This window comes from Ralstonia flatus (assembly GCF_958439105.1).
Classification (GTDB): domain Bacteria; phylum Pseudomonadota; class Gammaproteobacteria; order Burkholderiales; family Burkholderiaceae; genus Ralstonia; species Ralstonia flatus.
On record NZ_CAUDLI010000012.1, the window covers coordinates 112,727 to 167,821 of the forward strand.

The 55,095-nt window shown below is 65.3% G+C and carries 57 protein-coding genes (2 of these 57 only partly in view); 19 read left to right on the plus strand and 38 right to left on the minus strand.

What is annotated here, in order from left to right; all coding sequences use genetic code 11:
• The 5 genes from bioA to R2676_RS23190 all read left to right on the plus strand — a co-directional run.
• A protein-coding gene (bioA, locus tag R2676_RS23170) for an adenosylmethionine--8-amino-7-oxononanoate transaminase (protein WP_206272162.1) crosses the window boundary here: on the plus strand, positions 1-1,246 show its 3' portion. It extends 161 nt beyond the left edge of the window; the window shows 1,246 of its 1,407 coding nt (coding positions 162-1,407); its start codon lies off the left edge, out of view; its stop codon occupies positions 1,244-1,246.
• Positions 1,233-2,480, plus strand: coding sequence for an 8-amino-7-oxononanoate synthase (bioF, locus tag R2676_RS23175; protein ID WP_206272163.1), 1,248 nt, complete (start codon positions 1,233-1,235; stop codon positions 2,478-2,480). The genes bioA and bioF overlap by 14 nt, the downstream gene beginning before the upstream one ends.
• A gap of 1 nt (position 2,481) precedes the next feature.
• Positions 2,482-3,189: a dethiobiotin synthase gene (gene bioD, locus R2676_RS23180; RefSeq protein WP_206272164.1), complete on the plus strand. Its 708-nt coding sequence runs from the start codon at positions 2,482-2,484 to the stop codon at positions 3,187-3,189.
• Between the two features lie 37 nt (positions 3,190-3,226).
• Positions 3,227-3,745 (plus strand): hypothetical protein, encoded by a 519-nt coding sequence (locus R2676_RS23185; protein ID WP_206272165.1) that lies wholly within the window; start codon positions 3,227-3,229, stop codon positions 3,743-3,745.
• A 165-nt stretch (positions 3,746-3,910) separates the two neighbouring features.
• The gene (locus R2676_RS23190) at positions 3,911-4,435 is read left to right on the plus strand and encodes a hypothetical protein (protein WP_206272166.1); all 525 of its coding nucleotides are present in this window, start codon (positions 3,911-3,913) and stop codon (positions 4,433-4,435) included.
• On the opposite strand, the gene R2676_RS23195 is transcribed toward R2676_RS23190, so the two are convergent.
• The 4 genes from R2676_RS23195 to R2676_RS23210 all read right to left on the minus strand — a co-directional run bounded on the left by R2676_RS23195 (position 4,404) and on the right by R2676_RS23210 (position 6,325).
• A complete protein-coding gene (locus R2676_RS23195; RefSeq protein WP_316857446.1) occupies positions 4,404-5,255 on the minus strand; it encodes a DUF817 domain-containing protein in 852 nt (283 codons plus the stop codon). The two genes, R2676_RS23190 and R2676_RS23195, sit on opposite strands and share 32 nt — an antisense overlap.
• 21 nt (positions 5,256-5,276) lie before the next feature.
• Entirely contained in the window at positions 5,277-5,486 is a 210-nt protein-coding gene (locus R2676_RS23200; protein WP_027681461.1) for a DUF1653 domain-containing protein, read from the minus strand.
• Positions 5,487-5,493: 7 nt separating this feature from the next.
• The gene (locus R2676_RS23205; RefSeq protein ID WP_206272168.1) at positions 5,494-5,841 is read right to left on the minus strand and encodes a hypothetical protein; all 348 of its coding nucleotides are present in this window, start codon (positions 5,839-5,841) and stop codon (positions 5,494-5,496) included.
• Between the two features lie 79 nt (positions 5,842-5,920).
• Entirely contained in the window at positions 5,921-6,325 is a 405-nt protein-coding gene (locus R2676_RS23210) for an SRPBCC family protein (RefSeq protein ID WP_206272169.1), read from the minus strand.
• Between the two features lie 187 nt (positions 6,326-6,512).
• Between R2676_RS23210 and R2676_RS23215 the strand changes: the two genes are divergently transcribed.
• Positions 6,513-6,851: a zinc ribbon domain-containing protein YjdM gene (locus tag R2676_RS23215; RefSeq protein WP_206272170.1), complete on the plus strand. Its 339-nt coding sequence runs from the start codon at positions 6,513-6,515 to the stop codon at positions 6,849-6,851.
• Positions 6,852-6,990: 139 nt separating this feature from the next.
• On the opposite strand, the gene R2676_RS23220 is transcribed toward R2676_RS23215, so the two are convergent.
• Complete coding sequence (locus tag R2676_RS23220) at positions 6,991-8,202, minus strand: MFS transporter (protein ID WP_316857444.1); 1,212 nt, start codon at positions 8,200-8,202, stop codon at positions 6,991-6,993.
• Positions 8,203-8,320: 118 nt separating this feature from the next.
• On the opposite strand from R2676_RS23220, the gene R2676_RS23225 reads away from it, so the two are divergent.
• Positions 8,321-9,283 carry a cupin domain-containing protein gene (locus R2676_RS23225; protein ID WP_206272113.1) on the plus strand — a complete coding sequence of 321 codons (963 nt, stop codon included), beginning with the start codon at positions 8,321-8,323 and terminating at the stop codon, positions 9,281-9,283.
• Positions 9,284-9,286: 3 nt separating this feature from the next.
• On the opposite strand, the gene R2676_RS23230 is transcribed toward R2676_RS23225, so the two are convergent.
• Positions 9,287-10,204: a LysR family transcriptional regulator gene (locus tag R2676_RS23230; RefSeq protein WP_027681456.1), complete on the minus strand. Its 918-nt coding sequence runs from the start codon at positions 10,202-10,204 to the stop codon at positions 9,287-9,289.
• A 233-nt stretch (positions 10,205-10,437) separates the two neighbouring features.
• On the opposite strand from R2676_RS23230, the gene R2676_RS23235 reads away from it, so the two are divergent.
• The 3 genes from R2676_RS23235 to R2676_RS23245 are packed head-to-tail and all read left to right on the plus strand — an operon-like array spanning position 10,438 to position 14,498.
• The gene (locus R2676_RS23235; RefSeq protein WP_206272112.1) at positions 10,438-11,739 is read left to right on the plus strand and encodes an MFS transporter; all 1,302 of its coding nucleotides are present in this window, start codon (positions 10,438-10,440) and stop codon (positions 11,737-11,739) included.
• Between the two features lie 42 nt (positions 11,740-11,781).
• Positions 11,782-12,993, plus strand: coding sequence for a M20 aminoacylase family protein (locus R2676_RS23240; RefSeq protein WP_206272111.1), 1,212 nt, complete (start codon positions 11,782-11,784; stop codon positions 12,991-12,993).
• A 20-nt stretch (positions 12,994-13,013) separates the two neighbouring features.
• Positions 13,014-14,498: an amidase gene (locus R2676_RS23245; protein ID WP_316887537.1), complete on the plus strand. Its 1,485-nt coding sequence runs from the start codon at positions 13,014-13,016 to the stop codon at positions 14,496-14,498.
• Here the strand turns inward: R2676_RS23245 and R2676_RS23250 are convergent.
• Positions 14,487-15,416: a LysR substrate-binding domain-containing protein gene (locus tag R2676_RS23250; protein ID WP_206272109.1), complete on the minus strand. Its 930-nt coding sequence runs from the start codon at positions 15,414-15,416 to the stop codon at positions 14,487-14,489. The genes R2676_RS23245 and R2676_RS23250 overlap by 12 nt on opposite strands.
• 142 nt (positions 15,417-15,558) lie before the next feature.
• On the opposite strand from R2676_RS23250, the gene R2676_RS23255 reads away from it, so the two are divergent.
• Positions 15,559-16,242 (plus strand): FMN-dependent NADH-azoreductase, encoded by a 684-nt coding sequence (locus tag R2676_RS23255; protein WP_206272108.1) that lies wholly within the window; start codon positions 15,559-15,561, stop codon positions 16,240-16,242.
• On the opposite strand, the gene R2676_RS23260 is transcribed toward R2676_RS23255, so the two are convergent.
• The 6 genes from R2676_RS23260 to R2676_RS23285 all read right to left on the minus strand — a co-directional run bounded on the left by R2676_RS23260 (position 16,239) and on the right by R2676_RS23285 (position 22,007).
• The gene (locus R2676_RS23260; RefSeq protein WP_206272117.1) at positions 16,239-17,087 is read right to left on the minus strand and encodes a phosphodiesterase; all 849 of its coding nucleotides are present in this window, start codon (positions 17,085-17,087) and stop codon (positions 16,239-16,241) included. The genes R2676_RS23255 and R2676_RS23260 overlap by 4 nt on opposite strands.
• Positions 17,088-17,092: 5 nt before the next feature.
• Positions 17,093-18,154, minus strand: a complete 1,062-nt coding sequence (locus tag R2676_RS23265; protein WP_206272107.1) for an ABC transporter ATP-binding protein — start codon at positions 18,152-18,154, stop codon at positions 17,093-17,095.
• Positions 18,151-18,948, minus strand: coding sequence for an ABC transporter permease (locus R2676_RS23270; RefSeq protein ID WP_206272106.1), 798 nt, complete (start codon positions 18,946-18,948; stop codon positions 18,151-18,153). Before R2676_RS23270 ends, R2676_RS23265 begins: the two co-directional genes overlap by 4 nt.
• Positions 18,949-19,054: 106 nt before the next feature.
• Positions 19,055-19,906, minus strand: coding sequence for an ABC transporter permease (locus tag R2676_RS23275; protein ID WP_206272105.1), 852 nt, complete (start codon positions 19,904-19,906; stop codon positions 19,055-19,057).
• Between the two features lie 2 nt (positions 19,907-19,908).
• Positions 19,909-20,940 carry an ABC transporter substrate-binding protein gene (locus R2676_RS23280; protein ID WP_206272104.1) on the minus strand — a complete coding sequence of 344 codons (1,032 nt, stop codon included), beginning with the start codon at positions 20,938-20,940 and terminating at the stop codon, positions 19,909-19,911.
• Positions 20,937-22,007: a LacI family DNA-binding transcriptional regulator gene (locus R2676_RS23285; protein WP_206272103.1), complete on the minus strand. Its 1,071-nt coding sequence runs from the start codon at positions 22,005-22,007 to the stop codon at positions 20,937-20,939. Before R2676_RS23285 ends, R2676_RS23280 begins: the two co-directional genes overlap by 4 nt.
• 241 nt (positions 22,008-22,248) lie before the next feature.
• Here R2676_RS23285 and egtB point away from each other — a divergent pair, with 241 nt between their 5' ends.
• On the plus strand, positions 22,249-23,553 hold the full coding sequence (egtB, locus tag R2676_RS23290; RefSeq protein ID WP_206272102.1) for an ergothioneine biosynthesis protein EgtB: 1,305 nt from the start codon (positions 22,249-22,251) through the stop codon (positions 23,551-23,553).
• 55 nt (positions 23,554-23,608) lie between these two features.
• On the opposite strand, the gene R2676_RS23295 is transcribed toward egtB, so the two are convergent.
• The 6 genes from R2676_RS23295 to mltG form a co-directional block, all read right to left on the minus strand.
• The gene (locus R2676_RS23295; protein ID WP_206272101.1) at positions 23,609-24,463 is read right to left on the minus strand and encodes an ankyrin repeat domain-containing protein; all 855 of its coding nucleotides are present in this window, start codon (positions 24,461-24,463) and stop codon (positions 23,609-23,611) included.
• The gene (locus R2676_RS23300; RefSeq protein ID WP_206272100.1) at positions 24,447-25,250 is read right to left on the minus strand and encodes a TatD family hydrolase; all 804 of its coding nucleotides are present in this window, start codon (positions 25,248-25,250) and stop codon (positions 24,447-24,449) included. Before R2676_RS23300 ends, R2676_RS23295 begins: the two co-directional genes overlap by 17 nt.
• Before the next feature lie 52 nt (positions 25,251-25,302).
• Positions 25,303-25,722, minus strand: a complete 420-nt coding sequence (locus tag R2676_RS23305) for a PilZ domain-containing protein (protein WP_004626896.1) — start codon at positions 25,720-25,722, stop codon at positions 25,303-25,305.
• A gap of 42 nt (positions 25,723-25,764) precedes the next feature.
• On the minus strand, positions 25,765-26,775 hold the full coding sequence (locus tag R2676_RS23310) for a DNA polymerase III subunit delta' (RefSeq protein ID WP_206272099.1): 1,011 nt from the start codon (positions 26,773-26,775) through the stop codon (positions 25,765-25,767).
• 81 nt (positions 26,776-26,856) lie between these two features.
• On the minus strand, positions 26,857-27,474 hold the full coding sequence (gene tmk, locus R2676_RS23315; protein WP_206272098.1) for a dTMP kinase: 618 nt from the start codon (positions 27,472-27,474) through the stop codon (positions 26,857-26,859).
• The gene (gene mltG / locus R2676_RS23320; RefSeq protein ID WP_206272097.1) at positions 27,471-28,469 is read right to left on the minus strand and encodes an endolytic transglycosylase MltG; all 999 of its coding nucleotides are present in this window, start codon (positions 28,467-28,469) and stop codon (positions 27,471-27,473) included. The genes tmk and mltG overlap by 4 nt, the downstream gene beginning before the upstream one ends.
• 133 nt (positions 28,470-28,602) lie before the next feature.
• Between mltG and ygfZ the strand changes: the two genes are divergently transcribed.
• The 3 genes from ygfZ to R2676_RS23335 all read left to right on the plus strand — a co-directional run bounded on the left by ygfZ (position 28,603) and on the right by R2676_RS23335 (position 30,890).
• Positions 28,603-29,643, plus strand: coding sequence for a CAF17-like 4Fe-4S cluster assembly/insertion protein YgfZ (ygfZ, locus tag R2676_RS23325; protein ID WP_206272096.1), 1,041 nt, complete (start codon positions 28,603-28,605; stop codon positions 29,641-29,643).
• 12 nt (positions 29,644-29,655) lie between these two features.
• Positions 29,656-29,946 carry a DUF4936 family protein gene (locus R2676_RS23330; protein WP_206272095.1) on the plus strand — a complete coding sequence of 97 codons (291 nt, stop codon included), beginning with the start codon at positions 29,656-29,658 and terminating at the stop codon, positions 29,944-29,946.
• A 128-nt stretch (positions 29,947-30,074) separates the two neighbouring features.
• Positions 30,075-30,890, plus strand: coding sequence for an NRDE family protein (locus tag R2676_RS23335; protein ID WP_027681435.1), 816 nt, complete (start codon positions 30,075-30,077; stop codon positions 30,888-30,890).
• A gap of 12 nt (positions 30,891-30,902) precedes the next feature.
• Here R2676_RS23335 and R2676_RS23340 read toward each other — a convergent pair whose 3' ends face one another.
• Positions 30,903-31,805, minus strand: coding sequence for a sterol desaturase family protein (locus R2676_RS23340; RefSeq protein ID WP_206272094.1), 903 nt, complete (start codon positions 31,803-31,805; stop codon positions 30,903-30,905).
• Positions 31,806-31,905: 100 nt separating this feature from the next.
• Between R2676_RS23340 and R2676_RS23345 the strand changes: the two genes are divergently transcribed.
• On the plus strand, positions 31,906-32,811 hold the full coding sequence (locus R2676_RS23345; protein WP_206272093.1) for a LysR family transcriptional regulator: 906 nt from the start codon (positions 31,906-31,908) through the stop codon (positions 32,809-32,811).
• On the opposite strand, the gene R2676_RS23350 is transcribed toward R2676_RS23345, so the two are convergent.
• From R2676_RS23350 to R2676_RS23360, 3 genes are read right to left on the minus strand one after another with little or no spacing between them, the layout of a single operon-like run.
• Positions 32,801-33,253 (minus strand): GNAT family N-acetyltransferase, encoded by a 453-nt coding sequence (locus tag R2676_RS23350; RefSeq protein WP_206272092.1) that lies wholly within the window; start codon positions 33,251-33,253, stop codon positions 32,801-32,803. The two genes, R2676_RS23345 and R2676_RS23350, sit on opposite strands and share 11 nt — an antisense overlap.
• Positions 33,254-33,262: 9 nt before the next feature.
• A complete protein-coding gene (locus R2676_RS23355; RefSeq protein WP_102067238.1) occupies positions 33,263-33,700 on the minus strand; it encodes an acyl-CoA thioesterase in 438 nt (145 codons plus the stop codon).
• A 23-nt stretch (positions 33,701-33,723) separates the two neighbouring features.
• Entirely contained in the window at positions 33,724-34,704 is a 981-nt protein-coding gene (locus tag R2676_RS23360; protein ID WP_206272091.1) for an alpha/beta hydrolase, read from the minus strand.
• A gap of 110 nt (positions 34,705-34,814) precedes the next feature.
• On the opposite strand from R2676_RS23360, the gene R2676_RS23365 reads away from it, so the two are divergent.
• A complete protein-coding gene (locus R2676_RS23365) occupies positions 34,815-35,963 on the plus strand; it encodes an iron-containing alcohol dehydrogenase (RefSeq protein WP_206272090.1) in 1,149 nt (382 codons plus the stop codon).
• A gap of 9 nt (positions 35,964-35,972) precedes the next feature.
• Here the strand turns inward: R2676_RS23365 and R2676_RS23370 are convergent, their stop codons facing one another.
• The 12 genes from R2676_RS23370 to R2676_RS23425 form a co-directional block, all read right to left on the minus strand.
• Positions 35,973-36,899: an alpha/beta fold hydrolase gene (locus tag R2676_RS23370; protein WP_206272089.1), complete on the minus strand. Its 927-nt coding sequence runs from the start codon at positions 36,897-36,899 to the stop codon at positions 35,973-35,975.
• Between the two features lie 36 nt (positions 36,900-36,935).
• Positions 36,936-37,838: an SDR family oxidoreductase gene (locus tag R2676_RS23375; RefSeq protein WP_206272088.1), complete on the minus strand. Its 903-nt coding sequence runs from the start codon at positions 37,836-37,838 to the stop codon at positions 36,936-36,938.
• Between the two features lie 56 nt (positions 37,839-37,894).
• Complete coding sequence (locus R2676_RS23380; RefSeq protein WP_206272087.1) at positions 37,895-38,857, minus strand: glutathione S-transferase family protein; 963 nt, start codon at positions 38,855-38,857, stop codon at positions 37,895-37,897.
• Positions 38,858-38,884: 27 nt separating this feature from the next.
• Positions 38,885-39,733 carry a class II aldolase/adducin family protein gene (locus R2676_RS23385; protein WP_206272086.1) on the minus strand — a complete coding sequence of 283 codons (849 nt, stop codon included), beginning with the start codon at positions 39,731-39,733 and terminating at the stop codon, positions 38,885-38,887.
• 97 nt (positions 39,734-39,830) lie between these two features.
• Positions 39,831-40,841 carry an NADP-dependent oxidoreductase gene (locus R2676_RS23390; RefSeq protein ID WP_206272085.1) on the minus strand — a complete coding sequence of 337 codons (1,011 nt, stop codon included), beginning with the start codon at positions 40,839-40,841 and terminating at the stop codon, positions 39,831-39,833.
• A 44-nt stretch (positions 40,842-40,885) separates the two neighbouring features.
• Entirely contained in the window at positions 40,886-42,289 is a 1,404-nt protein-coding gene (locus R2676_RS23395) for a serine hydrolase domain-containing protein (RefSeq protein ID WP_206272084.1), read from the minus strand.
• Positions 42,290-42,378: 89 nt separating this feature from the next.
• Positions 42,379-42,813, minus strand: a complete 435-nt coding sequence (locus R2676_RS23400) for a PaaI family thioesterase (protein ID WP_027681422.1) — start codon at positions 42,811-42,813, stop codon at positions 42,379-42,381.
• Between the two features lie 32 nt (positions 42,814-42,845).
• Entirely contained in the window at positions 42,846-43,628 is a 783-nt protein-coding gene (locus R2676_RS23405; protein ID WP_316887538.1) for an SDR family oxidoreductase, read from the minus strand.
• A gap of 23 nt (positions 43,629-43,651) precedes the next feature.
• Entirely contained in the window at positions 43,652-45,520 is a 1,869-nt protein-coding gene (locus R2676_RS23410; RefSeq protein ID WP_206272083.1) for an acyl-CoA dehydrogenase, read from the minus strand.
• 161 nt (positions 45,521-45,681) lie between these two features.
• Positions 45,682-46,860 (minus strand): acetyl-CoA C-acyltransferase, encoded by a 1,179-nt coding sequence (locus tag R2676_RS23415; RefSeq protein WP_027681420.1) that lies wholly within the window; start codon positions 46,858-46,860, stop codon positions 45,682-45,684.
• Between the two features lie 58 nt (positions 46,861-46,918).
• Positions 46,919-47,560 (minus strand): bifunctional nicotinamidase/pyrazinamidase, encoded by a 642-nt coding sequence (gene pncA / locus R2676_RS23420; RefSeq protein ID WP_027681419.1) that lies wholly within the window; start codon positions 47,558-47,560, stop codon positions 46,919-46,921.
• Between the two features lie 39 nt (positions 47,561-47,599).
• Positions 47,600-49,681 carry a 3-hydroxyacyl-CoA dehydrogenase NAD-binding domain-containing protein gene (locus R2676_RS23425; protein WP_206272082.1) on the minus strand — a complete coding sequence of 694 codons (2,082 nt, stop codon included), beginning with the start codon at positions 49,679-49,681 and terminating at the stop codon, positions 47,600-47,602.
• Between the two features lie 359 nt (positions 49,682-50,040).
• On the opposite strand from R2676_RS23425, the gene R2676_RS23430 reads away from it, so the two are divergent.
• Positions 50,041-51,576, plus strand: coding sequence for an amino acid permease (locus tag R2676_RS23430; RefSeq protein ID WP_206272081.1), 1,536 nt, complete (start codon positions 50,041-50,043; stop codon positions 51,574-51,576).
• A gap of 78 nt (positions 51,577-51,654) precedes the next feature.
• Positions 51,655-53,181, plus strand: coding sequence for an amino acid permease (locus tag R2676_RS23435; protein ID WP_206272080.1), 1,527 nt, complete (start codon positions 51,655-51,657; stop codon positions 53,179-53,181).
• Positions 53,182-53,249: 68 nt separating this feature from the next.
• Here the strand turns inward: R2676_RS23435 and R2676_RS23440 are convergent, their stop codons facing one another.
• The 3 genes in view from R2676_RS23440 to R2676_RS23450 are tightly spaced (each overlapping or abutting the next) and all read right to left on the minus strand, a layout consistent with a single transcriptional unit that may run on beyond the window.
• The gene (locus tag R2676_RS23440) at positions 53,250-53,969 is read right to left on the minus strand and encodes an ABC transporter ATP-binding protein (protein ID WP_012435575.1); all 720 of its coding nucleotides are present in this window, start codon (positions 53,967-53,969) and stop codon (positions 53,250-53,252) included.
• Positions 53,969-54,757, minus strand: coding sequence for an ABC transporter ATP-binding protein (locus R2676_RS23445; RefSeq protein WP_027681415.1), 789 nt, complete (start codon positions 54,755-54,757; stop codon positions 53,969-53,971). Before R2676_RS23445 ends, R2676_RS23440 begins: the two co-directional genes overlap by 1 nt.
• Positions 54,754-55,095: the 3' end of a branched-chain amino acid ABC transporter permease gene (locus tag R2676_RS23450; protein WP_206272079.1), read on the minus strand. The gene runs 993 nt beyond the window's last position; the window shows 342 of its 1,335 coding nt (coding positions 994-1,335); its start codon lies beyond the right edge, outside the window — the gene reads right to left on this strand; it ends in the stop codon at positions 54,754-54,756. The genes R2676_RS23445 and R2676_RS23450 overlap by 4 nt, the downstream gene beginning before the upstream one ends.

A 55,095-nucleotide genomic window follows, 5' to 3' on the forward strand; every position in this document is an offset into this window, starting at 1 on the left:
GATCGACTTTGACGGCAAGCGCTACCTGGACGGCACCAGCTCCTGGTGGGTCAACCTGTTTGGCCATGCGAATCCGCACATCAACGCGGCGCTGAAGACGCAGCTCGATTCACTGGAGCACGTCATGCTGGCGGGCGCGACGCACCGCCCGGCCGTGGAACTGGCCGAGCGCCTGATCGAGCTGACGGGCGGCGTGCTGGGCCACAGCTTCTTCGGCTCCGACGGCGCTTCTGCCGTGGAAATCGCGCTCAAGATGAGCTTTCACGCGCATCGCAATGCAGGGCAGGGCGCACGCAGCCGATTTGTCTGCCTGGAACACGGCTACCACGGTGAAACGCTCGGTGCTCTGGGCGTGACCGACGTGGCGATCTTCCGCGATGCGTATGACCCGCTGATTCTGCAATCGCATCGCGTGCCGTCTCCGGACGCGCGTCTGGCCGGCCCGGGCGAAACCGCCGCCGACGTAGCCGAACGCGCGCTGGCGGCACTGCGCGATTGCCTGAGCACCCACGCCGGCACCATCGCCGCCGTCATCATCGAACCGCTGGTGCAATGTGCGGCCGGCATGGCCATGCACGACGTGAGCTATCTGCGCGGCGTGCGTGCGCTCTGCGACGAATTTGGCGTGCACTGGATTGCGGATGAAATTGCCGTCGGCTGCGGCCGCACCGGTACGTTCTTCGCCTGCGAACAGGCTGGCGTGTGGCCGGACCTGCTGTGCCTCTCAAAGGGCATCAGCGGCGGTTATCTGCCGCTGTCGATCGTGCTGTCGCGCGATGCCATCTACGACGCCTTCAACGACGATGCGCCGGTGCGCAGCTTCCTCCATTCGCATTCGTATACGGGCAATCCGCTGGCGTGCCGCGCGGCCCTCGCCACGCTCGATCTGTTTGCTGAAGAAGACGTCTTTGCGCGCAATCGCGTGACCGCGGCACGCATCGCCCAGGCGCTGGCGCCGCTGTCGCACGATGCGCGATTTGCCCATCTGCGGCAGACCGGGATGATTACCGCCTTCGACGTGCACCCCGACGTGGCCGGCGCACGCTTTGCCGAACGCTTTGCGCTGACGGCGCGCACGCACGGGCTGCTGCTGCGCCCCATCGGCAACACCGTCTATCTGCTGCCGCCGTATGTGCTGAGCGACGAAGAGACCGACACGCTGGTCGAGCGCACGCTGCAGACGCTTGAAGACACGCTCGCCCAAGCCACGGGCGAAACTGAAGGACACACCTATGCGATTGCTTGACGACCTGCAGGCGGGCCTCGACGCCATTGACGCTGCGCACCTGCGCCGCGTGCGCCGCACCGCGTACAGCCCGACCGACCGCAGCCAGCGCATCAGCGTGCCTGGCGAAGAGCCGCGCGACATTCTGGGCTTTTGCGGCAACGACTATCTCGGGCTGGCAGCGCACCCCGCCTTGGCCGAGGCGATGACGCAAGGTACGCAGCAATATGGCTTTGGCAGCGGCGCATCGCACCTTGTCAGCGGCCATTCGATTGCGCACGCGCGGCTGGAAGCACGCATGGCTGCGCTGCAAGCCGCGCATATTCCCGAGGCGGATGCGCTGTTCTTCTGCACGGGCTACATGGCGAATCTGGCCGTGGTGAGCGCCATGGCGCAGGCTGGCGGCATCCGCCCGGCCGATGAATGCACGATCTTTTCCGACGCGTTAAATCACGCTTCGCTTATCGACGGTGCACGGTTGTCGCGGGCGCCCACCAAGGTCTATCCGCACGTCGACCTCGCTGCGCTGGAAGTGCTGCTGGCGGCGAGCACCAGCCGCAACAAGCTGATCGTCACGGACGGCGTGTTCAGCATGGATGGCGACATCGCGCCGCTGCCCGAACTGCTTGCGCTGGCCGAACGCTACGACGCCTGGCTGATCGTCGACGACGCCCATGGCCTGGGCGTGCTGGGTGAGAACGGCGCGGGCGTGCTGTCGCACTTCGGGCTGCGCTCGCAGCGCATCATCTATGTCGGCACGTTCGGCAAGGCGGCCGGCGGCTCGGGCGCGGCCATCGTCGGACATCGGCTGGTGATTGACTGGCTGGTGCAGCGCGCCCGCACGTACATCTTCACAACGGCCACGCCGCCGGGCATCGCCTCTGCCGTGGAAGCCGCGCTGGACCTGATTGCAAGCGAAGAGGGCGCTGAACGTCGTGCCCGCCTTGACCGCCACATCGCCGTGTGGACTTCGCACGCGCAGCGGTTGGCTGCACGCTTCGGCTGGCGGTGGATGCCGTCGCCGACAGCCATCCAGCCGATCGTGATTGGAGAGAACGCACCCGCGCTTGAACTGGCCGCTGCGCTCGAACGCGAAGGCATCCGCATCGCTGCCATCCGCCCGCCGACGGTGCCGGCCGGAACGGCGCGCCTGCGCATCACGCTGTCAGCGGCGCATACCGATGCCGACATCGAGCGTCTGGCGCAGGCGCTGGAAGCGGCTGGCCAATCCCTGCAGCCCGCCAAGGCAGCCTGACATGCCCGCACGCTTCGATTGCTTTGTCACCGGCACCGATACGGAGATCGGCAAGACGCTCGTCAGCGCGGCATTGCTGGCCAAGCTCTCCGACGCCGGCTACCGTGCCGCGGGCCTCAAGCCGATTGCGGCAGGCACGCTGGCGGGCGCACCCACGCGCACCAACGAAGACGTCGAGCAGCTGCGCGCCGCGGCATCGGTGGATCTGCCGCTCGACACCGTTTGTCCATGGCTGCTCGACGCGCCGATGTCTCCGCATCTGGCTGCCGCGCGCGAAGGCGTGACGATCACGCTGCCGCCGATTCTCGATGCGTTTGCGCAGGCCAGATCGTTGGCGGATGCCGTCGTGGTGGAGGGCGTCGGTGGTTTCCGCGTGCCGCTGTCGGACAACTTTGATACGGCCGAGATGGCCGTGGCGTTGGGCTTGCCCGTGGTGCTGGTTGTGGGCTTGCGCCTGGGCTGCTTGAATCACGCCGCACTCACTGCCGAGGCGATTGCCGCGCGCGGGCTGCATCTGGCCGGCTGGGTCGGCAACGTGGTTGACGCGTCCATGGCAGGGCTTGACGACAATGTCGCCACCCTGCGCCGGTGGATCAACGCACCGCATCTGGGCATGATTCCGCGATTGCCGCACGCCGATGCGCGGCTCGCCGGGGCCCACGTCGACATCGCACCGCTACTCGCGCGCCCGGCCGAAACGCGGCGGTAAACTAGGCGCTTCACTCAGTGCAACAGGGACGATTGTGATGCGGGCGATGCGTTGGCTGGCGGTAGCGATTGTGGTGGCAGCGACGGCGGGATGTGCGGCCTTGGAGTCCCCCGTCACCAAGGGGCAGCGACTGGTCGGCGCCGACGAGCCCGCCGTGCAGGCGCAGTTCGGGCCGCCGCGCGAAACGTATCCACTCAATGGCGGCACCCGATGGCTCTATCCGACCAAACCGTACGGCCAGTTCACCTACGCGGCCGACTTTGATGCCGGCGGCAAGCTCGTCGCCTTCAAGCAAGTCCTGAGCAGTCTCGAATTTGCCCTGGCCAAGATCGGCGTCTGGACCCGCGACGACGTGCTCCGGCATTTCGGTCAGCCGGTCGAGACCGCGTATTTCCCACGCATGGAACGGCTGGTCTGGTCGTACCGCTTCAAGGCGGACGACGTCTGGCCGTCGCTGATGCATTTCTACTTCGACCCGGCCGGCGTCCTGCAACTGACGCAGATCACGCCCGACCCGCTTTACGATCCGGACCGCCCCCGGCTGTTCCGCCGCTAGTTGGCCCGCAGTTGAGGTAGCGCAATCCGATTGTGCGCTCAGGGTTCCTCCTGCATTGCGCGCCTTGCGCGGCGACCTAAGCTAGAGAGCAGGGGAGGCAGACGCCGCCGGCGCTTGCCGAGAGCAACCGTCATCAGAACGGACGCGCATTGTTGGGGGTGCATCATGCTGACGTATCGCTGGGTCGACATCGACCCGATCGCAGCGGGTCAACATCCGCTGTACGGCATTGCCGGATGGCTGCCGTGGGTGCTGGCCATTGCCATCGCGGGGCCAACGTGGGTGTTCTGGCAGGGGCTGTCAATGGATGCGCTGCAGCTGGCCGGCGCCGACCTGTTTGATGCCAACGCGCCAGGCAGCGGCGCCATCAACCTCACCACGCTGCTGTATCTGATTTCCAGCGTGACGGTGCTGGTGCTGGCCACCACGCACGACAGCGCGTTCCGCCCGGCCATGCTCGTGCACATGGCGCTGCTGCCGCCGCTGATTGGTCTGATGCTGATGGCGGGCGGCATTCCAGGGGCACGCTCCACCTTCATCGACGGCGTGGCCGTTGCCGTGGCACTGACGCTGACGTGCGGCGTCTACTTGCAGGCCTCGCGCCGTGTGCACATCACCTTCGAACTACGCGACCGGGCGCCTGGCGAGCATGCCTGGTTCAAGCGTCAGAAACGGGCTGCGGCGGGTTGACGAGCGTGACCATCACGTAGCTCATGATGGTGAGGAGGAACCAGGCGCCCAGCTTGGCGATCGACACCATCTCCCAGCCCTGCAACTGGTTCGGATAGAGCCACGTGCGCGTGAACGTGCCGATGTTTTCGGCAAGCCAGATGAAGAGGGCGACCAGCGTAAAGCCCAGCAGGAAGGGCATGCGCCGGTGGACGCGATCGATGCGGAAGTGGATCCAGCAGCGCCGGAATGCCATCGCAATGAGCGCCATCAGCACGTAGCGCAAGTCCCACCAATAGTGGTGCAGGAAGAAATTCACGTAGATTCCGAGCGAGAGCAGCGCCGTCACCGCCAACGGCGGATGATGCGTGAAGCGCAGGTCAAATTCGCGCCACGCCCGCGCGATATAGCTGCCCACCGAGGCATACATGAAGCCGGTGAACAGCGGCACGCCGCCAATGCGCAGCACCGACGCCTCGGGGTAAATCCACGAGCCGACGGCCGTCTTGAACACCTCCATGCCTGTACCGGCCACATGGAACATCAAGATCACCTTGGCCTCGTCCCACGTCTCCAGCTTCAGCCACAGCAACGCAATCTGGATGATCACCGCGGCCATCGTCAGGGCGTCGTAGCGGGCAATCGGTGCGTCGGCCGGATACCAGAAATGCGTGCCGATCAGCAGGGCGACCATCAGCCCGCCGAACAGGCATGCCCACGCCTGCTTGATCCCGAAGACGACAAACTCATGCAGCCCCGCAGCCAATTGGCCGTGGCGCGCAGCCCAAGCGCCGCTGCGGTCACGCCAATACGTAAAACGGGCCCGCAGGCCCGCTCGCAAGGAGATCGTTTCCGCCGGCATTCAGTCGATCAGCGCAAAGCGCGGCACCTGCCGGCCGTCGACTTCAACCATCTCGTGGAACATCGTCGATGGGCGTGTCCAGATCGTGCCGTTGGCGGCGCGATAGACCGTCATCTTGATGGCGGGATCGGGTTCGTACGTGGCCTCGCACAGCCATTCGTATTCACCGCCCTTGTAGTGCCGGTAGCGGCGCGTTGACGTGTCTTGCATGGCAGCTTCAGTGGTGCGTGGGCTTGTCGTCTTCGTCGACGTAGGGGACGTGCTTGCCTTCCTGCGTCTGCGCGCCGAGCTTGGCGTCTTCCATGGCGTCCTGGTAAGCCAGCATGGCCGCGGCCACGGCTTCGGGTTCGCCGTTGAAGGAAATCACGCTCTCGCCGCAGTTCGGGCATTCGCCGCCGAAGATGGCGTGGATGCCGGGCATGTCGCGCGGCTCCATCCCTTCGAATTCGGTAAAGGCGGTCTGGCAGGCGCCGCAGACAAGCTTTTCAGGGCGCAGCGCCTCCAGCCGGGCGTGTGCCTGAGAAATGCGGTCGGCCTGTGAGCCGCGTCGTTTGGCTTCGCCCATGATGTTCTTCCTGATTCAGATGATTGGAGGATGGATCATACCGAACGGCGCGGCACAGCTGCCAGTTCGCACCGCCCGCTCAGCGTTCCGCCAATCGCTTCAGCGCGGCCAGAACGTCGGGAAAATCCGATGTGACCATCGGCCCGAATGCAGCGGCATCGGGGCCCGTGATCTCGGTGCGATAGACGATCTTCGTGTGACCGGACGGCAGGCTGACGAGCTGGTGATCCACCAATACGCGGGTGCCATCGACGATCGTCTCGTCGACAAAACCTTCGTTGGGACGCACGTCGACCAGCGTGCTGACGAACGGGTCTTGCCCCGGCGGCTGCATGGTGAACTGCGTACCGTTGGCAAACGGCCCGTGGAGTTCAATGCGCTCGATGCCGGCATTCCAGTCGCCCCATTTCTCGACGTTGGCGAGCAGTTCCCAGACGCGGGCGGGGGAGGCGGTCGTTTCAATGCTCTCTTCGTGAATCCACATAAGCGGCTCCGGATGTTATTTGACGTGTCGGCTGGCAACCTTCCATGGCGGCGCTGCCACGGTATAGGTTGCGGCGGATCGGGCTGCAAGGTACAGGCATGCGGTGGCAGTCGGCAACCATCGCGCACATCTCGGCTGATCGCGGCTGATATAGTGCGGCCCCTTTGACCAGATTCACGGCTTTCACATGTCTACGATTCCTGCCTGCCCAGAATGCGCCTCTGAAAACACCTATCAAGACGGCGAGCTATATATCTGCCCGGATTGCGCGCACGAATGGAATCCGTCGGCACAGGAAGATGAAGAAGAGACGGCGCTGGTCATCAAGGACGCCAACGGCAATCCGCTGAATGCGGGCGATTCGGCAACGCTGGTGAAGGACCTGAAGCTCAAGGGCGGCTCGGGCACGCTCAAGGCGGGCACGAAGATCAAGAACATCCGGCTGGTGCCGGGCGACCATCCGATCGACTGCAAGATCGATGGCGTGAGCTATCTGCTCAAGCCGGAGTTCTTGAAGAAGGCTTAGTGGAGGGCGTTGGATCGAGACTGGCCGAGGCTGGTCGATCTTTTATTTAACATAATGCAAATTATGAGAAATATACAGACGCGCGCTGAGGTGGCGGTGTCACATCACCCGACCAACCCAGCGGCGCGCATTCGCCATATCACTCGGCCATCGCCGGCACCACTTCGACGCGTTTCGGCACGCCCGTCACGATGGTCGCGACGGCAATCGCCAGCACCACGGCGGCGCCGATGAACACACCGGCCGCGCCGTTCGCGTCGAACACCACGCCACCGGCTGCCGCGCCCGTTGCAATCGCGAGCTGCACGGCGGCGACGATCAGGCCGCCGGCGCTTTCGGCCTCGTCGGGCACGGTGCGTGTCACCCATGTCGACCAGGCCACCGGCACGCCGCCAAACGCCATGCCCCAGAGTGCGATGAGCACAGCATCGATGACGGGCGCGCGGCCCAGCGCCACGAGTGCGATGCCGAGCACCACCATCAGCGCCGGCATTGCGATCAGCATTGGGCGCAGCCGATGTTCCAGCACGCGGCCGGCCAACGATGTGCCGACGAAGTTGGCAATGCCATAGCCCAGCAGGATCGCCGACAGGCCGTTCACGCCAACGCCCGCCACCTGCTCCAGGAACGGCCGCAGGTACGTAAAGAACGCAAAGTGCCCGGTGAACACGAGGATCGTCGCGAACATCCCGATGCCGACGCTCGGGCGGCGTAGCACGTCGATCAGCGTGCGCAGCCGCGTCGTGCCGCTTGGCGCCATCGATGGCAGCGTCGCGACTTGCGATGCGAACGCCAGCACCCCGAGCGCGGCCGCAGCAAGGAACACATTGCGCCAGCCGATCAGGTGGCCGAAGTAGCTCCCGAGCGGCGCGGCGGCGATCGTGGCGACGGCGACGCCGCTGAAGATGATCGACAGCGCCCGCGGCACGAGCGCAGCAGGCACGAGGCGCATTGCGGTGGCGGTGGCCATGGTCCAGAAGCCGCCGAGCGCAACACCAAGCACCACGCGGCCGATCAGGATCGTTGTCAGGTTGGTCGCAAACGCCACGGCAAGATTGGATGCCACGAGCAGCACCGAAAACGCCAGCAGCACGCGCCGCCGGTCGATGGTGCGCGTGACGGCGGCGGTCAGCAAGCTGGTGACGAGGGCGACCGTTGCGGTGGCCGTGACGGCCTGCCCTGCCACGCCCTCGGTCACGCCGAGGCTTTCCGCCATGGGCGTCAGCAGGCTTGCAGGCAGGAATTCGGCCGTGACGAGCCCGAACACGCCCAGCGCCATCGCGAAGACGGCGCCCCAGGCAGGTTCACGCGGGGCCGCGACTGAGGCGGCCGTAGAGGTTCCGGGATTCATGCGTCGTTCCGTAGAAAAGTCAGGGAAAGTACCAATAAGGCCGCATGGTAGGGCCCGTCAATCGGACGGTCTATGACATACAATCCGATCTTGTTGATCATTCGTCCGAATAGTTGCGATGCCCACTCCCCTCCCCGACGTGCACGACCTTGTCAGCGAGCTGCTGCTGGGCATGCGGCTGAGCGGTGTCCAGTACCGCCGTATCCACGTGGCGCGGCCCTTCGGGCTGAGCTTTGGCGAGGCGCCGGGGCGTGCGCAATTTCACTTCGTTGGCCGCGGGCCCGTGCTGCTGCGTGATGCGTCGGGCGCAACGATGCGACTCGAAGCCGGCGATGCGGTGTTGCTGCCGCAGGGCACGCCGCATGCGCTGTTGTCCGATCCGGATGCGCCGTGCCGCGAGATCGCCGGCTTTGAAGCCGCGAAAATCTGCGACACGGTGGCGTCGGTGGGTGCCGGTACGGAAGCGGCGCCGGGCGATGCGCTCATTTTCAGCGCGTGCATGGAGCTGGACCTGGGCGGCATGCAGCCCCTTGTCGGCACGATGCCGGAGTTCATGCACGTCGGCACCCTGCTCGCGCGCTATCCGGAAATCCGCCCGATGCTCGACGCGATGGAGCGCGAATCGTGCTCCGAGCGCGCAGGCTTTGCCGGCATCCTGGCGCGGCTGGCGGACGTGGTGGCCGCCTTCATCGTGCGCGGCTGGGTGGAATGCGGCTGCGGCGACGCCACGGGCTGGGTGCAGGCCCTGCGCGAGCCGAAACTGGGCCGCGCGATCGTCGCCCTGCATCGTGACCCGGGCCGCAACTGGAGCGTCGCGGAGCTGGCAGCGCAAGCCGGTGTCTCGCGCTCGGTGTTTGCCGAGCGCTTCCTGGCGGCGACCGGAATGACACCCGTGCGCTATCTGACCGAGCTGCGGATGCGGCTCGCCGCGCAATGGATCACCCGTGACCGCGAGGCGATCGAAGCCGTCGCGTATCGGCTCGGCTACGGGTCGCTCGCTGCGTTCAGCCGCGCATTCAAACGGGTGGTTGGGCGGCCGCCGGGTGCCATGCGCGCAGAAGGCGCCGAACTTGACGCGTGATGTTCAGCGCTGGCGATAGTGCTGTGCCGCGTGCCGGATCTCCTTGCTGAATTCCGCGCACACATGCGTCATCAGATCGGCCGAACGGTAGACCATGTAGACGTTGAAATCCGGCAACTCGTCTTCCATCGGCAAGGTTTCGAGCGAGCCCGGCACCATGCGCAGCGGCCCGCCGGTGCCGCTGAAGACAAATTCCGACCACATGCTGACGACGTCTGTCTTCGTGGCCAGCTGCAGCCCGAGCAGATTCGACGCGCTTTGCACGATCCGCCGCGGGATGTCGAGACGATGCAGCCGCATCAGGCTGACCATCGGGCTGCCCGGATCCTCCAGCGGGTCGAGCACCAGCCAGTCGGCATCCAGCAGTGGCCGCAGCCGGCGCACGCGGCGCAGCGGATGGCCCGGGCGCACCGCCAGGCGCATCGGCACCGAAAACAGCGGCTCCCACTGAAAACTGCCCGTGCCGGGGCCGCTGTTGCTGGAGATCAAACCGATATCGAGCCGCCCCTCTCGGAGCCCTTCCAGAATCTGCTGCGGACGCTGTTCGAAGCCGCGTAGCGCGACGTTGGGAAACCGCTTGCGCAGCGCCGCCATCGCGTCCGGCAGCGGGCCGCTCGACGCCACGGCGGTAAAGCCGATGTTGAGTTCCGCCTCCGCATGGCCGCGAATGGCTTCGATGTCTTCCAGCGCGTGACGCAGTTCCTGTTCGACGACACTCGCGCGCTTGACCAGCGCCATGCCATATGCGGTCAGGCTCACGCCGCGCACCGAACGCGACAGCAGCGTGACGCCAAGCTCCCTTTCCAGCTCCGCAATCGCCTTCGACAACGCCGGCTGCGAGATGTGCAGCCCGCGAGACGCTTCGTGGATGCTGCCGTGCTGTGCCACGGCCAGCAGGATGCGCAATTGGTGCAGCTTCACGTCGCTCTCCCCATTGTTGGGCGCCATGCCCGGCACTCGGCGTGTCACGCGACGTCGCCCCCAGGATTCGCGGGCTTTCCCCGATAGCGGATGCAAGCCGGTTATGACGGCGATTCTATTTGGTTATCGGGATGAATATTTACGATTTTTTCCGGACGGCGGCTTGGCGGAATACTGCAAGCGCCCAAGGGTTCGCAGAAGCCCTCTCGCCAATCCCCCGGATGGAGATCCACATGAATGACGCCACCCTGCAGACGCCGTTGCCCGCCTCGGTTGCTGCTGCGCCCAAGCCTGTCGGCCAGGCACGGCTGATCGCCGCATGCTCGATCGGCAATGCGCTGGAGATGTACGACTTCACGGTCTACAGTTTCTTCGCGCTGATGATCGGCAAGCTGTTCTTTCCGTCCGACAGCGCGTATGGCTCGCTGCTGCTGGCGGTGGCGACGTTCGGCATCGGCTTTGTGATGCGCCCGCTCGGCGGCTTCGTGATCGGCAACTATGCAGACCGCCACGGACGCAAGGCAGCGATGACGCTGACGATCGGCCTGATGGTCATCGGCACGCTGTGCCTGGCGGTGGCGCCGACGTACGCCACCGCAGGCCTGTTCGGTCCGCTGGTCATTCTGGCCGGGCGGTTGCTGCAGGGCTTTTCGCTGGGCGGCGAAATCGGTGCGTCGACCGCGATGCTGATGGAGTCCGGCGGCGTCCGTGGGCGCGGGTTTCGCGTGAGCTGGCAACTGGGCAGCCAGGGCATTGCGGCGCTGTGCGGCGCGCTGACTGCGGCCATTCTGTACGGCAGCCTGTCGCCGGAAGCGCTGCAGAGCTGGGGCTGGCGGGTGCCGTTCTTCCTCGGCTTGCTCATTGCGCCGGTGGGTCTCTACATCCGCTCGCACCTGGATGAAACGCACACCGCGGAAGCGCATGCGCCGAGCCCGCTCGGCACCTTGTTCCGCGACCACGGCGGGCTTGTCGTCAAAGGCGTGCTGACGATTATCGGCGGGACGGTCGGCACGTATCTGGTGATCTATTTCATGCCGACCTACATGATCCGCGAGCTGCATCTGCCGCCTTCGCTGTCGCTGCTCGCTGGTTGCGTGACGGGGCTGACGAGCTTTGGCGCGTCGCTCCTTTCCGGTTGGCTGGCCGACCGCCTGCCGCGCCGCAAGCCGCTGGTGGTGGGCGCAACGCTGGTCACCGTGGCGGCGCTCTATCCGGCTTTCTGGCTGATGACGCATTACCCGAGCGTGCCGCTGGTGCTGGTGCTCTCGGCGCTGCTGACCGGCACGCTGTACCTGGGCACCACGCCGATGCTGCTCATGATGATGGAGCTGCTGCCCATCAAGGTGCGCGCCAGCGGCCTGTCGGTCATCTACGCGATCGGCGTCACGGTATTTGGCGGTTCGTGCCAGTTTGTCGTGACGTGGCTGCTGGCCCGCACCGGCAATCCGCTCTCCCCTGCCTTTTACATGATGGCGTGCAGCGCCATCACGCTGCTGACGGTGCTGAGCCTGCGCGAAGCGCGCGACACCCACTGACACCGGATTCCCATCTCCAACGTCCAACCCCGGAGCCCCGACATGACCAAAGCCCCCACGCTCACGCCGTTCCAACTGCTGCCGCATCTGCTGCCGCCCGTCCATATCGATGCAGAAACGTTCGTCAACATCCGCCGCCAGATCCACGCGCAGCCTGAACTCGGTTTCGAGGTGGGCGCCACGAGCACGTTGGTGGCCGATCTGCTCAAGAGCTGGGGCTACGAGGTCCACACCGGCATCGGCAAGAGCGGCGTGGTCGGGCAGCTGAAACTCGGCAAGGGCACGCGCCGTCTCGGCATTCGCGCCGACATGGACGCCCTGCCCATCGTGGAGGCGACCGGCCTGCCCTACGCCAGCCGCAACCACGGCAAGATGCACGCGTGCGGCCACGACGGGCACACCGCCATCCTGCTCGCCGCGGCCAAGGCGTTGGCCGAGAGCCGCGATTTTGACGGCACGCTGAACCTCATCTTCCAGCCGGATGAAGAAAACCTGTGCGGTGCGCGCGCCATGATCGAAGACGGCCTCTTCGAGCGCTTCCCTTGCGATGCCGTCTATGCCCTGCACAACATGCCGGGCGTGCCGGCCGGCAGCTTCCGCGTGCTGCCGGGGCCGGTGAGCCTGTCTTCCGATGTGGCCGACGTCACCATCAAGGGCATGGGCGGACACGGCGCGATGCCGCATCGCGCGCGGGATCCGATTGCCGCTTCGGCCGCCATCATCACCGCCTTGCAGACCGTGGTCGCACGCAACGTCGCGCCCGACGACACGGCGGTGGTGTCGGTCGGATTCATTCGCGGCGGGGCCACGCACAACGTGATTCCCGAATCGGTGACGATCGGCCTGAATGTGCGTGCGGCGCGGCCGGAAACGCGTGCGCTGGTGGAAATGCGCATTCGCGAGATCGTCAGCCTCACCGCACAGGCCCATGGCGTCGAGGCGCAGATCGACTATCGTCAATTGACGCCGCCCATGGTCAACACCGAGGCCGAGACGCAACTGGCGCAGCAGGTCTGCACCGAACTGGTGGGCGCGGCCAACGTCGTCACGCAGGCGCCCAAGGGGCTCAACGGCAGCGAAGACTTTGCCTGGATGCTCAATGAAGTGCCGGGCTGCTACCTGATCCTCGGCAATGGCGAAGGCGAATTCGGCGGCTGCATGGTGCACAACCCCGGCTACGACTTCAACGACCAGGTGTTGCCGTTGGGCGCCGCCGCCTGGGTGCGTCTGGCGCAGACCTACCTGACCGCGTGAAGTGAACTTCGAGTCAAGCGATGCAAGCGAATCCGAGCCACGCTGCAATACCTGCGGCCGCCAACGAAGAGATCGTGCAGTGGAGCGCGATCGAACTCTCCCGGCGCATCCACGCGCGCGATGTGTCGTGCGTGGAAGTCATGGAAGCGTTCCTTGCGCAGATCGATCGTCATAACCCGACGGTGAACGCGGTCGTGGCCCGCATCGATGCCGAATCGGCCATCGACCAGGCACGCGAGCGCGATGTGCTGCTCTCGCAGGGCTTGTCCGGCGGCTGGATGCATGGCTTTCCGCAGGCGCCAAAGGATCTTGCGGCCACCGCCGGCATGGTGACGGCGATGGGCAGTCTCGCCATGGCGCGCAATGTGCCGACGCATGACAGCATCGTCGTCGAGCGCATTCGCCGGCAGGGCACCGTGCTGATCGGCAAGACCAATACGCCGGAGTTCGGGCTCGGCTCGCATACCTACAACCGCGTGTACGGCACGACGCGCAACGCCTGGAACCCCGAGCGCTCGGCCGGCGGCAGCAGCGGTGGCACAGCCGCCGCGCTGGCGCTGAACATGCTGCCCGTGGCCGACGGCAGCGACATGATGGGCTCGCTGCGCAACCCCGCGGCCTGGAACAACATCTACGGCCTGCGTCCGAGCCTCGGTCGCGTGCCGTACGGCCCCACCGGCGACGTGTTCTTCCAGCAGCTGGGCACCGAAGGCCCGATGGCACGCAATCCGCACGACCTCGCCTGGTTGCTCGCCACGCAGGCCGGCTACGACCCGCGTGCGCCGCTGTCGCTGAGCGACGATCCGGCGTGCTTCATGCAGCCGCTGCACCGTGACTTCCGGCAGGCCCGCATTGGCTGGTTGGGCGATTTCGGAGGCTACCTTGCCATCGACGCCGAAGTGCTGGCCGTCAACGAGCATGCGCTCGATACGTTCGACACGCTGGGCTGCCATGTCGAGACCGTGCGGCCTTTCTTCGCCATGGACGCGCTATGGGAATGCTGGTGCACGCTGCGCGCGCTGAGCGTGTCCGGCAACCTCGGCCTGCTGTACGCCAACGCCGCCACGCGCGATCTGCTCAAGCCCGAAGCGATCTGGGAAATCGAGCACGGACGCAGCCGCACCGCCATCGACATCAACCGTGCCATCGCCACGCGTGCGAGCTGGTACCAGGCGCTGCTGCGGCAGTTTGCGCACTACGATTTCCTTGTCCTGCCCTGCACGCAGGTTGCGCCCTTCCCTGCCGAAGAACACTGGCCCAAGACCGTCGCGGGCCGCGCGATGGACACGTATCACCGCTGGATGGAAGTCGTGATCGGTGCCACGCTGGCGGGCGTGCCGGCCGCGAGCCTGCCGTCCGGCTTGACCGCCGATGGCTTGCCGCTGGGCCTGCAAGTGATTGCGCCGCCCCGGTCGGAATTTGCCTTGCTGCAGCTTGCAGCCGCGTGGCACGAAGCGTTTGCGCCGGCGCGTGCGGCCTCGCCGCTATTGCCGCTATTGGGCTGAGCGATGCACACGCGCCGTGGTTTCCCGGCACGCGCCTAGCCAATCCCACACCGCGCGCACGGCAGCGTCTTCAAGCCGCGCAGATGGCGCCACGGCCCAGAAGGCATAGCGCTGAATGACGGGCGCTGAAAAAGGCTGGACGAGCGTGCCCGCCTCCAGCGCATCGCGCACCAGCGGCAGGTTCGCCAGGATCACGCCCTGCCCGGCCATTGCCGCCGACATGGCATGCCCGTCGTCGGACAGCACGATGCCCGCGTCCGTCTTCAGCGTGTGCTCGATACCCGCCGCGCGCGCCCACATCGGCCAGCCGATCGCCTGCGGCAGCGTGCGCTGCCATTCGGAATGGATGAGCGGCACGCGCGTCAGATCGTCGTGCGACTGCACTTTCAGGCCCGGGTGGCAGACGGGCGCATAGGCGTCGCCAAAGAGCCGTTCGGTGACGAGCCCGTTCCCCTTGGCGGGCGTATCGCCATAGCGCACGGCAAGGTCTGCGCTGCCGCCATGCAGGTCGACCACGGTGTCGGACGCATGAATGCGCAGATCCACCTCCGGATGCTGCGTCGCAAATTCACCCAGCCGCGGCACCAGCCAGCGCGCCGCGAGCCCCATCGGCGCCGTGAGCGTCACGCGCCTGCGCCCCGGTTGTGCCTGCGTGCCGCGAATGGCATCGATGGCCTGCGCAAACGCGTCAAAGCCGGTGTTGAGCACGGGGTACAGCTGCTCGCCAGCAGCCGACAGGCGCAGCGCGCGCACGTGGCGCTCGAACAGCACCACGCCGAGCGCATCTTCCAGGCGGCGAATCTGATGGCTGACGGCCGTGGGCGTAACCGACAACTCGTCGGCGGCGCGCTTCATGCTGAGGTGGCGCGCGGTGGCTTCAAAGGCCCGCAGCGCGCTCAGGGGTGGCAGTTTTCGCATGCGCGGGATTGTGTCATGGGCGCATTTCCCGCGTGGGCGGCATGGATGAATCCATGTCAGCCATCGCGCGCAAAACATGTCGTTTGTCGCAGTGCCGCGCGGTTCGTAGAGTGGGCACACCTCCACTCATCAACGATTCAACATGACTCGTCTGCTACATCTCGATTCCAGCGCCCGGCCGGGCAGCTCGGAGACTTCGCGCCATGGCTCGCACACGCGCAGGCTCTCGGCGCGCTTCGTGCAGCGCTGGCTTGAGCATGAGCCCGACGCGCAGGTCGTCTATCGCGACATCGGGGCCGAACCGCCAGCCCCCGTGGATGCCCGCTGGGTCCATGCCGCGTTCACGCCGCCCGCTCAGCGCGAACCGTGGATGCACGACCGGCTTGCGCAAAGCGATGCACTGATCGACGAATTGCTGGCCGCCGACGTGATCGTGGCCGGCGTGCCGATGTACAACTTCGGCATGCCCGCGCAATTCAAGGCGTACATCGACAACATCGTGCGCGTTGGCCGCACGTTCGGCTTCGACCGCAGCCGACCGGGCGAGCCCTATTGGCCGCTTCTGGCCGGCATGAACAGGCGCCTCGTCATCCTCAGCGCGCGCGGCGATTTCGGTTACGGCCCCGGCCAGCGCATTGCGCACCTGAACCACGTCGAGGCCGGCGTCGCCACGGCATTCGGCTACATCGGCATCACCGATGTGGCATCCGTCGCCGTCGAATACGACGAGTTTGCCGACGAGCGGTTACGCGCGTCCATCGCATCGGCGGAAAACGACGTCGATGCACTGGTCGCGCAGATGGCGGCCGCCGTGGAAGCGGCTTAGTCGATCAGCCGCCCGTCCGGCTCGAAGAACGGATGCGGGCCATCGAATTGCCCCACGTAGGCGAGGTGGCTCACCAGGCCCTGCCCCGGCACCCACGCGTGCACCTTGTAGGCGGGCGGTTCCATGACGAAGCCGGGCTCGCCGTCCGGGTCGAGATCCAGCGCCACCTGATGCGCCGGCGACGGGCAAGTCGAGGCCACGGTCCCGGCAAACCGCACGTCAATGGAGCGATGCAGATGGCCGCAGAGGATGCGCTCGACGTTGCCGGCGGCACGCACGATCTGCGCGAAAGCCGGGATGTCTTCGGGGGCGAGCGATTGCACGTCCATGTGGCCGATGCCCGTGGCAAACGGCGGATGATGCATCGCGATAACGGTCGGGCGTTGCGTTTCATGCGCCAGCGCCTCGGCCAGCCAATCCAGGCGCTGCACGCCCAGGCGACCGCCCGGATGGCCGGTGTCCAGCGTATCGATCACGATCAGGCGAACGTCGCCAATGTCGGTCCAGTACTGGAAAGCGCGTGTGTCTTGCGCATCGGCCGGAATGGGCCCGAGCCAATCGGCAAAGGCTTCGCGGGCGGCGTCGCGGCCGTCGTGGTTGCCGAGCACCGGCAGCATGCGGATGCCGGCCGCATCGAGCGGCGCCAGCACCGCGCGCAGGTGCGCATATTCCTCGGGCGCACCGGCGTCGACCAGATCGCCGGTCAGGACGATGGCGTCCGGTTTCTCCGGCTGCGCCAGGATATGGGCCACGCAGCGCGCCAAATACGCCGCCGAATCCACGCGCCGATAAGCCAGTCGCCCCGGGCGCTTGATATGAAGGTCGGTCAGTTGCAGGAAGTGCATCGGCATCAGGCTGGCAAGGTCAGGAGACGGTCTGCCGGGATATCGAAGCCGACCGCATGGCCCGGCGCAAAGTGCTGGCGGCCGGGCACATCGATAAAGAGCGGCGTGGCGGAGACACCCGCCACGCGCACGCGCGTGCGAAAGCCCAGGAACACCGCCGACTCGACCGTGCCCTTGAGCGCCGCCTGTGCCGGGTCGGCCAGCACGGCGTCTTCGGGGCGGAAGAAGATGGCATTGCCCTCGCCGGCCGGCACGGGTACGCGACCGCCCGCGCAGACGAATGCGCCATTCTCGCGCGTGCCGTCGAGCCGGTTCATGATGCCGATGAAGTCCGCCACGTGCCGGTTGGCCGGCTGGAAGTAGATCTCGCGCGGGGTGCCGATCTGCGCAATGCGGCCGGCTTCCATGACGACGATGCGGTCGGCCAGCGCCATCGCTTCTTCCTGGTCGTGCGTCACGTAAATCGTCGTGATGCCGAGACCGCGCAGCAGGCGGTCCATCTCGGCGCGCACGGATTCGCGCAGCTTGGCGTCGAGCGCCGTGAGCGGTTCGTCGAGCAGCAGCACGCGCGGTTCGGGCGCCAGCGCGCGCGCCAGGGCCACGCGTTGGCGCTGCCCGCCGGAAAGCTGCGCCACACCGCGATCCGCATAGGGCGTGAGGTGCATCATCTCCAGCAGCGTGTTTGCCCGGGCGCTGATCTGCGTGTCGGACAAGCCGTTCTGCCGGCGCTGGATGCGCAGGCCGTATTCCACATTGCCGCGCACGCTCAGGTTGGGGAACAGCGCGTAGTTCTGGAACACCATGCCGACGCGGCGGCGCTCGATCGGGCGTGCGGTCACGTCTTCATCGCCAAAGTGCACGGTGCCGCCGGCATCCGGCGCCTCCAGCCCCGCAACGATGCGCAGCGTGGTGGTCTTGCCGCAGCCCGAGGGGCCGAGCAGCACGACGGTCTCGCCGGCGGCGATGTCGAGGTCCATCGACTCCAGCACGCGCTGGCCGCCAAAGTGTTTGCCGCAGCCACGCAGCCGGATCGGCACGGGCGCGAGATGTAGAGGTTCGGTACTCATCGGGAAGCCTTTCCGTTGTTCACCCGCAGGCCGCCAAAGCGCTGCATCAGCACCAGCAGCGGCACGATCATGACGAAGAAGATCAGCGTGTAGGCGCTGGCGATTTCCAGACGCATCGACGCATAGGTATCGGCCAGGCCGACCGGCAGGGTCTTGGTTTCGGGCGTGTGCAGCATCCAGGTGAGGTTGAACTCGCCCACCGAGAGCGTCACCACCGTCAGCGCGCCGGCCAGGATGCCGGGCTGCACGTTGGGCAGCACAATCGTCCGAAAACGCTGCCAGAACGACGCGCCCAGGCTGGCGGCGCCCTCTTCCAGCGTCTTCAGGTTCTGGCCTGCCGCCACGGCTGCGACCGAGCGCACCATGAACGGCAGCGTGAACACCACGTGCCCGACGACGATGAACCAGAGGCTCTCGCGAAAGCCGCCAAAGCCACCGTAGGCCACGATCAAGCCTAGCGCCGTCGCCAGGCCCGGCAGCGCCACGGGCAGCGTCACCAATTCTTCGATCAGGCGGCTTGCACGGCTCTGACGCCGCGCCAGTACATAGCCCGCCGGCACGCCGGCCGCGAGCACGATCACCAGCGTGCACAGCGCTACCAGCAGCGACATCCAGATCGACGCGTGATACATGTCCCACACCTGGGCGACCCAATCCAGCGTCCAACCGCTCTTGAAACCGCGCATGTAGTTGCGCGTCAGGCCCACGGCCATCGACAGCACAACCGGCACAATCAGGAACAGGCACAGCAGCAGCGTGATGAGCCACTGCGAAAGAGAAAGCATGCGTTTCATCCTGCCGCCTCGCCAGGGTTGTCGTTCATCGCTCTGCATTGGTGTCGGCGGCCGGCAGCATTCGCGGACGCGCGCATCCCTGCTGCGCGGGGCCCCTGCTTGCTGCTCATGCTGCCGCCCCCGTCGGGCTACCACTCGCCGTACGCGCAATCGCCAGCACCAGCCACGTCACCACGCCCAGCACCACTGACAGCGCCGCTGCCATCGCAATGCCGGCGTTGAGCGTGAACTCGGTATAGATCGTCATCGGCAAGACGTCGATATCGGTGGCGAGGGTGAAGGCGGTGCCGAATGCCCCCATCGACGTGGCAAAGCAGATCGCGCCCGAGGCGATCAGCGCAGGCGCCAGCCCCGGCACCAGCACATCGCGCGTCACCTGCCACGACGATGCGCCCAGCGAGCGCGCCGCCTCTTCCAGTGAACGATCGAGCTTTTCCGCCGCCGCCATCACCGTCAGCACCACGCGCGGGATCGAGAAATACAGGTAGCCGAGAAACAGCCCGCCGATGGAATACGCGAAGACCCATTTCTCGCCGACGAGCTTGTGCGTGACGTCGCCCAGCAGGCCCTGGCGCCCGGCCAGCAGGATCACCATGAAGCCGACCACCACCCCGGGAAATGCCAGCGGAAACGTCAGCATGGCGGTAATCATCCGCTTGCCCGGCACGTTGTGACGCACGAGGAACAGCCCGGCGATGGTCGAGAGGATGAGCGTTGCCAGCGTGACTGCCGCCGACAGCACCACCGTCGAAAACAGGCTGCCCAGATAGCGCGACGTGGTGAGCGCCGCTGTGTAGGTGGCAATCACGCCTTCGCTGCCGCTCACACGCAGCAGCGCCGCCATCGGCAGCAGCCAGAACGCGCAGAACAGCGCGACGGCCGGTGCCAGCAACGCCACCCGCCACCGAGCGGGCAACACCGCATCGTCGGGCAAGGTGGTTCGGGTGACGGTGCTCATGCTCAGCGGACCTCGTTCAGGTAGCGCGTGCCAAACGCTTGCTGGCCGGCTGCCATCTTGTTGAAGTCGACCGTCTTGGCGCGGGCGTATTCGCTGGCCGGCAGGAAGCGCGAGGCGGCCTCCTTGCTCATGGCATTGGCGCGCACGGGGCGCAGGTAGGCGTTGGCCCACAGCGTCTGGCCTTCGTCGGACAGCACGAAATCCAGCACCTTCTTGGCGTTGTCGGCGTGCGGCGCACCGGCGGTCAGGCTCATCACGTACGGCACGGCAATGGTGCCTTCCTGCGGAATCACGAATTCCACGTTCGCGTGATCCTTGTACTTGGCGCGGTAGGCGTTGAAGTCGTAGTCGAGCAGGATGGGGATCTCACCGGCCACGACGCGCGCGTAGGCGGTCTGCTTCGGCACGATCGGCGCGTTCTTCTTCAACTGCTTGAACCATTCGACGGCGGGGCTGAAGTCGTCAAGCGTGCCGCCCAGGGCCTGGTTGACCGCCACGGCGCCCACGTAGCCGACGAAGGCGCTGCTCGGGTCCAGGTAGCCGACCATGCCCTTGTATTCGGGCTTGAGCAGGTCTTTCCAGGAGCGCGGCACGGGCTTGCCTTCCAGCGCATCCTTGTTGACGAAAAAGCCCAGCGTGCCGGAGTGGATCGAGAAGAACGCACCGTCCGGGTCTTTCATGCCGGCCGGGATGTCTTCCCAATGCTTGGGCTTGTAGTTGGCGACCAAGCCCTTTTCCTTGGCCTGATACGCAGACGTGATGCCCAGGTAGGCCACGTCAGCCACGGGGTGCGACTTCTCGGCCAGCATCTGCGCGATGGCCTGGCCGGAGTTCTTGTTGTCGAACGGCACGGTAATGCCGGTCTTGTCCTTGATGGCCCTGATCTGGCTGGCCCAGTCGGCCCATTCGGGCGGGCAGTTGTAGCAGATGGCGACTTGCTGGCCGGCCGGCTGTGCCTGCACTGGCGAAGCCACGGCGAACGCGCCGGCAGCCACGAGGCCGCACACGCGCAGCCATTGAACGAGACGTTTCATCGAGACGCTCCTTGCGTATCAGACGTGAGGGAAGAAACAACGGAGAGAGACGCTTCCGCCGGCGCACGGGCCAGCGTGCCGCCCGCCAGCAAGCGGTGCGGCAACGTAATCGAGGGCACCACCTCGCCGGCGATGCGGCGGGCCAGTGCGGTGGCCGCGTCGGCGCCGATCCGGCGATGCGGCTGGGCCACGGTGGCCAGCGTCGGCGAAAGCCATTGCCCCATCGCGAGGCCATCGAAGCCGACCACGCTCACGTCTTCGGGCACGCGGAGGCCCATCTCGCGCAGCGAGCGGATGGTGAGCAAGGCAAGGCGGTCGTTGCTGCAGAAAATGGCGGTCGGGCGTGGCGGCGCCAGCAGGCGGGCCAGCTCGGCCGGCAGCATGGCATCGGCGTTGAAATCAATTTCGACGGGCGGCTGCGGTGCAATGCCGGCCGCTTCCAGCGCTTCGCGGTAGCCGTCGTGGCGCAGGGCCGCACGGTCCGACGCCGCCAGCGTGCCCGTCAGCATGCGGATCTGGCGGTGGCCCTGTGAGAGGAGCGCGCGAATGGCGTCGCGTGCGGCGGCGCGGTTGTCGACGGTCACGCAGCAGCGGGCGGGAATGCGCGCCTGGCCGACCGTGTCGTTGTAGACCAGCACGTAGGGCACGTGCTCGGCGTCCAGGCGATCGAGGTGCGGGTTGGCAGCGGCATCGCCCACGGTCAAGATCAGGCCGTCGACGCGCTGCTCGAGCATGGTCTCGATGGCGCGGGCTTCACGCTCGCGGTCGTAGGCGGTGGTCATGAGCATCACGCGCTGGCCCGTGATGGACGCGGCTTCCTCGATGCCCTGCATGCATTCGGCAAACACCGGGTTGGCCAACGACGGCAGCACAACGCCCAGCAGGCCCGTGCGCTCGGCGCGCAGTTGGCGGCCGAGCGCATTCGGGCGATAGTGCAGCGCGTCCATGGCGGCCTGCACCCGGGCCAACGTCGAGGCACTCACCCGCTCCGGCGTGTTGACTGCCCGCGACACGGTGGCAATCGAAATGCCGGCATGTGTCGCGACATCCTTGATGCTGCTGCCCACTGCGCGCCCCTTGGAATTTGTAAACGTTTACATCCTAGGTGGCCGCAGTGACTGTTTCATGACAATCGATGCTGCGGTGCAGCCATCGTCGCAACGCAGCATCGCCGGTGTTGCGCATGGCAAAGTTACAAAGCTCGCATATGCTTCTTACGAACATGGGCAAGCGGGGTGCGTCATTGCGTGCGCCGCGGCATGGCCCAGTTGCTGCTGTGCTGTCCTCGCTGCCTGCTCTGGAGACCCCATGCGCGTATCGCCCGTTCTTGATGTGCCGACCACCGCCCTGCCCGCGCTGATGCAGCACTACGGCGTGGTGCGAGCGCAATCGCTGGCCCTGGCTGCGCCGCTGTCCGACGCCGACGCCACCGTCCAGTCCATGGACGACGCCAGCCCCACCAAATGGCATCTCGCCCATACGACGTGGTTCTTTGAAGAATTCATCCTCGGCCCCAACGTGCCGGGCTATCGCTCGCCCGATGCGCGCTACCGGTACCTGTTCAATTCGTACTACGAAACGGTTGGTGCGCGGCATCCGCGCCCGCGCCGGGGCATGCTCACACGCCCCACTCTCGACGAGGTGCGCGCCTATCGCGGCCATGTCGATGCGGCCATGCAGCGCTTGCTGGCCGGCGGCGTATCGGACGATCTTGCCCGCCTGGTGACCCTCGGCCTGCACCACGAGCAGCAGCACCAGGAGTTGCTGCTGACCGATCTTCTCCACCTGTTTGCGCAGAACCCGCTGTGCCCGGCCTATGCCGAGGCGCCCGCAGCACGCGTGCATGCGGCCGCGGCGCAACCGGGTTGGGTCAGTTTCCAGGGCGGTGCCGTGCAGATCGGCAAAACCGAGACAGGAGCCGACACCGATTTCATGTTCGACTGCGAAGGCCCGCGCCACACCGTCTGGCTGGAGCCCTATGCGTTGGCCACGCACCCTGTCACCAATCGTGAATGGCTCGCCTTCATGCAGGACGGCGGCTATCGGCAGCCAACGCTGTGGCTGTCCGACGGTTGGGCGTGGGTGCAGCGCGAAGGCATTGATGCCCCGCTCTACTGGCGCGCCGGCATGGACGAGGCCGAGGGGTGGCAGCAGATGTCGCTGCAGGGCCTGCAGCCGGTGGATCTGGACGCGCCGGTCGCGCACGTCAGCTTTTACGAGGCAGATGCCTACGCCCGCTGGGCCGGCGCCCGCCTGCCGACGGAAGCCGAATGGGAGCACGCCGCCGAGGGCCTGCCCGTGCAAGGCAACTTCGCCGGCCGGGGCGCGCTACGCCCGCTGCCTGACCACGGCATCGCCGAGGCCGGCAGCCTGCGTCAATTGTTCGGTGATGTGTGGGAATGGACTGCCAGCCCTTATGGCCCGTATCCGGGCTTCGAGCCGGCCGAAGGCGCGGTGGGCGAATACAACGGCAAGTTCATGTGCAGCCAGATGGTGCTGCGCGGCGGATCGTGCGTGTCGCCCGAGGGGCATCTGCGGGCGATGTATCGCAACTTCTTCTATCCGCACCAACGGTGGCAGTTCACCGGAGTGCGGCTGGCGCGGCGGGCGTGACGCGCATCACGCCCGGCGCCGGCGCTGACGACGTGCCGGGCCGTTCGGGCTGCGTCTAGCGGTTGCTGTCAAACAGCATGTTGGTCGGCGTGCCGATCGTATCCTGCCTGGCCGGGCTAGGCGCCGCCGCGCCGCGTTTTGCGGGCGGCATCGGCGTCGGCACATCCGGCGCTGCAGGCTTGGCAGGCTGCGAGACTGCGGCCGCAGGCGCCGGTGCTGGAGCGGGCTTGCCGGATTGCTCCGCCAGCTTGCGCCGGCGCGATTCCAGCCCCGCAGCAATCTCATCCTGGTGATACCGCTTGGCGAAGTCGATCACGTCCATCTTCTGCTGGTTGCGCAGGTTCATGTCGGCGCCCTCGTCCAGCAGCAGCTTGACGGTCGTGATGTGCCCGCCCATGGCCGCCATCATCAGCGGCGTGGTCGCGTTGGGGCTTTCGGCATCGATATAGGCCGCGTGGTCGAGCAGGTATTTGACGATGTCGTCATACCCGTTGGTGGCGGCGTAATGCAGCGCGGTCCAGCCGGTCTTGTTGACCTCCACGTCGTACGTTTCCACCATCAGCTTCACCATGGGCAGCAGGCCCTGGTAGGCAGCCATCATCAGCGCGTTTTCGCCTGCGGCGTTGGTGCGCTCGAAATCGATGTTCTTGGCGCGGATGAGCGCCTCGGCCACCTCGATGTTCTTCTCCTTGAGCGCATCCACCAGCAGCGGCGTGCCATCGCGGGTCTTCAGGTTCGGGTCGACGCCCTGCGCGACATATTTCTGCACCAGCGCCGGACGGTTGTATTCGACGGCGTTGCGCAGATCGTCCTGCGGCGTGGCGAGTGCGACACCCGACAACGCTATCGTCAACGCACCAGCGAGGGCGATTTTGTTCATTGCGTGCTTCAAGTTATCGCGGTATCGCATTGAATAGATTGAAGAAATTCTCGGTGGTAACGCCGGCAATCCGCTCCAGCGGTTCGCCGCGCAGCGTTGCCAGGAATTCGCCCACGTGGCGCACGTACGCCGGCTCGTTCGTCTTGCCGCGGAACGGCACCGGCGCCAGGTACGGCGAGTCGGTCTCGATCAGCATGCGGTCCAGCGGCACCTTCTTGGCGGTTTCCTGCAGGTCGACGGCATTCTTGAACGTCACGATGCCCGAGAACGAGATATAGAAACCGAGGTCCAGCGCGGCCTTGGCCACGTCCCAGGTCTCTGTAAAGCAGTGCATGACGCCGCGCGCGGCCTCGGCGCCTTCCTCGCGCATGATCGCCAGCGTGTCGTCAGCCGACGAGCGCGTGTGGATCACCAGCGGCTTGCCGGTCTGCTTCGACGCGCGAATGTGCGTACGAAAGCGATCGCGCTGCCACTCCATGTCGGCCACGGTGCGGTCGCCCAGGCGGTAGTAGTCGAGCCCGGTTTCACCGATACCGACCACGCGCGGATGATCGGCCAGCGTCAGCAGACGCTCGAGCGTGGGCTCTTCAATGGACCGGCCTTCTTCAACGTCCGCCTCGGCATCGGGATGCACGCCCACGGTGGCGTACACGTTCGACTCCTGCTCGGCGATCTCGAGCACGCTCGGGAAGTCTTCCAGCGTGACGGAAATGCACAGCGCGTGGGTGACGCGGTTCTCGCGCATGCGCGTCAGCAGCTCAGGCAGGCGCGCGCGCAAGTCGGGGAAATTGATGTGGCAGTGGGAATCGACAAACATCGAATAATCAGAAAGTTACGGCGCAAACTTCGTGCGCCGTATCAGGTAAAAATCAGAGGGTTTGGGTAGGCCGCTGTGAGTTGATCTGCTTGCCCAGCACTTCTTCGATCACACGGCGCAACACGCGGCACTGCTCATCTTCGCCAAGATGTACGCCAATGCCCGGCGTCTTGGCCGGCGTGCCTACTGGCGTGATCCAGGCCACCTTGCCGGCCACCTGATACTTCTGCGGGCGGTCCAGCAGCGACAGCACGAGGAAGACTTCCTCGCCAATCCGGTAAGGGCGCTGCGTCGGCACGAAGATGCCGCCGTTCTTGAGGAACGGCATATACGCGGCATGCAGGCCGGCTTCATCCTTGATGGCCAGCGAGACGATGCCCGGACGGGTCGGTGCGCCTGAGGCCGTGCCAGGCGCGGCGGGGGTACCGGGAGTGACGGGAGTACCGGGCGTACGAAGAGGTGCAGTGCTCACAGGATGTCCACAAAGTGCAAACGTTCAGGTGCAGGTTCGGATTCAGGCAGCGGGAAACAGCTGTCGGTAATCCATCAACAGGCTTTCGATGACAAGCCGCGCGGCAAGCGGGTGCTGCTCGGTGCGGCGCCGCTCCGGCAAGGCACGCGCAAAACGTTCCAGGCGATCCAGCGGGATGGTATTTGCGCAACGTTGCAGCGCATCGCGTTGCCCCGGGAAATAACGCGGACGCCCCGCCAGCCGTGCCGCCATCAGGTCAAAGACCCACCGGTGCATGGTACTGAGAACGGCAGGCACCGACAATTTCTGTAAATGATCTGCCGTGGCGAGTGCGTCCAGCTTTGCGCCCTGGCCGAGCTGTTCGAGCAGGAATTGCAGCAGGGGGCGGTCTTCGGACTCGGCGGCGGCCAGCGCGGCCAGCGGCGCATTGCCGAACTCGGCCAGCAGGTTTTGCGCATGCGGCACGCCTTGCTGCTCCAGCCACTGGCGCGCCGCCTCGGGCTGGGGCGGCTGCAGCGGAAATTGCCTGCAGCGCGACAGGATGGTCGGCAGGATGCGGTCGATGCGATCCGTCACCAGCAGGAAGACGGTGTTCTGCGGCGGCTCTTCGAGCGTCTTGAGCAGCGCGTTGGCGCCTTCGGTCTGCAACGCGTCGAGCGGATACAGCACGACCACCCGCAACCCGGCGCGGTGCGTGCCGACCCCCACCCCTTCGATGAGGTTGCGGACCTGCTCCATGCGGATGATCTTGCTGGGTGCCTTCTTCTTGCCGTCGGCGTCCTTCTCTGTCTCGGGCGCGTCTTCCATTGCTTCAGGACGCACGAGATGGAAATCCGGATGGTTGCCCTGCGCAAACCAGTTGCACGCCGCGCACGTGCCGCACGGCTGGCCGTCGGCCGCCGGCGTATCGCACAGCAGGCTTTGCGCGAAATGCATGGCGAAATCGCGCTTGCCGGTACCAGCCTGGCCGTTGAGCAGAATCGCATGCGGCAACTTGGCCCGCATTGCTTGCAGACGAGACCAGTCAGCGGATTGCCAGGGATAAAGCATCATGAATCAATGGGTTGCGTTAGATTGTTGATGCAGAAACTCGTCGTGAAACCATTATTTCCGTATCCGAAATTGCCTGCAGAATCAGAGCGTTGCAAGCACATTCTCTAAGTCTTTCTGGATATCGGCGCGCTCGCGGTTGGCGTTGATCACGACAAATCGATCCGGCTCGGCTGCCGCGCGACGCAGGTATTCGGCACGCGTGCGCAGGAAAAACTGCGCGGACTCGGCTTCGAACTTGTCCGGCGTACGGGCATCGGCCAAGCGTGCAGCGGCAATTTCGGGCGCGAGGTCGAAGAGGATGGTCTTGGTCGGCTGCAGGCCCCGCTGCACCCAGTGCTCCAGCACCTCCAGCCGGTCGATCGCCAAGCCCCTTCCCCCGCCCTGATAGGCGAACGTGGCATCGGTGAAGCGGTCGGAGATGACCCAATCGCCGGCGTCCAGGGCCGGCTGAATCACTTCGGCAATGTGCTCGCGGCGGCCGGCAAACATCAGCAGCGCTTCGGTTTCCAGGTGCATGCGCTCGTGCAGCAGCACTTCGCGCAGCCGCTCGCCCAGCGGCGTGCCGCCCGGCTCGCGGGTGACGACCACCTTTTTGCCCAGGGGCGCGAGTTTCGCCTGCAGTTGCTGTGCAAACCACGCCAGGTGCGTGCTCTTGCCTGCCCCGTCGATGCCTTCGAATGTGATGAACTTGCCGGTCATGGTTGGCCGCGCTGATATTTGTTGACGGCCCGGTTGTGGTCCGTCAGGTTGGTCGAAAACTGGCTGCTGCCGTCGCCGCGCGCCACGAAATACAGCGCGTCGGACGACGCCGGGTTCAGCGCCGCCTGCAGCGACGCCATGCCCGGCAGCGCGATCGGCGTGGGTGGCAGGCCGGTCCGCGTGTAGGTGTTGTACGGCGTGTCCGTCTGCAGGTCGCGCTTGCGCAAATTGCCGTCAAAGCTGGCACCGAGGCCGTAGATGACCGTCGGGTCGGTCTGCAGGAGCATGTTCTTGCGCAGGCGGTTGACGAACACGGCGGCGATCATCGGGCGCTCCAGCTTCTGGCCGGTCTCCTTTTCGATGATCGAAGCCATGGTCAGCGCCTCGTACGGCGTCTTGTATGGCAGATCCTGCGAGCGCTTGGCCCAGGCGTCGTTCAGGCGCTTCTGCATGGCCTGGTAGGCGTGGCGATACAGCTCCACATCGCTGCTGCCGCGCGCAAAGAGGTAGGTGTCGGGAAAGAACAGGCCTTCGGGGTTGGCCTCCGGCGCGCCGATCTTGCGCATCAGGTCTGCATCCGACATGCCCGCCGTGTCGTGCTTGAGCGCAGGCTCGGCGTCGACCACCGCCCGCATCTGCCGCATCGACCAGCCCTCGATGACGGTGACGACGTAATGCGTGACGTCGCCGCGCGCCATCTTGTCCAGGATCGACATGGGCGTCGCGCCGGTTTCCAACGCATAGCCGCCGGCCTTCAGGCTCTTGGCGTTGCCCGTGGCGCGCGCCAGCAGCGAAAACAACTGCGGCTGCACGCCCACCCCGGCATTGGCCAACTGCTTGCCCACCGAGATCACGCTCGAGTTCGGTTTGATCACCACCTCCAGCGGCGACGCCGCCAGGCTCACCGGTTGCTGGGCCCACCACACCACGCCGCCTGCCGCTGCCAGCACAATCAGGATGGCCAGCAGGACCAGGCGCTTGAGAAAAGAGAGCATTCTGTTGCGAATCTGTGTGAGGAACCGGCCGACACCGGCGATTTCCGCACTCTTGAAATGGATAGACAGGGCACAAGCTGCCCTTCAGACAGCCCAATATAATACCGGGTCAATCTCAGGCCGCCCCCGCACCATGAACGATGTCTTCCACGATTTTGTCGATACGCTGAGCTTTCCCCCGCTCGACGTGCAATTTGATGCCGCTACGCGCGGCAGCGTGCTCTGCGCGCCGACCGATCTGGCGCGCATCGCCGTCGAAGGCGCCGATGCCGCCGAGTTTCTCCATAACCAGTTGACCAACGCCGTCACGGGCCTGGGCCTGAACCAGGCGCGCCTGGCGGGCTATTGCTCGCCCAAGGGACGCCTGCTTGCCACGCTGCTGGTGTGGCGTCAGGCCGATACGGTCGTGCTGCAGACCGACAAGGCCATCGCGCCGGCGCTGACCAAGCGCCTGTCGATGTTCGTGCTGCGCGCCAAGGCCAAGCTGCGCCCGATGGACGAGTTCATCGCCATCGGCGTCGCCGGGCCCAACGCGGCGGACGCGCTGCGTGAGGCCGGTGCCGTGTTGCCGGAGCCGGATGCCGTCAATGCGGTGGCGCAGCAGCCTGCCACGGTCGGCCAGCAATTCGGTGCGGTCGTGCGCCTGCCGGATGCCGGCGGCCGCCCCCGCTATCAATGGATGGTGCATGCCGAGCACTTCCAGGACGCCTGGAAGACCCTGTCGTCGCGCCTGTCGCTGGTCGGCACCGAGGTGTGGGATTGGCTGAGCCTGCAAGCAGGTGTGCCGCACATCACCTTGCCCACCCAGGAGCAGTTCGTCCCGCAGATGGTGAACCTTGAGCTGCTCGGCGGCGTCGATTTCCGCAAGGGGTGCTACCCCGGGCAGGAAGTCGTGGCGCGCAGCCAGTATCGCGGCACGCTCAAGCGGCGCATGCAGCGCGCGCACGTCAACGCCCCCACCTCGGCCGGCGCCGAGGTCTACAGCGCCGCCGATCCGAACCAACCGTGCGGCATGGTGGTCAACGCAGCCATGGCGCCCGACGGCGGGACCGACCTGCTCGTCGAGTTGAAGCTGGACGCGCTCGACACCGCGATCCATCTCGCCACGCCGGACGGCCCGGTGCTGACGTTGCAAGCGCTGCCGTACGTCATTCCCGTTTCAGAAAACGCCTGATACCGCCCCATCATGGCCGACCACCTGTTCGTCTACTTCCGCATCGCCGAGCGTGACGCTGCCGCTGCCCTGCCGCGCTGGCAGCGTTGGCTCGAGACCGTGGAAGAAGCGACCGGCGTGGCCGGCGCGTTGATGCGCCGCCCCGAAACACGCGACGGCCAGGCCACCTGGATGGAGTCTTACTACGACGTCCCGCCCGCATTTGCCGCCACGCTGGCGGCGCTGTGGGAAACCGGCGGCCCGCGCGAATTCGTCGCGGGTGAACGCCACGCAGAGCTGTTTGTCGATCTGGAAAACAGCTGACGGCGCCCTGCCGCAATCCTCATCGCAAAAATCCGGCAGGCTGCTATGCTTGGCCGAAGCCCGCGCGACACAGGTCGTCACATTGACCATTGGTCGTTCGTTGCGCGGCACGTTCAAAGGAAGTGCTCATGTGTTTGATTCTCACGGCCTGGCACGCCCACCCCGCCTACGCGCTGGTGGTGGCCGCCAACCGGGACGAATTCTATGACCGCCCTGCCGCGCCGCTGGCGTGGTGGAGCGATGCGCCCAATGTGCTGGCCGGGCGTGACATGGCCCAGGTGGTCGGTCACGCAGGCACGTGGATGGGCATGACGCGCGACGGCCGCTTTGCCGCGCTGACGAATTACCGCGCGCCGTCCGAGCGCCGGCCCGATGCACGCTCGCGCGGCGAACTTGTCTCCAATTTCCTGATGGCGGACGACATGTCGGTGCCCGCGTATCTCGACAGCCTCGCCGCCCGCGACCGCGCCTACAACGGCTACAACCTGCTGACCGCCACGCGCGACGAACTCTGGTGGACAAGCAACCGCGCCGAAGCGCCGCGCAAGCTCGCGCCGGGCCTCTACGGGCTGTCCAACGCATTGCTCGATACGCCGTGGTTCAAGGTGCGGCATCGCATGGCCGCCTTTGCCGAAGCGCTGGCCGCAGATACGGGCCGGCACGGCAACGCGCTGGACGTGGCGCGCTATCTCGATCTGCTGTCGGAAACGCGTGAAGCACCGACTGGCGCCCTGCCCGCCACAGGCGTGGCCCCAGAGTGGGAGAAGCTGCTGTCCGCCGCGTTCATCCGCTCGCCGCGCTACGGCACGCGTGCCAGCACCATCCTGCGCATCCGCCACGACGGCTGCTTCGACGTCACCGAGCGCCGCTTCGACGCCCAGGGCCAGATCGGCGAGACGCGCTATCTCGGCGTGCTCGATACCGTCACGCACGCCGATACGTAAGCGCTGGGCCGCTCAGGCCGCTTCCCGCCCAGCGCTGGCGGCCTGATCCACTTCCATTTCGGTGATGGCCGCGCCGCCCGGGCGCAACGCCGAATGTTCGCGCTTGGACTGCACCAGCGGATAGAACATCTGCGCCGTCCACGGCTCGGCGCCGAACAGCACGTCGTCCTGCAGGCCGATCTTCTCGGGATATTTGCGCGTGATATGCGCGGTGCCGAACAGCACATCCCAGAAGAACAGCAGGTTGCCGAAATTGCCTTTGTAGTGGCCAATGCCGTCGGCGTTGGTGAGCGCGTGATGCGCCCAGTGCGTGGCGGGCGTGGAAATCGTCCGCTCGATCACCCACATCAGCGGGCGCAGTACGCGGATGCGGTATAGCGGCGCGTCCCAAGGCCAGGCGCAATGCGCGCCCACAATGACGGTCAGCTTGACGACCAGGTACGCCGCATAGACCGGCCCAAAACCGAGGTATACGGCCACGCCGCCAATCCACAGCCCCGGCATCATCAGGTAGTAGAAGAAGTTGTTGCGGTACGTCACGCGCACACTCATGTACGACGCACTGTGGTGTGCGCGGTGCAGCGGCCATAGCAGCGGTGTGTGCGAGGCGCGGTGCCAGAGGTATTGCGTCAGGTCATCGCCAATCAGCAGCAACCCGGTCATCGCCCACCAGGGCAGATCGGCCCAGGCGTTGTGCTGCGCGGGAATGAGCCACTTGCACAATGCGTTGCTGCCCAGCAGCGCGATCGGCTGCGTGACGGCAACAAGGCTGATGAACATCAGCGCTTCCAGCCACGCATCGTTGCCGGTGGCGCGGCCGCGCACGTTGGCTTGATAGCGCCGCGTCACGAATTCCATGGCGGCAAATCCGAGGATGCAGGCGACGATCAGCGCGTGCTCCATGTGCGAACTCATTGGTGTCTCCTCGCTTTTGTTGTGCAGACAAGCCTAGGAGTGCCACACCAATGCGTCCAATGCATAATGAACATCCGTTCAATGCGCAGGACGCAATGCCATGGATTTGCGACGCCTCAGCCACGTGGTAGCCCTCGCCGACACGCTGCACTTCGCGCGGGCCGCGCAGGCAGTGCATCTGAGCCAGCCCGCATTCAGCCGCAGCATCCAGGCGATCGAAGACGATCTCGGCATCCGCCTGTTCGATCGCGAAACCGGCGACGTGCGCCCCACACCGGCCGGCGAATTCGTCATCAAACGTGCGCGGCGCCTGTTGTTCGAAGCGCGCTGCCTGCAACGCGATGTCGATCTGTATCGCGACAGCCAGCTCGGCGACACGGCGTTCGGCGTCGGGCCGCTGCTGACGGCCACGCTGATGCCGCAAGCGCTGCAGGAACTGCGGCAGCAGCATCCCCAAGTCGCACTGCGCATGGAAGTCGGCAATTGGGTGCAGCTGCTGGAAAGCCTGCGCAGCGAAAGCATCGAGTTCTTCGCCGCCGACGTGCGCGACATGCCGAAAGACGCTGCGCTGGACATCCAACCGATCGGCGGCCAGCCCCCTCACCTGTACGTGCGGGCTGGCCATCCGCTTGCAGGGCGCACACACACGCTGCGCGAAGTCTGGGAATACGGCATTGCCGTACCGAAGCTCCTCAGCCCGTCAAAGGTGGAACTGGCGATGCTGCTTGGCCTGCCCGCAGGCCAGGAAGCCAGCATCGCGCTGGAATGCGACAACTACGGCGTATTGAAGACGGTGGCACTCACAACGGACACCGTGCTCGGTGCCACGGATGCAGCGGTGCGGGAGGAGCTGGAAACCGGCGCGCTGGTGCGGCTGGCGGTGAAGGGTTGGCTGTCGCCACCGTCGACCACGGGGATTGTGCGACTGCACGGCAGAACCGCGTCGCCGGCAGCGCAGGCGGCCATCGCAGCGATTGTGCGGGCCGCCCACGGCATCAACGTGTAAGCACGCGGCGCATGGTCCGGTGCGGAATGCCGGCCTCCTCGAACTCCTCGCCCTCGGCCGTAAAGCCCGCGCGCACGTAGAACGGCATGGCGTGCGTTTGCGCGTTCAGGATCAGCTCTGGGTAGCCCAGCGACTGTGCCTTGTCGATCAAGGCATCCAGCACGCGCGCCCCGACGCCCGTGCCCCGTGCTTCCTTGCGCACCGCCATGCGGCCGATATGGCCGTCGGGCAGCAGGCGGCCGGTGGCGACGGCTCGCCCGGCCGTATCGTGTGCCAGCGCATGCCAGCACTCGTCATCCCATTCGTCCCATTCCAGTTCAACGGGCACGCCTTGCTCGATGACGAACACGTCGTAGCGGATGGCGCGCGCTTCTTCACGCACGGCGTCCCAGCGGGCAACTTCAACACCGGCAAGCGGGCGGACAGATTCAGGGGCAGTCATGCTCGGTTCTCACACTTCAGGCTTCAGGACTTCGAAATTGAGGATGCGCTCGCGCAGCGTGTCGGGAATCGGCGCGGAGGTCTGCGTGGCAGGGTCGGCGCACACGTAGATGACTTCGCCGGTGACGAGGTGTTCGTCTGCGCGATACATCTCGATGATAAAGCGGATGCTGGAGCGGCCCAGGCGCGCCACGCGGCAGCGCAAGTCCAGCTCGTCGTCAAAGCGCGCGGAGGCGTGATATTCGAGCGTGGATTTGACCACGTAGAAATCCACGCCGAAGGTGTCGACCACATCCACCGGATACCGCACGCCGATGCTGCGCCAGTATTCGGTGATGCACACATCGGCGTACAGCAGGTAGTGGCCGTTGAAGACGATGCTCTGCGCATCGACTTCGGCCCAGCGTACGCGCAGGGGTGTGCTGTGGCGGAAATCCTCGATCGCCATGCGGTCTCCTTTTTTTGCTTTGGTTATGGGGATTCGGTCTCGGTGCCGAAGGCGCGGCGTAGCGCGTTGGCGGCGTCGCGATGCGCGTCTTCGACGGCCGGCACGAAGCGCCCGATCTTGAAGAAGTCGTGAATCATGCCTTCGTACAGTTTCAGCTCGACCGGCACCTCAGCTGCGCGCAGCTTGTTGGCGTAGCCGATGCCGGCATCGCGGATCGGGTCGAAGCCCGCCACCGCAATCCATGCGGGGCATACGCCGGTCACGTCCGCGCCGTGGCCGCCTGCATCGAGCGGGGCGAAACGCCAGTCGTCGCGGTCGGCATCCCTGCGCAGGTATTGCGAGAAGAACCAGCGGATCATCTCGTGCGTCAGCAGGTAGCCCTCGGCAAACTCGCGGTGCGACGGCGTGGATTCGCGTGCGGTGGTGCCCGGATAGATCAGCAATTGCAGCACCGGCGCCAGGCCGCGATTGCGTGCCTCGATGGCGGTCACTGCGGCCAGCGTTCCGCCGGCGCTGTCGCCGCCGAACGCGATGCGCGCCGGGTCGACGCCGATGGTGGCGGCTTCGTCGAACACCCACTGCAGCACGTCGAATGCGTCGTTCGCTGCGGTGGGGAATTTCCACTCGGGGCCAAGTCGGTAGTCCACCGACAACACCATCGCGCCCGATTTGGCCGCCAGCGACCGGCAAAGCTGGTCGTGCGTCTTGATGCTTCCCACGGTAAAACCGCCGCCGTGGAAATACACCAGCAACGGCAGCGGATCGGCCCAACTGGCCTCACGCGCCGCGTACGTGCGGATGGGAATGGCATGGCCGTCGCGCGCCGGCACCGTCAGGTCGTGCACGGCCTCCAGCGGGATGGCCGGGATATCGACGATGGGGCTGCTTTTTTCGTAGGCGATCTTGGCGTCGGCTGGGTCAAGGGCGTTCAGCGGCGGACGCTTGGCACGCGCCACCAGATCGAGCAACTGGGCAACGTGCGGGTCGAGAGATGGGTGCTGCATGCGGGGCGGGAACTGAACGATCGTTCTAATTTGGCTATCATCGGAGTATCCATTGAACCACGCCCGCGCGACAAGACGGGCGACGCAGGCAAACACCCTCCGGAGACAGCATGGCCCTCATCTTTTACCTCACCCACGTTCACCTCGGCTTCGGCACCGTCAACGAACTGAAAAGCGAATGCGCACGCGTCGGCATCCGCCGGCCGATGATCGTGACCGACAAGGGCGTCGCGGCGGCAGGCTTGGCGCAGCGCGCCGTTGACGCCACGGGCGGCCTGCCCGTCACCGTGTTCGACGAAACGCCTTCCAATCCGACCGAGGCGATGGTGCTGAAGGCCACGGCGCAGTACAAGGACGCCGGCTGCGACGGGCTGATCGCCATTGGCGGCGGTTCGTCGATTGACCTGGCGAAGGGCATCGCCATTGCGGCCACGCACCCGGAACCGCTTACCACCTATGCGACCATCGAGGGCGGCAGCACGAAGATCACGGAAGCGGCAGCGCCGCTGATTGCGATTCCCACCACGGCCGGCACCGGCAGCGAGGTCGCACGCGGCGCGATCATCATCCTGGAAGACGGCCGCAAGCTCGGTTTCCACTCGTGGCACCTGCTGCCCAAGTCGGCCATCTGCGATGCGGAACTGACGCTGGGCCTGCCGCCCGCGCTGACGGCCGCCACCGGCATGGACGCGATCGCGCACTGCATCGAGACCTTCCTGGCGCCGGCGTTCAACCCGCCTGCGGACGGCATCGCCCTGGATGGTTTGGAACGCGCATGGGCCAACATCGAACGTGCCACACGCGATGGCGCTGACCGTGATGCGCGCCTGAACATGATGAGCGCGTCGATGCAGGGCGCGATGGCGTTTCAGAAGGGCTTGGGGTGCGTGCATTCGTTGTCGCACCCGCTGGGCGGCGTGAAGGTCGACGGCAAGACTGGGCTGCATCACGGCACGCTGAATGCGGTGGTGTTGCCGGCCGTGCTGCGCTTCAACGAAACGGCCGAGACGGTGGTGCGCGACAACCGCTACGCCCGCATGCGCCGCGTGATGAACCTGCCGGCGGGCGCTGACCTCGCCCAGGCGGTGCATGACCTGACGGCGCGCCTGGGCCTGCCGACCGGCCTGCGCCAGATGGGCGTGCCCGAAGATGCGCTGGAACATGTCGTGGAAGGCGCCCTGCTCGACCACTGCCACAAGACCAACCCGCGCATTGCCACGGCGGACGACTACCGCCGCATGCTGGCGGAATCGATGTAACCCGGGCGCTCAGGAAACGAACGACCGGATCAGCGCCGCAATGCGCTCCGGTTGTTCGTGCACGACCCAGTGCGTGCCGTCGGGAATGCGCTCGAGGCGCATGTCCGGAATGAAGCGTTCCAGCCCGTTGAGCAGGCTTTTCGGCAGCGCCATATCCATCTCGCCCCAGATCACGAGTGTGGGCACCTTGACGACAAACGCCTCGGGCGGCATCTGGTCGATGCGCAGCGGCGCCGTGCCCTCGGCAGGCGGGTGCAGCGGCGAAGCGCGGTAGTAATTCACGCCGCCTGTCAGGCCATGCGAGCCGCCCTCGCCCGGCTGGCTCCAGGCCGCGTGATAGCGCGCCCGCACCTCGGGCGTGAACCATTCGGCCACGGGCTGGCCCATGCCGCTGAAGAAGCCTTCGAGCTTTTCGAAGTCGTTGGCGGCCAGCGCCTCCTCCGAGCCCGGCTTGCGCAGCCAGTTCATATACGCCGACGAGGCCTGCTGCGCCGGATCGCTCAGCAGCGCATTAGCAAACACCCAAGGGTGCGGCGAATTGACGATCACCAGTCGCTCGACCAACTCCGGATGCTGGATGGCGAGGTTCCAGCAGATCGCCCCGCCCCAGTCATGCGCGACCACAATGGCACGCTCATAGCCCAGCGCCGTGATGAACTGCGTCAGATCCTCCACCAGCAGTTTCGGGCGATACGCATCTACGGCAGCCGGCTTGCTCGACAGGTTGTAGCCGCGCATGTCGGGCGCCACGGCGAAGTGCGTGTCGCCAAACGCAGCCAACTGCGCTTCCCACTCGTACCAGAACTCCGGAAAGCCGTGCACGAACAGCATCAGCGGCGCGCCACGCTTGCCGGCGCTGGCGTAATGCAGCCGCGTGCCGTTGGGCAGATCGGCGAATTGCGATTCCGTGATGGCGGCAGCCGTTGCAGTGTTCATGGCGATCTCGGGGTTGTGGCAGTCGTGGAAGTGGAGTTACCCGCGCAGCGCATCGACCAGACGCGCGCGCACGTCCGGCTTGCCTTCAAACGGATCGGACGGATTGCGCTGCGAGATGATGTCTTCAAAGCGATGCTGCACGGGCGCCAGCGCGTGCGGATGCGAATAGATGTAGAAGCCCGCGTTGCGGATCGCATCGAAAGTCATCTGGCCGACCTGCTCGGCGGTGACCTTGCCCGAGCTGACCGCCTTTTCCGACATGGCGCGCGAAACGAGCTGCGACTTGGTGGGCGGTGCCGTGTTCGCCAGATCCTGCGGGCGGTTGCGGTCAGACTGCGTGATGCCGGTCGGCACGAAGTACGGGCACAGCACCGAGCAATGGATCTGTTCGGTGACCAGGCTCAAGTCCTGGTACAGCGATTCGGACAGCGCCACCACCGCGTGCTTGGACACGTTGTAGATGCCCATGGCCGGCGCATTCAGCAGCCCCGCCATCGACGCCGTATTGACGATATGGCCCTCGTACGACGGATCCTTCTTGGCGGCTTCGAGCATAAGCGGGGTGAAGATGCGGACGCCGTGGATCACGCCGTGCAGGTTCACGCCGAGCACCCAATCCCAGTCGCGCTCGGAGTTCTCCCAGATCAGGCCGCCCGCGCCCACGCCGGCGTTGTTGAACAGCAGGTTGACCTTGCCGAATGTCTTGATGGCCGCATCGGCCAGCGCTTGCACGTCTTCCAGCTTCGACACGTCGACACGCAGGCCGATCACTTCCACGCCCTGCGCCGAGAACTCGGCCACGGCGGCGTCGAGCGCATCCTGCTGAATATCGGCCAGCACCAGCTTCATGCCCAACCCCGCGCCGATCTTGGCGAATTCCTTGCCGAAACCCGACGCACCGCCCGTGATGACGGCCACACCGCCTGCGAATTGCTTCATACGTGTCTCACTGATGTCGTTGTAGTAGAAAAGCCGATCGAGATGGCAAAGCCGTGTCAGCCTGCCGCCTCGACCTTGCGCACGGCATAGCCCACGCGCGGAAAATGCACCACTACCTGGCCGACGCGCGCATCTTCGCGCAGCACGCCGACGCTGTCGCGCGTGGAGACGACGAGGTCTCCTTCGACCGGATCGACGCCGTAGTCGACCGCCGCCACCGTCACGCGTGTGCCTTTGGACAGGCCGTAGCTGTCGTCGAAGGTGGCCTTCGCTTCAGGTTCCGTCAGCGCATGCGGCGTGGCGGCCTTGGCAATGTCCAGCGCCTCGGCAGACGTCATCGGTTGCGCCTGCGAATGGCCGAACGCAGCAACGCGATGCATCCACGCCACCACTTCGGGGTGCGCATCGAGAATGCCCGCCACCGCCGTCGCGCGGCGGATGAACCACAGGCAGTGGTAGACGGAAAAGTCGGCCACGGTCGGCTGCTCGCCAAACAAGAAGATGCGCTCACCCGTGGCCAGCTGGCGCTGCAGTTGTGCCAGAAAGACATTCAGCGTGGAGGTGGCTTCCGGCAGTGGCGTGCGCAAGCCGGTGCCGCCCACACGCATCGCCTTGCGGTCTTCCACGAAGGCTTTGACGAAGGCTTCCGGCGCATCGCCGAACAGGCTTTGAAAGCCCGCCGGCTGCGTCACGAATGTCGCCGTGGCCCAGAACAGCGTCGTATCGGCCCACTGCGCCATGGCGAACACCGCCGCTGCATGTTCGGACGGCACGAGCCGCGGCAGCGGATGAATCGATTCGAGCACCTGCGCGATCAGCGCCGTATCGCAGTAGATGTCGGCGCCGATCTGCAGGAACGGCGTGCGCCGGTAGCCGCCGGTGAGCGGCATCACATCGGGCTTGGGCAAGATCGGCGGCACCGTGACGGACTTCCACGGCTGGTCTTTGTAGCCGAGGATCAAACGCACCTTCTCAGAAAACGGCGAGGTGGCGTAGTGATGCAGGATCAGGTCCGTCATGCGGGCTCCAGAAATGTGCGTTGCCGATCAGTCGAGCAGATCGGGTTGTTCTTTGACGATGCGCGCATACAGCGGCTGGAACTGGAACCACCCCGCCTGCGCCGATCCGACGATCGAGTACGCCTGGCGGGCAGCGGCATCGGAAATCGTGCGCGGTGCATCGCCGGTGCGGGCGGCAGCGGCTTCGGCCAGCAACTGCACCTGGCAGGAGCGCTCCATCGTGATGAACCACCACGCGGCCTCGTCGACCGTCTTGCCAACCGTCAGCAGGCCGTGGTTCTGCAGGATGGCGGCCTTGTTGTCGCCCAGCGCTTCTGCAATGCGCTGGCCTTCGTCCAGCTCGACCACCACCCCGCCGAAATCGTCGTACAGGGCATGGTCGTCATAAAAAGCGCACACGTCTTGCGTAAGCGGATCGAGCTTGCGGCCGAGTGTCGACCACGCGCGGCCGTACGTGCTGTGCGAGTGCGCAGCGGCCACCGCATCGGGCCGTGCCTGATGCACGCGCGAGTGAATCGCAAACGCGGCGGCGTTGACCGGGTAATCGCCTTCGACCACGTTGCCGTGGTGATCGCAGCGGATCAGGTTCGACACCGTCACCTGGCTGAAATGCACGCCGAACGGGTTGACCCAGAAGCTGTCCTGATGCTCCGGATCGCGCGCCGTGATGTGCCCGGCCACGCCTTCGTCGAAACCGAATTTGGAGAACAGCCGGAACGCTGCCGCCAGGCGCTGTTTGCGATGCAGACGCTCTTCGGCCACGGTGGCAAATTGCGGCGGACGCGGCAGGTTGCGATAGCGGGCAGCGGCCTCGGGACTGAGGCTGGCGGCCATGCTGTCGGGCCGCTTGGCTTGCGTGGTTTCAGGTGCGTTCATGGTGTCTCCTTCACGCGTTTGTTGTGGGTGGGGCCATTCTGTGGCGGCCCTCGCCCAGCGGACTGTCAAGCGATTGACAGTCCGCGTGCGGCTCAGCTCAAACCAGCTTGACGAGTTGCTTGCCGAAATTCTTGCCCTTGAGCAGGCCCATGAACGCTTCCGGTGCGCTCGCCAGGCCCTGTGCCACGCTCTCGCGGAACTTCAGCTTGCCCTGCGCCACGAAACCGCCCAGCTCGCGCAGTGCTTCCGGCCACACGTCCATGTGCTCGGAGACGATGAAGCCTTCGATGGTCAGGCGCGACACCAGGATCAACTGCGGGTTCTGCAGCGGCAGCGGCTGACCGTCGTAGCCGGCGATCATGCCGCACATGGCGATGCGGCCGAACGCGTTCATGCGCGAGAGCACCGCATCCAGGATCGCGCCACCGACGTTCTCGAAGTACGAATCGATGCCGTCGGGCGTCGCTTCCTTGAGCATCTTGTACAGCTCCTTCGGGTCCTTCGCGGCCTTGTAGTCGATGCAGGCATCAAAGCCGAGTTCGTTGACCACGTAGTCGCACTTGTCCTTGCCGCCGGCAAAGCCGACCACGCGGCAGCCTTTGAGCTTGGCAAGCTGGCCGACCACGCTGCCCACGGCGCCCGAAGCGGCGCTCACCGCCACGGTCTGGCCGGGCTTCGGATGCATGATCTTGTTCAGGCCGTACCACGCCGTCACGCCCGGCATACCGACCGAACCGAGATACGCCGACAGCGGAATGTGGCGCGTATCGACCTTCTGAATGCCGCGCCCGTCCGACACGCCCACTTCCTGCCAGCCGAACATGCCGACTACCGCATCGCCCACGGCAAACGACGGGTTCTTGGATGCTTCCACCACGCCCACCGTGCCTCCGATCATCACTTCATCCAGCGGCTGCGGTTGCGCATACGACTTGCTGTCGTTCATGCGGCCGCGCATGTACGGATCGAGCGACAGGAAATGGTTGCGCACCAGCACCTGGCCGTCCTGCAGCTCGGGGAGGTCCACCGTCTCCAGGCGGAAATTGTCGGGCGTCACGGCCCCTTGCGGGCGCGAAGCCAGAACGATGCGCTGATAGGTCTTCGACATGAAAAACGCTCCTGAATATCGGATATCGGTGTTGGGTCAGGTTGTTACTTGTGTTGCATGAAGTACTCGGCCAGTGCCGCATAGGCGCGATGCGTGACCGGATCATTGGCAGCATTGGCAGCGACCGGGTGCGAGGCATAGCGCACGATCGTCATCTGGGCCACCGGATCAATATAGATGCGCTGGCCATGGATGCCGCGCGCTTCGAACGTGTGGTGGTCATTGCCCGAAACCCACCACATGTTGCGATACGAATAGCCGGGCAGCGTCGCGTAGCCTGCCTTGGCAAACTTGGCCGGGTCGCCGCCGCGGCGAATGTCGTCGATCACGCTCTTGGGCAGAATCTCCTTGCCGTTGAAGCGGCCGTCGTTGCGGATCATCTCGCCAAAGCGCGCCAGGTCGCGCAGCGTGGTGTTCAGGCCACCGCCGCCCGATTCCGTACCGATGCTGTCGACTGAGAAGTACGCATCATCCTGTGCGCCCATCGGCTGCCAGATGCGCTCGGACAGCAGCGCCGCCAGCGATTTGTTCGACGCACGGCGCACGATCCAGGCCAGCGTTTCCGCGTTGACGGTCTTGTACGAGAACTCCGCGTCGTGCTCGCCTTCCTTGCGCAGCGTCGTCAGGTAGTCGTAGAAATTGTCCGGGCCCTTGTAGCCGGCCGGACGTGGCAGCATGCCGCCGGCGCGGGCGTAGGCCCAGACATCGGCGTTCGGGTCGGCATAGTTTTCGGAATAACGCACGCCCACGGTCATGTCCATGACCTGGCGCACGGTGGCGTCCCCGTAGGCGGTGTCCTTCAGCTCCGGCACGTATTGCGTCACGGGCGCTGCAGGGTCGAGCTTGCCGTCCGCCACCAGCATGGCGGCCAGCGTGCCGACAAACGATTTCGTGACCGACATGGCGATGTGCTGCGTATGCGCGTCGAGCGCACCAAAGTAGCGCTCGTAGATCACCTTGCCCTTGTGCATGACGAGAATGCCGTCGGTGTAGGTCAACTTGAGCGCCTCGGCAAACGTACGGCGCGTGCCGTTCGGATCCGTAAAGAGCACGCCGCTGATATCGCGCTCCGCACGCGGCAGCTTGCTGACGGGACCGTCGCCGTGCCAGACCACGCGCGTCGGCACGAACTCGCGCACGTGGCTGTAGCCGTAGCGCGTGCGCGGGAACATGTTGCCCGCCAGGTCAAAGCGGATCGTGCGATCGGGCGGCGGTGGGAAGCCCTGCATCCAGCCCATCTTGTTCGGGTCGGATTCGTCGGCAGTCAACGGCTTCTGCATCGGCGGTGTCGGTGCGGGCGGCGCCTGCACAGTGGTTTTCGTGTCAGCGGCCGGTGCAGCAGCAGGCGCGGAGCTGGAGGCGCATCCTTCCAAGGTCATGATCAGTCCGGTGCAGCAAAGCAAAGTGACGACAAGGGCGGACGCCGTCCGCCGCGCAGGTTGTTGCATGGTTGTCTCCGTGGTTGCTCTTCTTGTGTGCCGGACGCTGTCCGGTGTGCAACTGGGTACTTGGGTACAGCAATTGCGGTGTTGACGCGTCAGCCGTCCGCACCGGGTTCGGGCGTGCGCGGCGGTGGCATGCGCTTGACGAACTTGAACGTGCCCGAGCTGCGTGCGACGAGCTTGTCATCTGCATCGCGCACCTCGCCTTCGCAGAACGCCATGGTCGTGGACTGATGCACGCAACGCGCGCTCGCCTTGAGGGTGCCGCGCCCGGGCTGCATGAACGCCGTCTTCATCTCGATCGTCACCACGCCGCGGCCATGCACGTCGGCCGAGCGCCCGGCCATGGCCATGGCGACGTCGAGCATCGTCATGGTCACGCCGCCGTGGGCCATTTCCCAGCTGTTCATGTGCTGCGCTTCGAGGGCGAGTTCGACCACGCCCTCGCCGTCGGCCACCTTCAGGCAACGCATGCCGAGAAGCTTCAGGAAAGGAATGTCGATCGGAAAACCGTTGTTGTCTGCGTTCATGCTGCGTCAGAAAGAGTGAGAAGCAGCCGAAATTAGACCACGCTCACGCCGCCGTCGACGGCGAGGATCTGGCCGGTGATGTGCTTGGACGCATCCGATGCAAACAGCGCGGCCACGCCTTTCAGGTCTTCATCGTCGCCAATGCGGTGCAGCGGGGATTTTTCCGTCAGCTTGTCCACGCCGAGCTTTTCCAGCGAGCCGCGCGTCATCTTCGAGGGGAAGAAGCCCGGCGCAATCGCGTTGACGGTGATGTTGTGCTCGCCCCACTCGCCCGCCAGCGCGCGCGTGAAGTTGACCACCGCGCCCTTGCTGGTGTTGTAGGCAATCGTGTCCAGCGAGCCCGGCGGATTGCCCTTCAGGCCCGCAATCGATGCCACGTTGACGATCTTTCCGTACTTGCGCGGGATCATCGAACGCTTGCCGATCTGCTGCGTGAGCAGGAACAGGCCGCGGATGTTCAGGTTCATCACCTTGTCCCACGCTTCGACTGGGTGGTCTTCCGCCGGTGCGCCCCACGTCGCGCCCGCGTTGTTGACGAGGATGTCGACGTGGCCGAGCTTGGCCAGCGCCTCATCGGCCAGGCGCTGGATGTCAGCTTCGACGGCGCCGTCGGCGGCAATCCAGTCGGCCTCGATGCCAAGCGACTTCAGGTGCGCCTGCGTCTCCTTCAGCTCATCGGCCTTGCGGGCAGACAAGACGATGCGCGCGCCCTGCTCGCCCAGTGCCTCGGCAATCTGCAGGCCGAGCCCGCGCGAGCCGCCGGTGATCAGCGCCGTCTTGCCGGAAAGATCGAAGAGGTGTTTCAGCGTACCCATGGTGTCTCCAGTCGTTGTCGTAGTTAGAACCAGGCGTCCTGCATGTCCAGCGTGGTCGTGTCAAGCGAGCCCAGCAGCACGATCTGCGGGTCGATCTTCGGCAGTTCCCACTGGAAGAAATAGCGTGCGGCCTGCAGCTTGCCGCGGTAGAAATCGGCGTCTTCGCCTTGGGCGTTCGGCAATGCCTTGGAGGCGGCCAACGCCTGCTCCAGCCAGATCCACGCGACGACCACGTGGCCGAACGCTTCCAGATAGACGGAGGCATTCGCCAGCGTCACGCGCGGGTCGCCAGCGGCCCACAGCGTCTGCGTGACCTTGGCCAGTTTCTGCGTCGCCATGCCGAGTGCGCGGCCGTAGCCGACCAGCGTTTCGTCGTCGGTTTCCAACGCGCGGCCGACGGTGGCCTGCACACGCTCACCCAGCGCGGCGAACGCAGCGCCGTCCTGCATCACGACCTTGCGGCCCAGCAGGTCCAGGCCCTGGATGCCGTGCGTGCCTTCGTGAATCGGGTTCAGGCGGTTGTCGCGGTAAAACTGTTCGACGTTGTATTCGCGCGTGTAGCCGTAACCGCCGTGCACCTGGATCGCCAGGCTGTTGGCCTCCAGGCACCACTGCGACGGCCAGCTCTTGGCAATCGGCGTCAGGATGTCGAGCAGCAGACCGAGTTTGGCGCGTTTGGCCGCGTCGGTTTCACCGCGCTCTTCATCGACGAGCTTGGCGCAATACAGGTTCAGGCCGAGCGCGCCTTCCACGTAGGCCTTTTGCGCGAGCAGCATGCGACGCACGTCGGCGTGATCGACGATGCGGACCTGCGCAGACGCGGCATCCTTGCCCGACGGCCCGACCGGACGCCCCTGCGGGCGATTGCGCGCGTAGTCCACCGCATGCAGATATCCCGTGTAGCCGAGCATCGTCGCGCCCATGCCAACGCCGATGCGCGCCTCGTTCATCATGTGGAACATGCAGGCGAGGCCCTTGTGCGGCTCGCCGACGAGGTAGCCGATGGCGCCGGCGCGCGGCTGGCCGTCTGGGCCTTTGGGGCGGAACTGCGTGCCCTCGCCAAAGTTCAGCAGGCAGTTGGTCGTGCCGCGATAGCCCATCTTGTGGTTCAGGCCGGCGAGGACCACGTCGTTGCGTTCGCCGAGCGAGCCATCGGCGTTGACGAGGAACTTCGGCACGATGAACAGCGAAATGCCCTTCACGCCGGGAATCAGCTTGCCGTCCGGCCCGGGAATCTTCGCCAGCACGAGGTGGACGATGTTCTCCGACAGTTCATGCTCACCGGCGGAGATCCACATCTTGTTGCCGGTCAGGCGGTATTGCGCGCCGAGCGGCGATTCGCCTTCGTAATCCGCTCGCGTGACGATGTCCGACAACGACGAACCGGCCTGCGGCTCCGACAGGCACATCGTGCCGTAGAAGCGGCCTTCCATCTCAGGCTGTACAAACGTTTCGATCTGCGCGGGCGTGCCATGCGCGAGCAGCAGATTCGCGTTGCCGATGGTGAGGAACGGGTAGGAGCTGGTGCCGACGTTGGCGGCCTTGAAGAAACCGAAACCGGCTTTCTCGACCACGGTCGGCAGCTGCATGCCGCCGCGTTCGAAGTCCTGCCCGGCTGCCATCAAGCCCGCCTTGTTAAAGGCGTCCAGCGCGACCTTCACCTCCGGAATGATGTGGACCTTGTTGCCGTCGAAGTGCGGTTCTTCTTGGTCGTTTTTCTTGTTATGCGGAGCAAACAGATCCGTTGCGATCCGCTCGCAGGTGTCAAGTGCGGCGTCGAAGGTTTCGCGGGAGTGGTCTGCGTAACGCGGAATACGCGTGAGCGATTCGACGTTGAGCCATTCGTAGAGCAGGAAATTCAGGTCGCGGCGGGATAGGAGTTTCGAGGACATGATGTTGGTGGTGCATCCCTTGTTTCATCCCCTGCCGGGGCTGACTCACTTTCTTTGTCTTGCCAAAGAAAGTAAGCAAAGAAAGGCGCGCCCGAGATGGCGATCAAGCCAGCTCTGGCAGAAACAAAACAGGCTCCCGTTTTGAGCGGGAGCCTGTCTGTTTAGAGCACCTCGAACAGGCCGGCTGCGCCTTGGCCGCCGCCGATGCACATGGTCACGACCACGTACTTGACGCCGCGGCGCTTGCCTTCGATCAGCGCGTGGCCGACCAGGCGCGCACCCGACACGCCGTACGGGTGGCCCACGGCGATGGCGCCGCCGTTGACGTTCAGGCGGTCCATCGGGATGCCGAGCTTGTCAGCGCAATACAGCACTTGCACGGCGAACGCTTCGTTCAGTTCCCACAGACCGATGTCTTCCACCTTCAGGCCGGCCTTCTTCAGCAGCTTGGGCACGGCAAAGACGGGGCCGATGCCCATTTCGTCCGGCTCGCAGCCGGCCACGGCAAAACCGCGGAACACGCCCAGCGGCTGCAGGCCCTTGGCGGCGGCCACCTTGCCGTTCATGACCACGGCAGCGGATGCGCCGTCGGAGAATTGGCTGGCGTTGCCGGCGGTGATCACGCCGCCGGGCATGGCCGTGCGGATCTTCGACACGCCTTCGAGCGTGGTGTCAGCGCGGATGCCTTCGTCTGCCGAGATCGTGACTTCGCGCGTCATGAGCTGGCCGGTCTTGGCATCGGCCACGCCCATCACCGTGGTCATCGGAACGATTTCGTCGTTGAACTTGCCGGCCGCAGCAGCAGCGGCTGCACGCTGTTGGCTTTGCACGCCGTATTCGTCCATGCGCTCCTTGGCGATGTTGTAGCGCTTGGCGACGTTCTCGGCGGTCTGCAGCATGCTCCAGTAGATTTCCGGCTTGTGCTTATTCAGCCAGCCTTCGGTCATCATGTGGCGGTTCATCTCCTGCTGCACGCACGAGATGGATTCCACACCGCCAGCCACGAAGATGTCGCCTTCATCGGCAATCACGCGCTGCGCGGCCATGGCGATGGTCTGCAGGCCCGACGAGCAGAAGCGATTGACGGTCGCGCCCGGCACCGTCACAGGGCAGCCGGCACGCAGAGCGATCTGGCGAGCGATGTTGGCGCCCGTCGCGCCTTCCGGGTTCGCACAGCCCATCAGGATGTCTTCCACTTCGCCCGGCTCGATCTTGGCGCGCTCGATCGCGTGCTGAACCGCATGGCCGCCCAGCGTGGCGCCGTGCGTCATGTTGAAGGCACCCTTCCAGCTCTTGGCCAGGCCGGTACGTGCGGTGGAAACGATGACTGCTTCGGTCATGGTGTTGCTCCTCGTATCTGGTGGCGGGCGCGGCTCCGGCAGCGCCCGATGTATTCCGTTATCCGTTCAAGACTGTGTGCGACTGCAACCGCGCGATGCCCGCATCCGTCATGCGCTGCCACGCTTGCGCCAGCGAACCGTTGAGGTCGATCGCGCGACAGGCATCCTCGATGACAGCGACGTCCAGCCCCGCAGCACGCGCATCCAGCGCCGACCATGCCACGCAAAAATCCGTGGCAAGGCCAACGCAGAACACGCGCTTGACCCCAAGCTCGCGCAGGTAGCCCAGCAGGCCGGTCGGCGTCTTGCGATCCGCTTCAAAGAATGCGGAGTAGCTGTCGATGTGCGGGTGATAGCCCTTGCGGACGATCAACTGCGCGTGCGGCACGTCCAGCCCATCGGCCAGCGCGGCGCCCGCGCTGTGCTGCACACAATGCACCGGCCACAGCACCTGCTGCCCATACGGCAGGTCGATCATGCCGAACGGCTGCGTGCCAGGATGGTTGGCCGCGAACGACACGTGCTCGGCCGGGTGCCAGTCCTGCGTCAGCACAGTACGACCAACGGGCCCGAATGCCTTGGCGAGCCGGTTGACGACCGGGATGACCTGGTCGCCGTCCGGCACGGCCAGCGCACCGCCGGGCAGAAAATCGTTCTGCACGTCGATGATCAGCAGGCAATCGGTGGGCGTCAGTTGCATGGTTGTTCAGTCGCGTGAGTCGGTTGATTCGCCGTTCATTCAGCCGTTAAAGCCCTTGCCTTCATCGGCCAGCTTCTGCAGCAGCGGGGCAACCTTCCACGCTTCACCGTGGTAGCCCTTGCTGTAGCGGTGCATGGCTTGTGCGACGTTGTACAGGCCGACGGTGTCTGCGTAGAGCATCGGGCCACCGCGGAACAGCGGGAAGCCGTAGCCGGTCAGGTAGACCATGTCGATGTCGGAAGCCTTGGAGGCAATGCCCTCTTCCAGGATCTTCGCGCCTTCGTTGACCAGCGCGAACACCAGGCGCTCCACGATTTCCTCGTCCGAGATCTTGCGGCGCGTGATGCCCAGATCCTTCGAGTGCTGGACGATCATGTCGTTGACCTGCTGGTTCGGATACGGCTTGCGGTCACCCGCCTTGTAGTCGTACCAGCCGCCGCCCGTCTTCTGGCCGAAGCGGCCCATCTCGCACAGCAGATCGGCCGTCTTCGAATAGACGATGTCCGGCTTGTCCACGGCGCGGCGCTTGCGGATGGCCCAGCCGATGTCGTTGCCGGCCAGGTCGCCCATGCGGAACGGGCCCATGGCAAAGCCGAACTTTTCGATGGCCTTGTCGACCTGCTCGGGCAGCGCGCCTTCGTCCAGCAGGTAGCCGGCCTGGCGGCTGTATTGCTCGATCATGCGATTGCCGATGAAGCCGTCGCACACGCCGGAAACGACCGCCGTCTTCTTGATGGCCTTGGCCAGCTTCATGACGGTGGCCAGCACGTCCTTGGCGGTGTCCTTGCCGCGCACGACTTCCAGCAGCTTCATCACGTTGGCCGGGCTGAAGAAGTGCATGCCGACCACGTCTTGCGGGCGCTTGGTGAAGCTGGCGATCTTGTCGACGTCCAGCGTGGAGGTGTTCGACGCCAGGATCGCGCCCTGCTTGACGACTTCGTCCAGCTTCTTGAACACGACTTCCTTGACGCCCATTTCTTCAAAGACGGCCTCGATGACGAGGTCGGCGTCCTTGATGTCGTCGTAGGACAGCGTCGGGGTCAGCAGGGCCATGCGCTGCTCGACCTTCTCTTGCGTGAGCTTGCCCTTCTTGGCGCTGTTCTCGTAGTTCTTGCGGATGGTGGCGACGCCGCGGTCCAGCGCTTCCTGCTTGGTTTCCAGGATCGTCACCGGAATGCCGGCGTTCAGGAAGTTCATCGAGATGCCGCCGCCCATCGTGCCGGCGCCGATCACGGCAACCTTCTCTACCTTGCGCACCGGCGTGTCTTCCGGCACGTCCGGAATCTTGCTCGCAGCGCGTTCGCCAAAGAAGGCGTGGCGCAGTGCGCGCGATTCGGACGTATTCACCAGTTCGATGAACAGGTCACGCTCAAACTTGATGCCGTCGTCAAAACGCTTTTCCACGGCGGCCTGCACGGCGTCAACGCACTTGCCTGGTGCCGGGAAATTCTTGGCGACGGCCGCGACGGAGTTACGCGCGAATTGCAAGAAACCTTGCGGGTTGTCGTGCTCGACCTTGCGATCGCGCAGCTTCGGCAGCTTGCCCTCGGCCGCGGCCTTCAGTGCGAAGTCGATGGCGCCGGCCATCAGGTCGCCTTCGATCATCTGGTCGAACAGGCCGCTCTTGGCCAGCTTTTCCGACGGGATGGCGTTGCCGGAAACGATCATGTTCAGCGCCGGCTCCAAGCCGATGGCGCGCGGCAGACGTTGCGTGCCGCCTGCGCCCGGCAGGATGCCCAGCTTCACTTCCGGCAGCGCGATCTGCGCGCCGGGTGCGGCCACGCGGAAATGGCAGCCCATCGCCAGTTCCAGCCCACCGCCCATCGCCACCGAATGGATGGCGGCCACGACCGGCTTGCTGCTCGACTCGACTGCCTTGATGACAGCGTGCAGCGTCGGCTCTTGCGTGGCCTTGGGGGTGTTGAACTCGCGGATATCGGCGCCGCCCGAGAAGGCCTTGCCCGCACCGGTGATGACGATGGCCTTAACGTTGGCGTCGTCGCCCGCTTTCACCATGCCTTCAACGATGCCCAGGCGCGTGGAGTGGCCAAGGCCGTTGACGGGCGGGTTGCTGAGCGTGATGACGGCAACGCCGTCCTGGACCTTGTACTCCGCAGTCATGCTGGTTCCTTTGGTGATGCGAGGGCCGGCAGATCAGGCGCACCGTGCCTCGCGGTTGAACTGTCTCTCAAGTATCGTTTTTTTTAACGCGCGGTAAGGCCGCGACTCGACACAGAATACACAAAATAGCACGGTCGTTCAATTTTTATTTTTGCGCTGCACGGCGCCGTCTGGCGGGCGATGCGGCACGGCCGGCGGGTTCAAACGCGTGTGCTGCAGCACGGATTTTTTGCCCGCTACGTGACGGTTTTGATAGAGTCGCGCATTTCGTTCGCCGGGTGCCCATCAGGCGCGGGGACGTCTCGTCACATTTCGTCGATTTGATTCGCGATCCGAGCAAAATCGACCACTCTGTATCCATGTCAGAACACGCTACCCCGTCCTCAGAGACGCCGGGCTTGCGCCGCACCTTGCGCGCGCGCCATCTCACCATGATCGCCATCGGCGGGTCGATCGGCACCGGGCTCTTCGTGGCCTCGGGCGCGTCGGTCTCGCAGGCCGGCCCCGGAGGCGCCCTCGCCGCCTACATCCTGATCGGGGCGATGGTCTATTTCCTGATGACCAGCCTGGGCGAGCTTGCAGCCTATATGCCCGTTTCCGGCTCCTTTGCCACCTACGGCGCGCTGTACGTGGACGAAGGCTTCGGCTTCGCGCTCGGCTGGAACTATTGGTACAACTGGGCCGTGACGATCGCCGTGGAGCTGGCGGCCGCGCAGCTCGTCATGCATTACTGGTTTCCCGATGTGCCAGGCGTGCTGTGGAGCGCCGTGTTCCTCGCCATCATGTTCCTGCTCAACGCCATCTCGGTGCGCGGCTTTGGCGAGGCGGAATACTGGTTCGCGCTCATCAAGGTCGTCACGGTCATCTTCTTTATCGGCATTGGCCTGGCGATGATCTTCGGGATCATGAAGGGCGGTCCGCAATCGGGCCTGCAGAATCTGACGATCGGTGATGCGCCGTTCGTGGGCGGGCTGCCGGCGATGATCGGCGTGGCGATGATCGCGGGGTTCTCGTTTCAGGGGACGGAGCTAATCGGCGTGGCGGCTGGCGAATCGGCCGACCCGGCACGCACCATTCCGCGTGCGGTCAAGCAGGTGTTCTGGCGCATCCTGTTGTTCTATGTGCTGGCGATCTTCATCATCGGCGTGCTGGTCCCGTACACCGATCCGAATCTGCTGTCGACGGAAGTCACCAACATTGGCGTGAGCCCGTTCACGCTGGTGTTCAAGCATGCCGGCCTGGCGTTTGCCGCCGGCTTGATGAATGCGGTGATCCTGACGGCCGTGCTGTCGGCAGGCAACTCGGGCATGTATGCATCCACGCGCATGCTCTACAACCTCGCCACCGAGGGCCGCGCGCCGCGCATCTTTGCGCAACTGACGCGGAACGGTGTGCCGCGCAACGCGCTGCTGGCGACGACGGCCGTCGGCGCGCTGTGTTTCCTGAGTTCGCTGTATGGCGACAAGACGGTCTACTTGTGGCTGCTGAATACGTCCGGCATGACGGGCTTCGTCGCATGGCTTGGCATTGCCATCAGTCACTACCGATTCCGCAAGGGGCTGGTGGCGCAGGGGCATGATCCGGCGCAGTTGCCGTACCGCTCCAAGTTCTTCCCGTATGGTCCGCTGTTCGCGTTCGGGCTGTGCCTGGTCATCACGCTCGGCCAAAACTACCAGGCGTTCACGAGCGGCACCGTCGATTGGCCGGCGGTCATCGCAACCTACATCGGTATCCCGGTCTTCTTCCTGATCTGGATCGGGTATCGGCTGGTGCGTGGCGGCGGCATCGTCCGTTACCAGGACATGCACTTCCCGCGCCCGCCCGTGCTGCGCGATTCGCTGGCCGGCCAAGACCCCGGCCCTGAATTGCCGACCGTCCCGAACCGCACGCAGTAATTACACCCGCTCCGCCTGCCGTTTGCACAGCATCCGGCCGGCGTTTTTATTGGGGCGCCCGCTCCGGCGCCACCGGCTATGCATACACCCATCACCCCCACCGGCCTCGAAGCCCAATCCGAACTGCGCCGCCGCCTGCGCTCGCGCCACCTGATGATGATCGCCCTGGGCGGCGCCATCGGCACGGGGCTGTTCGTCGCATCCGGCGCGTCCATTGCGCAAGCTGGTCCCGGCGGCGCACTGCTGACCTACACGCTGATCGGCGTGATGGTCTATTGCCTGATGACGAGTCTCGGCGAGCTGGCGGTGCATCTGCCGGTCTCGGGCTCCTTCGTGACATACAGCCGTTTGTATGTCGAAGAAGGCTTCGGCTTTGCACTCGGATGGAATTACTGGTTTGCACTGGCCGTGTCCGTTGCCGTGGAACTGGCCGCCGCGCAACTCGTGATGAAGTACTGGTTCCCGGGCGTGTCGGGCATGGTGTGGAGCGCCGCGTTCCTGCTGCTGATGTTTGGCCTCAATGCTTTCTCCGTGCGCGGCTTTGGCGAGGCGGAATACTGGTTCTCGATGATCAAGGTCGTGACCATCGTCGTGTTCCTGCTGATCGGCCTGGCGATGATCTTCGGCATCATGCACGGCGGGCCGCAGTCAGGTTGGCAGAACTTCACGGTGGGCGATGCACCCTTCGTGGGCGGTGTGCCTGCCATGGTCGGTGTGGCGATGATTGCCGGGTTCTCGTTCCAGGGCGTCGAGACCATCGGGGTGGCCGCCGGCGAGGCGGAGAACCCCTCCCGCACGATCCCGCGCGCCATCCGCCAGACGTTCTGGCGCATTCTGCTGTTCTACGTGCTGGCCATCCTGATCATCGGCGTGCTGCTGCCGTACACCGACCCGAACCTGCTGCGCAATGAAGCGACGGACGTCGGCGTCAGCCCGTTCGCGCTGGTGTTCCAGCATGCGGGCCTCGCATTTGCGGCCGGGATGATGAATGCGGTGGTGCTGACCGCGCTGCTGTCGTCCGGCACGTCGAGCCTCTATGTATCGACGCGGATTCTGTACGACCTGTCGCTAGAAGGTCAGGCGCCGCGCTGGTTTGCCAAGGTGTCGGGCAACGGCGTGCCGCATCGCGCGCTCGTCGCCACGTCGGCCGTTGGCGCGCTGTGCTTCTTCAGCTCGTTGTTTGGCGATCAGGTGGTCTACCTGTGGCTCCTGAATACGTCCGCCGTGACGTGCTTCATTGCCTGGTTCGGCATTGCGCTGGCGCACTACCGGTTCCGCAAGGGGTTCACCAGCCAGGGGCATTCAGTGGCGCAACTGTCGTATCGGTCGCCGTTCTTCCCATTCGGGCCGATCATGGTCGCGATCCTCTGCGTGGTGATCATTCTCGGGCAGAACACCAAGGCGCTGTTTGCGCCGATCGACAACTTCGGCGCCTTCATCGCAACCTATTGCGGCGTGATCCTGTTCGTGGCGATCTGGCTGGCTTACCGCTGGAAGTTCAAGACGCGGTTCGTGAAGTACTCGGAGATGCAGTTCAGCGCCGCGCATCTGCAACAAGCCGAGGCGACCACGGAAGCCGCTGCGGCGCGCACTGTCGTCAACTGAGTGCCATAAAAAAGCCCGCACGGTTGTCCATGCGGGCCATCTGTACGCCGTGAATCGACCAGCGGCGCTTAAACTTCCAGCCACTCCTGCCGGACTTTCGCGTCCGCCTTCAACTGCTGGGGCGTTCCTTCAAACACGATCTGCCCGTGGCCCATCACATACACCCGCTGTGAAATGTCGAGGGCAATGGCGAGTTTCTGCTCGACCAGCAGTACGGAGATCCCCCGCTCCTTGAGCGTCTTCAGATACTCGCCCACGAGCGTCACGACCAGCGGCGCAAGACCTTCGGTGGGCTCGTCGATGATGATGAAATCGGGATCGCCCATCAGCGTGCGGCACAGCGTCAGCATCTGCTGCTCGCCGCCCGACAGCACACCGGCGGCCGTGTTCTCGCGCTCTTTCAGGCGCGGGAACATCTGGTACATGTCCTCCACCTGCCAACGCGGCTTGGGCTGACTGGGGTTGCGCTTCTCTCCAAGCAGCAGGTTCTGCCGCACCGTCAGCGTGGGGAAAATATCCCGGTTCTCGGGCACATAACCGATGCCCTTGTGCGCGACTTCGAAGGTTCGCAGGCCGCTGACGTTCTTGCCGCGCAGCAGGATTTCGCCTTCGTGCCGCACCATGCCCATGATGGACTTGGCCAGGGTCGAACGCCCCACGCCGTTGCGGCCGAGCAGCGCGACGATCTCGCCCTCGCCCACATGCATGTCGACGCCGTGCAGGATGTGGCTCTTGCCGTAGTACGCGTGCAGGTCGCGCACCTCCAACATCGGAGTATTCGTTGCCATCAATGCGCTCCTGCAGGTTCGTCCAGCGTGGTGCCGAGGTAGGCCTCTTTCACGCGACGGTTGTTGCGAATGGCTTCGGGCGTGTCGGTGGCGATCACTTCGCCGTAGACGAGCACCGAGATACGATCGGCCAGGCCAAACACCACGCTCATGTCGTGCTCGACCATCACCAGCGTCTTGCCGACGGTGACCTTGCGGATGAGATCCACCGCGTGGTCGGATTCGGAGCGGCTCATGCCGGCGGTCGGTTCATCCAGCAGGATCACATCGGCACCGCCCGCAATGGTGATGCCGATTTCAAGCGCGCGTTGCTCGGCGTACGTCAGCAGGCCCGCAGCGGCATCACGCCGGTGCGTCATGCCGATCTGCTCGAGCACTTCTTCGGCGCGTTCGCGTGCATCGCGCAATTCGGCCAGCTTGTGCCAGAACGAATACTTGTAGCCGAGGGACCAAAGCACCGCGCAGCGCAGGTTCTCGAACACCGACAGACGATGAAAGATGTTCGTGATCTGGAAGCTGCGCGACAGGCCCTTGCGGTTGATCTCGAACGGCGCCAGGCCGCTGATCTCTTCACCGTTCAGTCGCACGCTGCCCGAGCTGGCCGGGAAGCGGCCCGAGATCAGGTTGAACGTGGTCGACTTGCCGGCACCGTTCGGGCCGATGAGCGCATGGCGCTCGCCCTTGCCGATGGTGAGGTTGACCCCTCGAATGATTTCCGTTGCGCCAAAGCGCTTGCGAACATCGCGCAACTCGAGCGCTGCGGTCGGCCCGGATGTCGGTTGGCTCATGGTTGCGGCTCCTGCAATGCGTTGTCCCAAGCGGCCCGCAGCTTGCCCGCTGCGGCGCGCAGGCCGAAGGCGCCCGCCAGCCACAACACGGCGGCGGCAATCCACGGCTTCAAGGTTGTCGGTTCGACGGTCAGGCCAAACAGCTTCGCCACACCACCGGAGGCATCGTCCTGCACGGCGTAGATCATTTCCACGGTGGAAATCAACGCAATCAGCAGGATGACCGCCGGCACGATCGCCACGCCATACGCCGGCAGCAGTGTCTTGAGCTTGCCGCGCCGCAGGATGGGCAGATGCATGACCAGAAGACTGGCAATGCCGCCCGGCGCGTACATGAC

What these genes read in the sequence shown, in the direction of transcription:
- bioF (WP_206272163.1), top strand. Translation starts at nt 1,233, where the DNA reads ATGCGATTGCTTGACGACCTGCAGGCGGGCCTCGACGCCATTGACGCT.
- bioD (WP_206272164.1), top strand. Translation starts at nt 2,482, where the DNA reads ATGCCCGCACGCTTCGATTGCTTTGTCACCGGCACCGATACGGAGATC.
- R2676_RS23185 (WP_206272165.1), top strand. Translation starts at nt 3,227, where the DNA reads ATGCGGGCGATGCGTTGGCTGGCGGTAGCGATTGTGGTGGCAGCGACG.
- R2676_RS23190 (WP_206272166.1), top strand. Translation starts at nt 3,911, where the DNA reads ATGCTGACGTATCGCTGGGTCGACATCGACCCGATCGCAGCGGGTCAA.
- R2676_RS23200 (WP_027681461.1), bottom strand. Translation starts at nt 5,486, where the DNA reads ATGCAAGACACGTCAACGCGCCGCTACCGGCACTACAAGGGCGGTGAA.
- R2676_RS23205 (WP_206272168.1), bottom strand. Translation starts at nt 5,841, where the DNA reads ATGGGCGAAGCCAAACGACGCGGCTCACAGGCCGACCGCATTTCTCAG.
- R2676_RS23210 (WP_206272169.1), bottom strand. Translation starts at nt 6,325, where the DNA reads ATGTGGATTCACGAAGAGAGCATTGAAACGACCGCCTCCCCCGCCCGC.
- R2676_RS23215 (WP_206272170.1), top strand. Translation starts at nt 6,513, where the DNA reads ATGTCTACGATTCCTGCCTGCCCAGAATGCGCCTCTGAAAACACCTAT.
- R2676_RS23220 (WP_316857444.1), bottom strand. Translation starts at nt 8,202, where the DNA reads ATGAATCCCGGAACCTCTACGGCCGCCTCAGTCGCGGCCCCGCGTGAA.
- R2676_RS23225 (WP_206272113.1), top strand. Translation starts at nt 8,321, where the DNA reads ATGCCCACTCCCCTCCCCGACGTGCACGACCTTGTCAGCGAGCTGCTG.
- R2676_RS23235 (WP_206272112.1), top strand. Translation starts at nt 10,438, where the DNA reads ATGAATGACGCCACCCTGCAGACGCCGTTGCCCGCCTCGGTTGCTGCT.
- R2676_RS23240 (WP_206272111.1), top strand. Translation starts at nt 11,782, where the DNA reads ATGACCAAAGCCCCCACGCTCACGCCGTTCCAACTGCTGCCGCATCTG.
- R2676_RS23245 (WP_316887537.1), top strand. Translation starts at nt 13,014, where the DNA reads ATGCAAGCGAATCCGAGCCACGCTGCAATACCTGCGGCCGCCAACGAA.
- R2676_RS23250 (WP_206272109.1), bottom strand. Translation starts at nt 15,416, where the DNA reads ATGCGAAAACTGCCACCCCTGAGCGCGCTGCGGGCCTTTGAAGCCACC.
- R2676_RS23255 (WP_206272108.1), top strand. Translation starts at nt 15,559, where the DNA reads ATGACTCGTCTGCTACATCTCGATTCCAGCGCCCGGCCGGGCAGCTCG.
- R2676_RS23260 (WP_206272117.1), bottom strand. Translation starts at nt 17,087, where the DNA reads ATGCACTTCCTGCAACTGACCGACCTTCATATCAAGCGCCCGGGGCGA.
- R2676_RS23265 (WP_206272107.1), bottom strand. Translation starts at nt 18,154, where the DNA reads ATGAGTACCGAACCTCTACATCTCGCGCCCGTGCCGATCCGGCTGCGT.
- R2676_RS23270 (WP_206272106.1), bottom strand. Translation starts at nt 18,948, where the DNA reads ATGAAACGCATGCTTTCTCTTTCGCAGTGGCTCATCACGCTGCTGCTG.
- R2676_RS23275 (WP_206272105.1), bottom strand. Translation starts at nt 19,906, where the DNA reads ATGAGCACCGTCACCCGAACCACCTTGCCCGACGATGCGGTGTTGCCC.
- R2676_RS23280 (WP_206272104.1), bottom strand. Translation starts at nt 20,940, where the DNA reads ATGAAACGTCTCGTTCAATGGCTGCGCGTGTGCGGCCTCGTGGCTGCC.
- egtB (WP_206272102.1), top strand. Translation starts at nt 22,249, where the DNA reads ATGCGCGTATCGCCCGTTCTTGATGTGCCGACCACCGCCCTGCCCGCG.
- R2676_RS23295 (WP_206272101.1), bottom strand. Translation starts at nt 24,463, where the DNA reads ATGCGATACCGCGATAACTTGAAGCACGCAATGAACAAAATCGCCCTC.
- R2676_RS23300 (WP_206272100.1), bottom strand. Translation starts at nt 25,250, where the DNA reads ATGTTTGTCGATTCCCACTGCCACATCAATTTCCCCGACTTGCGCGCG.
- R2676_RS23310 (WP_206272099.1), bottom strand. Translation starts at nt 26,775, where the DNA reads ATGATGCTTTATCCCTGGCAATCCGCTGACTGGTCTCGTCTGCAAGCA.
- tmk (WP_206272098.1), bottom strand. Translation starts at nt 27,474, where the DNA reads ATGACCGGCAAGTTCATCACATTCGAAGGCATCGACGGGGCAGGCAAG.
- mltG (WP_206272097.1), bottom strand. Translation starts at nt 28,469, where the DNA reads ATGCTCTCTTTTCTCAAGCGCCTGGTCCTGCTGGCCATCCTGATTGTG.
- ygfZ (WP_206272096.1), top strand. Translation starts at nt 28,603, where the DNA reads ATGAACGATGTCTTCCACGATTTTGTCGATACGCTGAGCTTTCCCCCG.
- R2676_RS23330 (WP_206272095.1), top strand. Translation starts at nt 29,656, where the DNA reads ATGGCCGACCACCTGTTCGTCTACTTCCGCATCGCCGAGCGTGACGCT.
- R2676_RS23335 (WP_027681435.1), top strand. Translation starts at nt 30,075, where the DNA reads ATGTGTTTGATTCTCACGGCCTGGCACGCCCACCCCGCCTACGCGCTG.
- R2676_RS23340 (WP_206272094.1), bottom strand. Translation starts at nt 31,805, where the DNA reads ATGAGTTCGCACATGGAGCACGCGCTGATCGTCGCCTGCATCCTCGGA.
- R2676_RS23345 (WP_206272093.1), top strand. Translation starts at nt 31,906, where the DNA reads ATGGATTTGCGACGCCTCAGCCACGTGGTAGCCCTCGCCGACACGCTG.
- R2676_RS23350 (WP_206272092.1), bottom strand. Translation starts at nt 33,253, where the DNA reads ATGACTGCCCCTGAATCTGTCCGCCCGCTTGCCGGTGTTGAAGTTGCC.
- R2676_RS23355 (WP_102067238.1), bottom strand. Translation starts at nt 33,700, where the DNA reads ATGGCGATCGAGGATTTCCGCCACAGCACACCCCTGCGCGTACGCTGG.
- R2676_RS23360 (WP_206272091.1), bottom strand. Translation starts at nt 34,704, where the DNA reads ATGCAGCACCCATCTCTCGACCCGCACGTTGCCCAGTTGCTCGATCTG.
- R2676_RS23365 (WP_206272090.1), top strand. Translation starts at nt 34,815, where the DNA reads ATGGCCCTCATCTTTTACCTCACCCACGTTCACCTCGGCTTCGGCACC.
- R2676_RS23370 (WP_206272089.1), bottom strand. Translation starts at nt 36,899, where the DNA reads ATGAACACTGCAACGGCTGCCGCCATCACGGAATCGCAATTCGCCGAT.
- R2676_RS23375 (WP_206272088.1), bottom strand. Translation starts at nt 37,838, where the DNA reads ATGAAGCAATTCGCAGGCGGTGTGGCCGTCATCACGGGCGGTGCGTCG.
- R2676_RS23380 (WP_206272087.1), bottom strand. Translation starts at nt 38,857, where the DNA reads ATGACGGACCTGATCCTGCATCACTACGCCACCTCGCCGTTTTCTGAG.
- R2676_RS23385 (WP_206272086.1), bottom strand. Translation starts at nt 39,733, where the DNA reads ATGAACGCACCTGAAACCACGCAAGCCAAGCGGCCCGACAGCATGGCC.
- R2676_RS23390 (WP_206272085.1), bottom strand. Translation starts at nt 40,841, where the DNA reads ATGTCGAAGACCTATCAGCGCATCGTTCTGGCTTCGCGCCCGCAAGGG.
- R2676_RS23395 (WP_206272084.1), bottom strand. Translation starts at nt 42,289, where the DNA reads ATGCAACAACCTGCGCGGCGGACGGCGTCCGCCCTTGTCGTCACTTTG.
- R2676_RS23400 (WP_027681422.1), bottom strand. Translation starts at nt 42,813, where the DNA reads ATGAACGCAGACAACAACGGTTTTCCGATCGACATTCCTTTCCTGAAG.
- R2676_RS23405 (WP_316887538.1), bottom strand. Translation starts at nt 43,628, where the DNA reads ATGGGTACGCTGAAACACCTCTTCGATCTTTCCGGCAAGACGGCGCTG.
- R2676_RS23410 (WP_206272083.1), bottom strand. Translation starts at nt 45,520, where the DNA reads ATGTCCTCGAAACTCCTATCCCGCCGCGACCTGAATTTCCTGCTCTAC.
- R2676_RS23415 (WP_027681420.1), bottom strand. Translation starts at nt 46,860, where the DNA reads ATGACCGAAGCAGTCATCGTTTCCACCGCACGTACCGGCCTGGCCAAG.
- pncA (WP_027681419.1), bottom strand. Translation starts at nt 47,560, where the DNA reads ATGCAACTGACGCCCACCGATTGCCTGCTGATCATCGACGTGCAGAAC.
- R2676_RS23425 (WP_206272082.1), bottom strand. Translation starts at nt 49,681, where the DNA reads ATGACTGCGGAGTACAAGGTCCAGGACGGCGTTGCCGTCATCACGCTC.
- R2676_RS23430 (WP_206272081.1), top strand. Translation starts at nt 50,041, where the DNA reads ATGTCAGAACACGCTACCCCGTCCTCAGAGACGCCGGGCTTGCGCCGC.
- R2676_RS23435 (WP_206272080.1), top strand. Translation starts at nt 51,655, where the DNA reads ATGCATACACCCATCACCCCCACCGGCCTCGAAGCCCAATCCGAACTG.
- R2676_RS23440 (WP_012435575.1), bottom strand. Translation starts at nt 53,969, where the DNA reads ATGGCAACGAATACTCCGATGTTGGAGGTGCGCGACCTGCACGCGTAC.
- R2676_RS23445 (WP_027681415.1), bottom strand. Translation starts at nt 54,757, where the DNA reads ATGAGCCAACCGACATCCGGGCCGACCGCAGCGCTCGAGTTGCGCGAT.